The following is a 55,769-nucleotide window of genomic DNA, read 5'->3' as shown; positions in this document are numbered from 1 at the left end:
GTTGTCTGCGACTGGCGATATAGAGAAGAAGCTCTGTTTTAGGATCCATCTGCGTATGACTTGGATCCAAAATCACTTCCCGAATCTTCTCCCCAATCAAGACTCCACCTGGCTCACGGGTCGTCAGCACCTCTACTCCTTTTTCCTCTAAAATGGGGAGCAGAGCCTCTAAAACACTGGTCTTCCCTGCTCCCTCCGGTCCCTCAAGAGAGACTAAAAATCCTTTTGACATGTCTAACTCATTTCTTTTTTTCTACCTTCTATTCTATCAAAAAATTAGGTTTTTGTGACAATCTTTTTGCGTCTTCTCCATTCAATCGACCATAAAAGAGGCTGGGAGTCATCCAACCTCTTATTTACCTAGTTCTTGTGTTCGTTTATAGGCTTGATGAACTGCGGCCATGACTGTACCTCTAAAGGCATGTTCTTCCAGACTTGCTACACCCGCGATAGTCGAACCTCCTGGGCTGCAAACTTGGTCTTTCAAGACTCCAGGATGTTGCTGACTTTCGAGGACCATTTGTCCAGCGCCGACTACTGTTTGGGCTGCCATTTTCAAAGCCATTTCTCGTGGCAATCCTGTCTGTACACCCGCATCTGCCAAAGCCTCGATAAAGAGATAGACAAAAGCTGGTCCACAACCTGCGAGACCTGTCGCCGCATCGATTAAGCCATCTCCCAACTCAACCAAGAGACCGGCCTTGGGCAATAATTGACAAAAGAGTTCACCGTCCTCGGCACGACAGTTTGCTGACAGGGCATAACTAATCACTCCTTGGCCGATAGCAACTGGAGTATTGGGCATGATGCGAATAATCCGGTGTTGACTTGGAAGTAGTCTAGCCAGTTTTCCCAAGGTCAATCCAGCCGCCATGGAAATCAAAAGAAGACTCTCCCGCTTTTCAAGGATGGTCTGATATTGAGCAAGGAGTTCAGAAAACTGGGCTGACTTTACTCCTAAAAAAATCACATCTGCTTCTGCGAAGATTTCGTCATTGCTGGAAGCCTGACCGCCAAAGTCGGCAATGAAAGCATCTACTTTTGCTTGACTACGATTGGCAAGGAGAAGGTCATCACCCGTCTTGGCCTGCAAGACAGCCTTAGCCAAGCTAGCTCCCATATTCCCCAAACCGATAAATCCAATCTTCATCTCTTACTCCCTTATCTGTCCGTCACCAGTAACGACATACTTATAGCTGGTCAACTCTTTCAAGCCCATTGGACCACGCGCGTGCAGTTTCTGAGTCGAAATCCCCATTTCACATCCAAGACCAAATTGCCCACCATCAGTGAAACGCGTTGAGGCATTGACATACACCGCGGCAGAGTCTACTTGATTTGTAAAGTAAGCCGCAGCTTCAGCATTTTCCGTCACAATGGCATCCGAATGATGGGTACTGTGGGTTTCAATATGCGTAACCGCTTCTTCTAAACTACTCACAACCTTAACCGCTAGGACATAGTCTAAAAACTCAGTGTCAAAGTCTTGAACCTCAGCTGCTCGACCTGAAACAAACTGACTTGCTTTTTCATCCAAGCGGAATTGAATTGGTTCCAACCCAGCTTCTTTTCTATCTGCAACCAGAACCTGCTCCAAGCGAGGAAGGAAGCTTGCTGCCTTGTCTTCATGAATCAGCAAAACCTCCATAGCATTGCAGACAGAAGGACGACTGGTTTTAGCATTGTTGATGATGGCTAGTGCCTTGTCTTCATCAGCATCCTTATCCACATAGACATGGACAATCCCAGTTCCTGTCTCAATAACAGGGACAATAGCATTTTCAACCACGGCATTAATCAAGCCAGCTCCTCCACGAGGGATGAGAAGGTCTAGATAACCCTTGGCCTTCATCATGGCATAGCTACTTTCACGGCTGATATCTTCCACCAGTTGAATCACATCTGGGTGAATAGTAGTTGTCTCCAAGCCCTTCTTCAAAGCTGTGACAATGGCATGGGCAGATTGATAGGCATCCTTGCCACTACGAAGAACAACCGCATTTCCACTCTTGAGAGCAAGGGCAGCCGCGTCAGACGTCACATTTGGACGGCTTTCATAGATAATACCAATAACACCCATAGCTACACGTTTCTTTGTGATAACCAAGCCATTTTCAAGATAATTGGTTTCTAAAACTTCACCGATAGGATCTGGTAAAGCAACCACTTCACGAATCCCTCTTGCCATGGCTTGGATTCGACCTGCATCCAAATAAAGACGATCCAGCATGACATCTGAGATTTTCCCCTTGGCCGCTGCCATATCGAGGGCATTTGCCACTAAAATCTCCTCAGCAGCCGCCAATAAATGATCAGCCATAGCTAGCAAGGCTTGGTTTTTCACTGCTTCGCTGGCAGTATTGATTGACTTTTTAACAGCCTGTACCTGTTCAAATTGTTCTTGTGTTCTTACCATTTTTCACCTCTAAAATTCTGTAAAGAGCAGCTGGATTTCAGGAGTGATGGAAATCCAGTCATCACGGTGAATCAAGACTCCCTTAGCTTTTTGAGAACGGAGCATATCTTCTAGGGCTGAGACACCAAATTGGACACGTCCCTTTCCAAGAGATTGACCTGTTTCTTTATCTGCTACTGTGACAATATCATGGTAAGAGAAATTCCCTTCCACTTCTACCACACCTGATAAAAGGAGACTTTTTCCGTTTTTTGAAAGTGCTTCTGCAGCTCCACCATCTACCCAAATCGTTCCTTGACTTTGAGCATAGAAAGCCAGCCATTGCTTCTGAGTACGAAGGCCCTTCTCTTGCGCAACAAAGTAAGAACCATCCTTGGTCTCTTCCGCTGCCTCAATCAGGGCATCTGATTTCATGGACGAGCAAATATAGACTGGTACACCCGACTCCGTCGCGATCGTAGCCGCCTTGATCTTAGTCAACATCCCACCTGTACCATTAGACGAACCTGCTCCACCAGCCATATCAATAATCTCACGATTGATAGTCTCGATTTTCTCAAGACGTTTAGCTCTTGGATCTGAGTTGGGATTTCCAGTATAGAGACCGTCTACATCCGTCAAGAGAACCAATAGGTCTGCTTGAACCATAGCTGCTACCTGGGCACTTAGAGTGTCATTATCCCCAACCTTGAGCTCATCAATAACGACGCTATCATTCTCATTGATGATAGGAATGGCACCACGATGAAGCAATACGGACAAGGCCTGATGGGCGTTCTTATAGCGACGTTTATCTACAAAATCATCCTGTGTCAGCAAGATTTGTGCAGAAACGATTTGGCGCATGAGGAGGTTGGTTGTGTATTCCTCCAACAAAAGTCCCTGACCAACTGCAGCGGAAGCTTGTTTATCTGCAATCTTGGTCGGACGTTTTTTAAAACCCAAAGCTCCAAAGCCAGCGGCAACTGCCCCAGATGAAACTAAAATCAACTCATGTCCAGCTTCATGAAGCATAGCCAATTGCTGGGTAATTGCCTTTACTTTACTTCTTGATAAACTCCCGTCTTCATTTGTCAAGGAGGAGGTCCCTACCTTAAAGACGATTCGTTTGTACTTCATATTCTCACTCCGATTCTTCATATTTATCCATTATAACATGAATGCTTTAAAATAGAAAAGACTTGAAATAAAAAAGGTTGAGACAAGGCATCTCAACTCTTTTATCTATTCTCAGTTTTACGCAATCTTTCCAGCGTTTCTTTAAAAATCTCTGGAATATCTGCTGTGAACTCCAAGGTTTCACCTGTTCTCGGATGGGTAAAGCCTAGAGTCTTAGCATGGAGGAATTGTCCATGTCCTTTCAGGGTTTTACGAGGACCATAGACCTCATCCCCAGCGACTGGATGGCCAATATAAGCCATATGAACACGGATTTGGTGGGTACGCCCTGTTTCCAGTTGCAACTCCACTAAGCTATAATCTCCAAAGCGTTCCAAGACGTGAAAGCGTGTTACGGCAGGCTTTCCTTTAGCAGTCACAGCCTGTTTCTTACGGTCTTTTTCACTACGGCCAATTGGCGCTTCAATCACACCACGATCATTGGGAAGATTGCCATGAACAATCGCCCAGTATTTGCGGAGAGACTTCTTGTCCTTGAGTTCTTGGGCAAGTGCCAAGTGGGCCTCATCATTTTTAGCAATCATGAGCAGACCAGACGTGTCCTTGTCAATGCGGTGGACGATGCCTGGGCGAAGAATCCCATTGATACCTGACAAGTCCTTGATATGATACATGAGGGCATTGACCAAGGTTCCACTGGTATGGCCAGCGCTGGGATGAACTACCATGCCCTGAGGTTTGTTAACAACGGCGACGTCCTCATCTTGGTAGATAATATCCAGAGGAAGGTCCTCAGCTACATACTCCAAAACTTCTGGCTCTGGAACATGGTAGGTGACGACATCCCCCTCTTGGACAGTGTATTTTGCTTTCTTGACTTGGCCATTAACCAAAACTTGTCCCGCTTTGATTTGTTCATTAGCGAGACTGCGTGACAATTCTGTCAAGTCTGACAGAGCCTTGTCTAAGCGGAGTCCGCCTCTTTCAATTTTAATTTCCATTTACTTCCTCTTTAAGCATTGCAATCAATAAAATAATCACACCAACTGTCAAATAGCTATCAGCCACATTGAAAATTGCAAAGTTGATAAAGTCTAGGTGGAACATATCCACCACAAAACCTTGACTCATTCTGTCAATAAAGTTTCCTAGGCCTCCCGCGATTATCAGAGTCAGTCCAAAGACCATCCAAAGCGAGTCCTCCATGTGTTTATGTAGATACCAAATGGCACCTACCATAACGACCAGTGTAATGACAGCAAATAACCACTGCTGATCTTGCAGCATAGAGAAGGCTGCCCCTCTATTTTGCAGGTAGGTCAAGCTAACGAGATTGGGGATCCACGAACGCACTTCACCCAGTGGAATCTGCTGGACAACATAATTTTTGATCAACTGATCCAACCCAATCAAAAGCAGTATAATGACTGCTACTATTCCTCTTTTTTTCATGATTTCCTCTTTTGATCAAAATATTCTTGCATGACTTCTACGAAGAGAGTCCCAGCTTGGCTAAGCTCCACTTCCTCACGTTTGACGTAGACCATGCGGTTATCTAGATTATCCTTGAGACGAATGACTGTGATTCCATTGACACTGTCACTATCTAAAAATCCTGAACCTGTCGCATAGGCATCCGTTCGCTCCAAAATACCATTCAAAGTAGCACGGTCGGTCACATTGAACATCTGTGAGCTCGCGCTGGTGTCAACAAAGTTCTCTGAATAATAAAGGTACTCGTCCTTTTCCTGAGTGAAACGAACTGTTGGTAAATCCGCTAGGTCCTCCATGACCAATTCCTCTTTCTGTGCTAAAGGATGCCCTTCACGAAGATAAATGTGAGTCTGGAAAGGAATTAGTTCAATAACTTCTAAACCAAGCTTTTCAACCCGTTGCATAATTCCTTTTTGATTTTGATTGTTGAGATAGATAATCCCAATCTCACTGTGACCCTGAGCTACTTCATCTAGGATTTGAACTGTAGTAGACTCAAAAATACGGAAGTTCTTGTAGTCAGGATAGTGCTCTGAAAAAGCCGTAATGGTTGGTGGCAAGAAGTCATAGTGCTGACTAGCAATGGAAAATTCATCTTTTTCTTCCTCAGGATTGGCATACTGATTTTGAAAAATATCAAATCCTTTAACCAATTCTTGCGCTTTTTCATAGAATTCCATGCCACGACGAGTCAAGAAAGTCCCTGAGCTGGTTCGACGGAAAATCTTAAATCCCAACTCTTTTTCCAAATCGCGTACAGAAATAGACAGACTCGGCTGACTAACATACATCTTTTCAGCAGCTTCTCGGAAAGTACCACTATTGGCAATGGCCACAACATAGCGTAATTGTTGAATGTTCATCTTTTACCCCCAACTTCTCTATCTGTTCATTATACCATATTTTAGAAATTTTCCACTTAGGAAAAATAATGTCGCTCATAAAATTCATCTACACTAGTAACAAAGAATTATGGGTATCAAAACAAAAAAATAGGCTCTCCGAAAACTCGGAAAGCCTTATTTTATGCTACTTGTAGCTTCCTCGCCTTTTCATTTCAAGGCTCGGGATAAAAAGGTTCACTGGACCTTTTTATTTTGCGATTGGGTAAACAGAAACTTGTTTTTTATCGCGACCTTTACGTTCAAAGCGTACTACGCCTTCAACTTTAGCGAACAAAGTATCGTCTCCACCACGTCCAACGTTTACACCTGGATAGATGTGTGTACCACGTTGACGGTAAAGGATTGATCCACCTGTTACAGTTTGTCCGTCAGCTGCTTTAGCTCCAAGACGTTTCGCTTGTGAATCACGTCCGTTTGATGTAGAACCTCCACCTTTTTTGTGGGCGAAAAGTTGCAAGTTGTTAAGAGTCATTTTCAACATAATGTTTTCCTCCGTGTTAGTTTTCTGTGATAACTCTGGTTTGGACGAACTCAGATGAGTTCTCCGATAAGTTTGCCATACCTAAGAAAAATGATTCGAAGAATAACTGGGTCATTTCTCTCTGGTGTGAAGGAAGATCCGCTGGTATTTCAACCTTTAGATAACCACCTTCATCTTCGTTTAATTCTAAGATTGGTTCATAGCCTGCAAATTTCTCAATGGAATTGACAAAGTTAATGGCAAGCGTAGAAACCGATGCACACACGACATCTAAGCCGTATTCGCCACTTTCGGCGTGTCCAGTAATTTCCGCACTCCTCAGCTCGCCATCTTCGGCTCTCTCAAAGACTGCTTGTATCATGTGTTCTCCTTAAAATTAAGCGTTGATCGCGTTGATGACAACTTTTGTATATGGTTGACGGTGACCTTGTTTACGGTGGCTACCTTTTTTAGGTTTGTACTTGTAAGTAACAACTTTCTTTTGTTTTCCTTGTTTTTCAACAGTTCCAACTACAGTAGCTCCAGCAACAAGTGGAGTTCCGACAACAGTGTTTTCACCACCAACAAGAACAACTTCGTTAAAAGTAACTTCTTGACCAGCTTCAACGTTCAATTTTTCAACGTAAACTGCTTGACCAACTTCAACTTTAACTTGTTTTCCGCCAGTTTTGATAATTGCGTATGTGCTCATTATGCACCTCCTATGATTTTTAGGGTTTCCCCGTATTTTTGTGAAGACTCGCCTAGCATCGTGGGACGAACCACTTTATACTCACTATGTGAGCAACGATGTTCGTGCGGTTGCACAGGACTGTGCATAGTCAACTCTTCAAGTATAGCATATCTTCTTTTTTCTTACAAGCGAAATCAATCAAATTTAAGCTTTTTCTTTCCCTTTTTTCTCCAAGAAGCAAAAAGCATACTGAAGTAAAAGATACTCATCATAAGAGGAACACCTAGAATTGTCTTCTCCTGATAGTAAATCGTCAAATAAGCTGAAAAAACAACTCCGAAGACAAAACTGCTAAGCAAGCTAACAAAAATCAAGCCCTCTCGTAGAAAAGGCGTATGCTTGGTCCGAAAATAATCTCCAAAAGCCAACATGGTTCGTTTGATATTCCCGGTCATAAAAGCATTATTATAGGCAATCCCTGACACTTCTCCAAAAGCAGTTGTCACCAGTCCCATACAGAAGGCCAAGGGCGGTACGAGATAGATATTCTCTACAGTTTGCGGCACAAAGCCAATAATTAGGGACAGGACTGCAAGTGGAATTACGGACAAAATTGGCTTTTTAACAATTCTCAATTTTTCCTTATAAATAGTTAATAAAAGGACTCCCATCATAAAAGCTAGCAAGGTCATTACTTTGGCACTGGCATCTGACACATTGTGTTGAATGAGTCCTACTGATAGAAAAACCACATTCCCAGTCTGTCCTGCCACCAGGGTATTTCCTCGCACGATAAAGGTATAGGCATCTACATATCCTGCGCAAAAAGTCAAAAAAAGCGCTAGCCTCTTAGACTGACGTGATATTTTCCTTATTGGTAATAATCTCATTTTCTCCCCCTTTTCATTTTATCTACCTATCTAAATATTGTACCACTTTCTCCAAGAAATTCGTAGTCCATTTGAAAATTTTTACCATCGGTTGGATAGTCCTTCTTTTCTGTGTTATAATGAAGGAAGGATTTAAAATCGGAAAAGGAGTATCTATGCTTAAATTAGGTGTCATCGGAACAGGCGCTATCAGCCATCATTTCATAGAAGCAGCCCATGCTAGTGGAGAATACCAACTGGTCGCAGTCTATTCTAGAAAACTAGAAACTGCCGCAACCTTTGCTTCCCGCTATCAAAATGTCCAACTCTTTGATCAATTAGAAGACTTCTTTAAGTCTTCCTTTGATGTAGTCTATATTGCTAGTCCAAACTCCTTGCATTTTGTTCAAGCCAAGGCTGCCTTGTCTACTGGTAAGCACGTCATTCTTGAAAAGCCAGCTGTCACTCAGCCACAAGAATGGCTAGATTTGAGGCAAACAGCTGAGAAAAATCACTGTTTTATCTTTGAAGCTGCTCGTAATTACCACGAGGAAGCTTTTACTACTATCAAGATTTTTTTGGCAGACAAGCAAGTATTGGGAGCTGATTTCAACTATGCCAAGTATTCTTCCAAGATGCCGGACTTGTTGGCTGGGGAGATGCCAAATGTCTTTTCAGATCGTTTTGCTGGTGGAGCCCTTATGGACTTGGGGATTTATCCTCTCTATGCTGCCGTTCGCCTCTTTGGAAAGGCTCAGGTCGCGACTTATCAAGCTCAACAGCTTGACAATAGCATTGACCTGAATGGAGACGGTATCCTCTTCTACCCTGACTTTCAAGTTCATATCAAGGCTGGGAAAAACATCACTTCCAATCTTCCTTGTGAGATATACACAGCAGATGGAACCTTGACCCTCAACACGATTGAGCATGTCCGCTCAGCTATTTTTACCAACCACCAAGGAAATCAAGTTCAGCTCCCTATCCAACAGGCTCCTCATACGATGACTGAGGAAGTCGCTGCATTTGCACACATGATCCAGCAACCAGACCAGACGCTTTACCAGAACTGGCTGGATGATGCAGGCTCTGTTCATGATTTACTCTATACCATGCGCCAGACTGCTGGCATTAGATTTGAGGCAGAAAAATGAAAACCAAACTCCCCACTGAATGGCAAAAACTGAGCGACCAACTCGGTTTCCAAGAATTTACTCCCATTCAAACTCAACTATTTGAGCCCATTCTTGCTGGAGAAAACCTTCTGGGAGTGAGCCCAACAGGAACTGGTAAGACCCTCGCTTACCTCCTACCAAGTCTTCTCAGACTACAAAAGAAAAAAGCCCAACAACTCTTGATTCTAGCACCAAATACAGAACTGGCTGGACAGATTTTTGACGTGTGTAAAACCTGGGCAGAGGCTATCGGCTTGACTGCTCAGCTCTTCCTATCAGGTTCAAGTCAGAAACGTCAGATTGAACGCCTAAAAAAAGGACCAGAAATTCTAATCGGTACTCCTGGCCGTATCTTTGAGTTGATTAAATTGAAAAAAATCAAGATGATGAATGTGGAAACCATCATCCTGGATGAATTTGACCAATTGCTAGATGATTCTCAGATTCACTTTGTCGAGAAAATCACTCACTACGCACCTCGTGACCACCAACTCATCTACATGAGTGCGACGACCAAGTTTGACCAAGAAAAGATTGCACCAAACACGCGCACCATTGATCTCTCTGGTCAAAGACTGGACAACATCCAACACTTCTACATGCAGGTAGACCAACGTCACCGAGTGGACATGCTACGAAAACTAGCACATGTAGAGGATTTCCGTGGTCTGGTCTTCTTTAATAGTTTGTCAGACCTTGGAAGTGCAGAAGAAAAACTACAGTATCGCGATATCTTGGCTGTCTCCCTCGCTAGTGATGTCAATGTGAAATTTCGAAAAGTCATCTTAGAAAAGTTTAAAGATAAGCAACTAACCCTGCTCCTTGCAACTGACCTTTTGGCACGTGGAATTGATATCGATAGCCTAGAATGTGTCGTAAACTTTGATATTCCTAGAGACATGGAAACATACACTCACCGCGCTGGTCGTACAGGTCGCATGGGCAAAGAGGGCTATGTTATCACTCTCGTAACCCATCCAGAAGACCTTAAAAAACTCAAGAAATTCGCAAGTGTGCGTGAAATTGTCCTAAAAAATCAAGAACTCTATATCAAATAAGGTTGGCATTCACCAACCTTTTTCTTATCCCCAAGTAATTTCTAATTGATAGCTGGCAAAAGGATGTCCCTCTTGGTTTTGCAGTTGATAGGCTAATTCAATCTTTTGCCCATCCAGTTTGTAGTGATTCGTTTGTATGATAAACTCCTGCATCCCCATAGGTGTAGGAATATAGGCTAAACTATCGCTATCCTTTAGAAAACGCATGATGGTTTTGGGACTCGAGAAACGGGTCATCACCAGTTCTTCTTCATGAAACTTGAGAACCACTTTCTCTTTTTCCTCATTATAAAAGAGTAAATAGCTAAAATCCCCTTTTTCATGCACTTCAACGTCATAAAGCTGGTCAATCACTTCCAACTGCTCATCAAACTGAATCCTATTTCGCATCCGAATCTTCACATCAGGTCCTCTTTCTTGTCTCTTGTCCTACTATTTTACCAAAAAGAGCAGGATTTTGCTATAATGGTCATATGAACGAAAAAGTATTCCGTGACCCAGTTCACAACTATATCCATGTAAATAATCAGGTCATCTACGACTTGATCAATACAAAAGAATTTCAACGTCTTCGCCGTATCAAGCAACTGGGGACTTCCAGCTATACCTTCCATGGTGGGGAGCACAGTCGCTTTTCCCACTGTTTGGGAGTCTATGAGATTGCTCGTCGTATCACGGAGATTTTTGAAGAAAAATATCCTGAAGAATGGGATCCTGCTGAATCTCTCTTGACCATGACCGCTGCGCTCCTTCATGACCTTGGACATGGTGCCTACTCCCATACTTTTGAAAATCTCTTCGATACAGATCATGAAGCCATTACTCAGGAAATCATCCAAAGTCCTGAGACAGAGATTCACCAAGTCCTGCTACAAGTAGCGCCAGATTTCCCCAAAAAGGTGGCTAGTGTCATCGATCATACCTATCCTAACAAGCAGGTCGTGCAGCTCATTTCTAGCCAAATTGATGCGGATCGTATGGACTATCTCTTGCGCGACTCCTATTTTACAGGAGCATCTTATGGGGAATTTGACCTGACTCGCATCCTCCGAGTCATTCGTCCTGTCGAAAATGGCATCGCCTTTCAGCGCAACGGCATGCATGCCATCGAAGACTATGTTCTCAGTCGCTACCAGATGTATATGCAGGTTTATTTCCACCCAGCAACACGGGCCATGGAAGTTCTCCTACAAAATCTCCTCAAACGCGCCAAGGAACTCTATCCTGAAGACAAGGACTTCTTTGCACGCACTTCTCCTCATTTGCTACCTTTTTTTGAAAAGAAAGTTACTCTATCTGACTATCTGGCACTTGATGACGGCGTGATGAATACCTACTTCCAACTCTGGATGACCAGTCCTGACAAGATACTAGCCGACTTGTCGCAACGTTTTGTCAACCGCAAGGTCTTTAAATCCCTTACTTTTTCAGAAAAAGACCAAGATCAACTCGCAACCATGAGACAACTGGTTGAAGAAATCGGTTTTGATCCAGACTACTATACAGCCATTCATAAGAACTTTGACCTCCCTTATGATATCTATCGTCCCGAATCTGAAAATCCACGGACACAGATTGAGATTCTACAAAAAAATGGAGAACTGGCTGAACTCTCTAGCCTGTCTCCTATCGTCCAATCCCTTGCTGGCAGCCGCCATGGGGACAATCGTTTCTATTTTCCTAAAGAAATGTTGGACCAAAACAGTATCTTCGCAAGCATTACCCAGCAATTTTTACACTTGATTGAGAACGATCATTTTACCCCAAATAAGAACGAATAGAGGAAATTTATGAGTATTAAACTAATCGCCGTCGATATCGATGGTACCCTGGTTAACAGTAAAAGGGAAATCACTCCTGAAGTCTTTTCTGCCATCCAAGATGCCAAACAAGCTGGTGTCAAAGTCGTGATTGCAACGGGTCGTCCTATCGCAGGCGTTGCCAAACTTCTGGACGACTTGCAGTTGAGAGACGAGGGTGACTATGTTGTAACCTTCAACGGTGCCCTTGTTCAAGAAACTGCTACTGGCCATGAGATTATCAGCGAATCCTTGACCTATGAGGATTATCTGGATATGGAATTTCTCAGTCGCAAGCTCGGTGTCCACATGCACGCTATTACCAAGGACGGTATCTATACTGCCAATCGCAATATCGGAAAGTACACGGTGCACGAATCAACCCTCGTCAGCATGCCTATTTTCTACCGCACTCCAGAAGAAATGGCTGACAAAGAAATCGTCAAATGTATGTTCATCGATGAACCAGAAATCCTCGATGCTGCGATTGAAAAGATACCAGTAGAATTTTACGAACGCTACTCTATTAACAAATCTGCTCCTTTCTACCTCGAACTCCTTAAAAAGAATGTAGACAAGGGTTCAGCCATCACTCACTTAGCTGAAAAACTCGGATTAACCAAAGATGAAACCATGGCGATCGGGGACGAAGAGAATGACCGTGCCATGCTCGAAGTCGTTGGCAACCCCGTTGTTATGGAAAATGGAAATCCAGAACTCAAAAAAATCGCCAAATACATCACCAAAACAAACGACGAATCCGGCGTCGCCCATGCTATCCGTACGTGGGTACTGTAAAATGCTTAAGGATAGAAAATAAACGACACCCCAAAAGTAGAGATGAGACTCTAACTTCTGGGGTGTTCTTTTTGATTTTTCGCCAAACCTTCTAATCAAATCATCTAAATAATCCCAGTCTATCTAGTTCTTTTAGGGCGGATTCTCTTGATGGGTATGGATTTCTATTGATGAAACGTTTTACAGCTTCGACGTGATGATAAAGATCCATGCTGATTTCTTTTAAATTATCAATAAATACATCAAGTAGTTCTGGTTCAATGTTCTCTAAGGGAGAAGGAAGCTCTTTCTTATTTCCAAACTCAAAAGCTTCTTTAGCAGTCTCACCTATTGCATAACTAATGTTGTCCCACAAGAGACCATTCGCTTCATTTTCATCTAATTGCATGTAGATAAATATTCCACTGAAGTCTGTCCCATCATCTAATAAACAATAAAGTTCCTCTCCCCTTTTATCTCTATTCTCCAAAAAACTCCAACATGCATCCAAGTCGCTTCGAATGTGTGAAATATATTGCGTTTCCATATGATTCGCAATTGCCTCAGCAAAAATCAACATAAAATAACTAGTCAGCATATCCTCTCCTAGTCTATACTTGAACGAAATAGCCTATCTATTCTCATCTGATAAAAATAGCGGACCAAAGTAGTTTTTAACGAGTTCGTCCTTTAAATATCCTTTTATTTCTGTTTCAGATATTTGTGAAATGAGTTCACTGTTTTCAGATAGGATTTGTTTGTAACTTAAGACAAGAGCAGCAAGTGTGTCCTCGTCGACACTTTCAATCGTTTGTGGTAGGTAGATTTCTTCCGAAGCAATATATGAATAGTGACAAACTAGGACAAAGAAATTAGCGATACAGTTCCATACTAGTGGATTGGTTTTCTTATCCAACACCTGAAATGTCAAGATATCTAGCTCGTCCATATTTTCCAGTCGAGAATATAAAAGATCTGGGCAAAAACCACTCTCTTTATCAAGTTTCTGTTTGGAAAGTTCTAAGGAATCAAGGACAAACTCCTGATATTCTTTCTCACTGATAAGATCTACAAGACCGTATATCAATTCCTGTAGGAAGCGTAATAAATTTCTATTATCATTCATCAGTTTTCCTTCTATTACTAAAAACTAACTTGGTGATCCACTGAAAAACGTGGCACTCACTCTTCCTCTTCAAACATCAGAGCATCCAGTTCTTCTCTCTCTGCCGCAATCTCTTCAAAAGTAGAAATAAGATTATTTACTATTTCTAAGGTGATAATACCAGTCGAATCCCTCATCGTAACCTTGGTCCCAATAGCACTCAACTCACGGATGAGTTCTCTAACCTTTTTCAATTCATCCAAATCTAACATGTCTACTTCTATCACCGTGTCATGATCTTTGATTCTGGATTGGATTAAAGAAAAAGGCAAGGATGAATGGTTTCTTAACAACTTATAGGTCCCTGACTTGTCACCTATAGAATCTATACAAATAGCTAGCATCGTTTCCGCTCCTTTCCTCTCTGATCGCTACTATATGACATTATACCATACTGGTGAGCTTATTCTTAAGAAGCTAAAGAGGGCGTTTCCGTTCCGATTGCTGAGTTAGATCTAATTCAGACCGTTGTACAGTTACTTAAATCTTGAGAGTACAAAAACTAATGATGCGTTGAGCAGCAGATTCGATTGGTTGTACAGTTACTTAAATCTTGAGAGTACAAAAACCAATCCAAACTCCTGCCCAGAATACCAAACGTTGTACAGTTACTTAAATCTTGAGAGTACAAAAACTACCAAGATCAACTTCCCAACGTTTGAGTGGTTGTACAGTTACTTAAATCTTGAGAGTACAAAAACCGGTTCCTGTGTCGGATTGCTAGCTTGTCCGTTGTACAGTTACTTAAATCTTGAGAGTACAAAAACTTGTGACTACACTGAAGAGCAATATAGAGCGTTGTACAGTTACTTAAATCTTGAGAGTACAAAAACCTCGTATGTATCATCATAGATAACAAAAGTGTTGTACAGTTACTTAAATCTTGAGAGTACAAAAACTCTGCTTCTGTTCTTCTTGCTCCTTTTTTTGTTGTACAGTTACTTAAATCTTGAGAGTACAAAAACTAATCAAAGAAGCTAATAAATTGATGAAAGGTTGTACAGTTACTTAAATCTTGAGAGTACAAAAACAAAACAGGCAAGGATAGGAAATGGCGAGAAGTTGTACAGTTACTTAAATCTTGAGAGTACAAAAACCGATTGATAAGTCAGCTGAGTTCATCGCTCGTTGTACAGTTACTTAAATCTTGAGAGTACAAAAACGTAGTCTTCAAATTCGCTTTCAAGTGCTACGTTGTACAGTTACTTAAATCTTGAGAGTACAAAAACCTCAAATTCGTCAATTTTGATTTTTGTTCCCTCAAAAACATTATAAAGCCTTAAATCTCACTCGTCAATACTATTCTTCCAAATATTTCAATAACATTGGATTGGCTGATTCAATACGGAATTTTGTTTTCATTTTGTACTGATACAAATTATTCAAAATTTTTAATGCTACTTGATCTTCTACAGATAAACTCATGTGGAGAATGTCCGAGCTAAATAAATAGGATCCAATTTTTCTTAAAGAGGTTAAAAATTCTTGTTCATCAGGTATTTGATTTATTGGATACTGATTGGTAAAGCGATTATACATAAATTCTAGCGAATAAAAATGATCAACATAATCGGAAACAATATTGATTTCCTCTAAAACTTCTTTCGTGACATGAAGATAACCTTCATTGGAAGGAAATAAAACAATATATAATGAATCGCTATGATTAGTCAGAAACTCCATTTTCTCACAACATTCAACAAAATCATTATAGGATAGAAAATCGTCCAAATTTCGTAAGACAAGCAAAAACTTTTCAGAACTGTTTGTCGCCATAACTTCTAACATAGAAAGAAATAATAAAAACTTTATCTTATTATCTACAAACTCAAAGGATATATTTTTATCATTTGTTCCAAAATATGGTAAAAAATTCTTTTGAATCAATTGATCCGTATTAAAATATTTTGCTTCGGTATGATAGATAATATCACCTAATTGAAGATTCAACTTCTGATTCAATAGAAGTGAAATCCTATCTAGATTGTCATTGATATTTTCAATTTGCTCCATTATCTCTATAGAATTAATCTTTTTCTTTATATAATCATAGGCTACTGTTCCTTTTTTATATTCCATTTGTTCAATTAAATCATTGATATTGGACACTTGAACAACACTGAATTCTGATCGGGAAACCATTGTATCGTCTATTAGTATTTTAGGCTCATTTTGTTCAAATAGAACTAAATCTTCCTCACTATATTTTTTTCCTCCAAAATACCATAATAGTATCTGCCAAATATAGTATTTTAATTGCTGATCTTGACCTACAATTTGAGTAAATTGACCAAAACTTAATGAAATTTTATCCTTGTATGGATGACTAATGTTCATTTTCATATAACTACCAACTTATTATCACTGACTACTTCTTCTTGCTTTGTTTTTCCACCAATGATTAAAACCATTTCAGAAAATTGTTTCTCAGTCACTGCTAGCAAACGGACATTCCCACTTGGCAGATTACTCTGACTTAATTTTTTATAGAATTTACTAGCAAAACTTCGGTTCGGACAGGTTCTATAATAAACAGAAAACTGTAACATTTCAAAACCATTTGCAATTAAATCTTTCCGAAAATTACGATAGACTCTTTTTTCTTGATTTGTTTCCATTGGTAGATCAAAAAAACACAATAATCTCAATGCTTCATACCTCATTTCTTTAGCTCCATTCTACACTCGACACCATTGGACAGTAAAATTTACTAGTATCCTTATCAGAGATACATTTTAGAAAACCCTTGACATATTTATCCATTGCTACCGTTACAGAACACGTTTCTTTCCCATAACGAATCTTCGCATTTAGTGTATCCGTCAACGCAAGACGAAATTCATATTTCAAATACTCTTCATCTCGTAAATTTTGATAGACCCAGACATCGATAATCTGCCGAAAAGGTTCCATTAGATCATCAACCAAGTTAAATTGGTTATATTCATTCTTATGAAAAATTCCTATTAAGGGATTTAACCCATACCCAGAAATAATACGTGCCATCTGTGCTCTCATGATTGCATAACCATAATTTAGGCCAGCATTGATGACATCCGTTTCCTGTTGTGTAAGACGTACGAATTTTTTTCCAAAGAGTTCGTTAAAATAGACTTTTGCAGCATGGCCTTCACGATTGGTTTTATCTCCATATTCAATATGATCTTTATAGTCTGCTAATAATTGAATGCAATCAATATTTTTCTCAAACATTGCAAGAACATCTTGCTGATTGTTTATTTTAAAATAGGTTACTATTTGCCATAATTTATCTTTTTGCTCCTGCGTCCACAATAATTGCTCCTGTAATTTTTTATAGGCTCTAAAATGGCCATTTTGAGAATGATAAATTCCAGTAGGCAAGTGCTCATTATCACAGACAATCAAGGCAATATTATACTTACTTAAAGCACTTAATAACCTTAAAGTTACAACAGTCTCCCCTCCTTCTGCTACAATTATCGAAATATCACTCAGTGGGACGACATAGTCTTGACCCATTTTCTTAATTAAAAGGTTATCCAACTTCAATTGCATTTTTTCACTCTGACAGACATGCACAATTCTCCAAGTCATCGTATTTTCCTCTTTCACAAAACGAAAACACCCCGCCATAAATGACAGGGTGTTGAATTCGGCATGAAGCCTTATCTTTGTAGCTTCTGCAAGATTTAAGTAACTGTGCAAGGCGTCCCTTGCAATTACCATTATAATACATTGTACAAGCGTTTGCAACTCTTTTTTAAAAATATTTTAAAATTTGAGTTTTGGTTCGTCACCCTCTTTTTTAATGATATGTTTTTTTCCCAAAACATCAGTTTTGACTTTAAAAATAGAAATATTTGATTTATTTAATCCCTTTACACATTGTGTTGTACTGTTTGGTACTGTGCCAAAAATATCAATCAATTTTTCACCTTTTTCAAAATCTGATTTATTCATTGGTTTTAATTGAACTTGATGTTTTCCTTTATTATTTCTAGATAAAAATCTAAACAATTGTTCTTGACCTTTTTCAACATCCTTTATTAAAATCAAATCATTTTTATATAAAGTGAACTTAAATTCAGATGTTTCAACAACACCCTCTATTTTTTTAATATTATCATATTTTTCTTTTGAAATCTTATATTTTCCAGTTCCTTTTTCAAAATATAAATCAGAGTATTTTAAGCCAAGAAACTCATATTTTCCTGTTTTATGATTATAATAAACGTCTGTACGCCATGGGGCTATTGATTGAAGCACAACTTGATTATCACTACCATCTGGTGTGATATCAATGTAATTACCTAGTTTATTATCGTAGTATTTCAGACATTTAATTTCTGGTCCATTACCTTTTTTACTGTACTTTCGAATAGGCCCATTTTCTTGTCTATATTTCTCAAAAGGATTGCAAGGGATCTCTTTATTTTTATCGTTCAATTCTTTAGAAGGATAGGTTCTTAAAATTTCTTCAATCACTTTTTCAAATGTTTGTGGATCTTTGTGATACATCAAGAATTTACTCTTATCTTTATTATAAATTTTAATGAAAGCATCATATCCTGCTTGACTATAAATATCTTTAATCTTACCTAAAACATAAGTTTCTTCAGACTTATCTTTATCCAATTTCGCTTTTCTTGTTGCGTAAATGGTTGCATCTGAAATTTTTCGATTGTATTTTGAATCTACTTGATAAGAAAACAGTATACTATCCTCAAATGTCTTGCTACGCAATGTATCGACAAAATGGTCATATGGAGCTTTAAATACTAATTCCTTGTATTCATCATCACTTAATGAAAGGATTTCTCCAGTCTCTGAATCAACGAATTGTCCTTCTTTATAAGCAATCAAAGGATTATTCTGTTTTTTCCATAATCTTAATTGACTCGAAGCAGCAATAATTAAGGCATCCACAGCATGGTGGTGATAGGTTTCACGAGATTTTTCAAGTCCCCACTTTCTTCTTAGCTGAGAGGTAAATTGTCCACGTACCACCGAAATAGTTGTATCGAATTTATGCGCTTTATAAAAATCTTGTAGAGCATTTAAAACAACTCGAGAAGAATATCGAGTGTCAACTAAATTCCGTTCGATGAATTTCTGCTTCACTTCAATCTTACTAATATCTTCTTCCGTTAAAAGGTACTCTTTCTTTTTATTACCTAATAATTTAGACTCTTTTACATAAGATTTAAACTCACGGTAGGACCAACCATCATCCATACTATCTAAAGCCTGAAACGGTGTTCGCTGTCCCTTCTCCTGGTTTGCTGTAGCTAGAACCAATACTTTATTAGATAGACTATCATCAAACGATAAAGAAAGAGGTAAAATATGGTCAATTTCGTACTTGTACTGATTGTGAATTAAATCTGAAATTGGAATGTTCTTCCCAGTATAGAGACACTTTTCTCCCTGTTGATGCCATAAACGAATCTTAGTAGCTAATTCCTTATGCCCATGAAAAATGTTATCCGGCAGCTCTTTCTTCCCATTGTATTGAAACGCCGCTTTTTCCATAGCTGCATTTTTCTCATCTTGGTTTGCCTTTTGACGTTTTATATAATCTTTCTTAGCGTCTTCTTCGTTATTTTCACGCGCCATTTCGATAACGATATTATCAAAGATACCATATTTTTTAGTTGCTTCGTTGATTATTTTTATAGCTTGTCTGACAGATTTTGCTACTACAGGGTTATAAATTTCTTCTGTTAATTCTTTTTCATCAATATATTTGGTTCTTTTTGATGTTTCTTTAGATTTTTGTTTCCCCAATCGTGTGAGAATTGTCATTTGCTCTTCTGAAGTTTCATAGAGTTCTGGTATCAATTCCATCATGAGTTTAAGGGAAAAATTATGCCATCCCCTACTAAATAGACTGCTATTATTTTTTCTAAATTGAACCAATTCAAGTACTTGGTCTTGACTAAAAGAATCCTTTAACTTTGTGTTAATCGCTTCTTCTATACCTTCTCGTTCAGTATTTAGAGTTAAAATATGGGCAAGCTCATCTAAAACATTTCTAGACAATTCCCCAACTGAAATTGTTTCTAGCGATTGCATTTTTCGATAGACTTCAAAAGTATGCATTTCAGGTTTATTGTTTACATCAACTCGATAACCACTTATCTGATCTACTGAAGCATCAATCATTTTAGCAATGTACTTCAATAAGGTTGAGGCTCCTAAGGTTTTAGCTTCCTTAGCATATTCAACAATAACTTTCTTTTGTTCCTCACTCAGTTTCTTGGTCTCTGTAGGAACTGTTAAATTATTTAAATCATTTAGTAAATTAAACTCTTGAGCAGTATGGGAAGCTTTTGAAGCTCTGTATTCATTAGGATAAAATGTACATTTTCCAATTAAAATACCAAAAATATTATCTAACGTCGTACCGTCTGTTCTGAAACGTCCATAATCCGTCCGAGATTTTTCATTACCTGGTCCATGATAATATTTTCTTTTCCCTGTAAGGATTTTTAGACAATCCTCTATAAATTCATCTGTAATTTTACTATTGAATTCCTGCTGTTTTCTAAGAATTCTTTCAGCTTCTTTTCTATAAGCAGATGTTGAAAAAACATTGATCAATCGGCGTTTCTCACCATTTTCCACAACAGTGAAATCTCCTCTTACCTGACCATATTTTTCGAAACGTTCTAGTTGGATTTGACCGGGTGTCTTTTCAGCAAGTAATTTTCTATTTTCTTCAACTGCCTTACCATAATCAGACGATACTGTACCCCCATCCTCAGAAGCATCATCCAAATAGCTAATACCACGTCTCTTAACAATGTTCTTTAAAGCTATGAACAGCTCTTCATTCGTTAGTTGCTGATCCAATCCATCTACACGAAGTCGATATGGATTAAGATTAATGGATACCTTAGAAAAATCAGTTAACAAACCATAGTCTTCAAATATATCTTGAAGTCGAACACCACGGTGTTTTTTTCTACGATGTAATCGTCGAGCCTGTCTATTTTTTCTTCTTTCAACATTATTGTCAGCAGTTGCAGCAGGAAAAATTCGTGAATTCGCATGAATAATCTTTCCAGAATTTTTTTCTAGAATTCCCACTCCTACGGATGCAATACCAATATCCAATCCTAAAACTAAACCATTCATAATTATACTCCTAACTAATCATCATATTAATTAAATTTTACTCCTTACTTCCTAAAAAATCAAATCATTATATGCAATTAACTAAAATATCCTATCTTTTTATAATTATATGCAAATTCTCACGTTTTGATCATTGATAAAAAACAAAAAAGCGTGATCTCACGCCTTGGAGTTGTATTTAACTTGAGTGATTTCTACATAAAAATCAATAGTTTCTATGCCCCCTGCAGGAATCGAACCTGCAACTACTCCTTAGGAGGGAGTTGTTATATCCATTGAACTAAGGGAGCTAGAGAAAAACTCTGCTGAATGAGCAGAGTTTTTTAGTCGAATTAACGACGGATTTCTTTGATACGAGCTGCTTTACCTTGAAGAGCACGCAAGTAGTACAATTTCGCACGACGTACTTTACCGTAACGAACAACTTCGATCTTTTCAACACGTGGAGTGTGGATTGGGAAGATACGCTCAACACCTACACCGTTAGAGATTTTACGAACTGTGTAGTTTTCTGAGATGCCAGCACCTTTACGTGCGATAACAACACCTTCAAAAATCTGGATACGTTCACGGTTTCCTTCGACAACTTTCGCGTGTACACGAACAGTGTCACCAGGACGGAATGATGGGATATCTGTACGAAGTTGACCTTCAGTCAAGCTTTGGATTAATGGATTCATTTTATTCTCCTATCTTTGTCAATCTTGAGGAACCTTCCTCAGCGGATAAACTGTATTTTTGTGCGTCCATTACACACAGGATATAGTTTACCAAATTTCTACCTAAAAGTAAAGAAATTTATAGCAGAATTCCTAAAAAAATCGCCACTAAGCCGCCTATGTAAGTTATGACTAAATAGCTATAAAATACCTTCTTGTCATTTAATAGTCTTTGCAGCTCGTCATTCAAGGTTGAAAAGGTCGTCAACCCTCCACAAAAACCTGTCGCTAGGATGGCATAGACTTCCTTGGACTCCACATGATTGTTGAGTAGACCGATCAAAAAACATCCTAGAAGATTAGCTATGAGAGTTCCTAGGGGCAATTTCAAGGATTGATTATATCGGGAAAAGAAATAACGCACCAGTGCTCCGAACCCGCAGGCGATTGTAAGATAAACGATTACCATTTCTTCCTCCCTAGAACATCAGCCAAGAGCAGACCTCCACCAATGCTCAAAAATAAGTAGATGCCTAAACTAAGATAACGCCCGGTATCAAGCAATTTCACAGCATCCAAGAGTAGACTAGAAAAGGTTGTTAAACCTCCGCAAAAACCCGTCCCCAGCGCCAAAATTAAGCCTTTACTAGTTCCCTTATGGGCCAGATAGCCTTTTACCAGATAGACCAGGCAGAATATTCCCAGGTAATTGACGAGAAGGGTTCCCCAAGGAAATTCAGGACTGGCTGGCAACTGACTAGATACAAAGTAGCGGACAAGGCCACCCAACATAGCAGCTAGAAAAATCCCTAGCGGATAGAATTGTTCTTTTTTCATTTGATATTTTGATCCTGATAATCACGCGAACGTTTGAGAATGTCTGAAAAAGTCGCAACAATGGTCTCCTGATAGCGCTTATCTTCTACTCGATTTTTGACTTTCTCAAAAATAACTTCTTCTCTCTTAGTATCTAAAATAGGTTTTCCTGAAGCTTTCTTATAAGCGACAACCCCTTCAACTAGGTGCATCCGTTCTTCTAGGAGCTTGACGATTTGGTCGTCAAGCTGATCAATTTCTTGCCGAATAATATCTAAGTTCATACAGTCTCCTCCTTTATTTGAATTATTGTATCAAAAAGCCACCAAATAGGCTAGTAAAATCCCAAAATAACTAATAAAAAAACGCACTAACTTCTTCCAGTCAGTGCAGTTTGATTCTTATCCTACTTTTGCAGCCAATTCTTCTGCGAATTGTTCCAAACGTTCGATGTCTTCTTCTTCGGCAGAAAGGTCTACTTTAACACACTCTGAACCTTTTTCTGCTCCTGTCGCTACAAAAACGCGATCAAAGTCATCAACAGCTTTACAGAATTCGTCGTAGAAGGTATCTCCTGAACCGACCACTCCGTAGATTTTGCCATTCAAGTTGAGATCTGCTAGGTCTTCGTAGAAGTCCATCATCTCATCTGGCAATTCCCCATCACTGTAAGTATAAGTCGCAACGATTGCGATATCCGCTTCCAAGAAGTCTGAAGCGTCAACAGTCGTACATTCATCCACATCGACATCCAAGCCCAAGTCACGCAATTTATCTGCTACAATATCTGCAATTTCTTCGGTATTACCGGTCATACTGGCAAATACAATTTTTGCTAATGCCATAACGTCCTCCTCAATTTATCTTTCTCCATTATATCATATCTTTTTCATTTTAAAAATAAAAATTCTTGTGCTACAATGAAATGAGAAAGAATTGAGGTTATTTATGGAAATTTGCCAGCAAATATTAGAGAAAATCAAAGAATACGATACCATTATCATTCACCGTCATATGAAACCAGATCCTGATGCCTTAGGGAGTCAGGTAGGTTTGAAAGCTCTTCTCACACACCATTTTCCAGAAAAGACTATCAAAGCGGTCGGTTATAACGAACCAACTCTAACCTGGATGGCGGAAATGGATACTGTTCAAGATAGTGACTACCAAGGAGCTCTTGTCATTGTCTGCGATACAGCCAATACTGCTCGTATCGATGATAAGCGTTATCATCAAGGTGACTTCCTGATTAAGATTGACCACCATCCTAACGATGACGTTTACGGAGACTTGTCTTGGGTCGATACTGGCTCAAGCAGTGCTAGTGAGATGATTGCCCTATTTGCAGAAAATACTCAACTAACCTTGTCAGTTCAAGCTGCTGAACTCCTTTTTGCTGGGATCATTGGGGATACAGGGCGTTTTCTCTACCCGTCAACTAGTGCCCGTACCTTTAGAATAGCTAGCCAGCTCCGAGAAATTGATTTTGACTTTGCTGGATTGTCTCGTCAAATGGATACCATGAGCTTTAAGATTGCAAAACTTCAAGGCTACATCTATGACCATCTAGAAGTTGATGAAAACGGAGCTGCTCGCGTTCTTCTCAGTCAAGAAATCTTGAAAGAGTATAATGTTACTGACGCTGAAACCGCAGCGATTGTCGGTGCACCAGGAAGAATTGACAGTGTCAGCCTCTGGGGGATTTTTGTCGAGCAAGCTGATGGTCACTTCCGTGTGCGAATGCGTAGTAAAATCACCCCTATCAATGAAATTGCCAAAGAACACGACGGAGGAGGACACCCATTAGCTAGTGGCGCCAATTCCTATAGCTTAGAGGAAAACGAAATCATCTATCAAAAGTTAAAAAACTTGCTTAAAAACTAATAAAATACTTGCCAAACTTTTCAGAATCTGATAGACTAGTATGGTAACAATCTATGGCTCGCAAAGAGACCATGGCAGAAAGGAAATATTGCAAAATGAAAAAAGATATCCATCCAGAATATCGCCCAGTTGTCTTCATGGACACAACTACTGGTTACAAATTCCTTAGCGGTTCAACTAAACGCTCTAACGAAACTGTTGAGTTCGAAGGCGAAACTTACCCATTGATCCGTGTGGAAATTTCATCAGACTCACACCCATTCTACACTGGACGTCAAAAGTTCACTCAAGCAGATGGACGCGTGGATCGTTTCAACAAAAAATACGGTCTCAAATAAGAATAAAAAGAACAGCTTCGACTGTTCTTTTTTCTTTCTTCAAATCAGGACTCAAGAACCACTGCTGTTCCACTACAGGTAACCATCAGCATACCATTCTCAGCACCTAAGGTTTCATAGTCCATCTTAACCCCAATGATAGCATTTGCGCCACGTTCACTCGCACGCGCCATCATTTCTGCTAGAGCTTCTTCTCTCGCTTGGGTTAATTCGCCTTCATAACTACTAGCACGACCGCCAAGAATATTACGGAAACCAGCCGCCATATCTTTGAACATATTAACCCCAGCAACCACTTCGCCAAAGACAATTCCTTTGTATTCTAGGATTTTCTTTCCTTCAATCCCCGTAGTTGAAATAATCATCTTTAGGCCCTCCTTGCTTCTTTTAGAACATTGTAAACCCTTTCATTATCTTTGTCAAGAAATTCCCTATTGCTTTTATACTCCCCATCAAAAAAGAGAAGACTTGGAGTCTTCTCTTTTTCTTAGTTAAATCGCTTCTGTGACAAAGCTACGGCTTTCTAGCACCTTAAGCATGGCATTTGCTGTGTCTAGCGCTGTAAAGAGTGGCACACCGTGTTCAATGGCTGAACGGCGAATTTGCTCACCATCTTCATCAGCAGTTCGTTTGGTTCCGACAGTATTGATGATTGCTTGAATTTTTCCTTTGCGGACAAAGCTTGGGATATCCTTCTCATCATCACCAATCTTACCAACAGGCTGAGCATGCAGTCCATGGCTAGCAAAGAATGCTGCAGTTCCTTCTGTCGCGAGGATACCGTAACCGATATTTTGGAAACGGCGAGCCAAGTCCAAGGCTTCTTCTTTGGCATCATCTGCAATGGTGAAGACTACATTTCCGAAAGTTGGCAAATGGAGGTAAGAAGCTTCAAAGGCTTTATAGAGAGCTTTTTCTAGAGTAGCATCAGAGCCCATGACTTCCCCTGTTGACTTCATTTCAGGACCGAGCAAGCTATCTACCTTAGCTAACTTGGTGAAGGAGAAGACTGGGGCCTTGATATGAACGCGAGTACTTTCAGGGTAAAGTCCATCTTGGTAGCCAAGTTCTCCAAGGTTTTGACCAAGAATGAGCTTGGTCGCTACTTGAGCCATAGGGATATTGGTTACTTTTGAAAGGAATGGAACCGTACGGCTGGCACGTGGATTAACCTCAATAACGTAGACTTTTTCATCCTTGATAACAAACTGGATGTTCATCATACCAAGACAGTTGAGCCCAATCGCTAAACGTTTGGTATAGTCTGCAATGGTTTCTTGAACCTTTTGCGACAAGGTTTGCGGTGGGTAAACGGCCATTGAGTCACCTGAGTGGACACCAGCACGTTCGATATGCTCCATGATACCAGGGATAAGGACATTTTCTCCGTCTGAGATGGCATCCACTTCACACTCTTGCCCAACGATGTAAGAGTCAACAAGAACAGGGTGATCTGGACTAGCCTTAACAGCGGTACGCATGTAAGAACGGAGGTCTTCTTCGTTTTCAACGATTTCCATAGCACGTCCACCCAAAACATATGAAGGGCGAACGAGAACTGGGAAACCAATTTTACGTGCAGCAAGTACTGCTTCTTCTTCATTGGTTGCTGTTTGTCCAGGAGGTTGTGGAATATCCAAGTCTTTGAGGGCTTGTTCGAAGAGGTCACGGTCTTCTGCACGGTCCAAGTCAGCAACTTGAGTACCAAGGATAGTCACACCAGCTTTTGCTAATGGCTCAGCTAGGTTGATAGCTGTTTGACCACCGAACTGAACAATAACGCCTTTTGGTTGCTCCAAATCGATGACATTCATCACATCTTCAAAAGTCAATGGTTCAAAGTAGAGTTTATCTGATACAGAGAAGTCTGTTGAAACTGTCTCTGGGTTTGAGTTCATAATGATGGCTTCGTAACCAGCTGCTTGGATGGCCTTAACAGAGTGAACGGTTGCGTAGTCAAACTCAACCCCTTGACCGATACGGATTGGACCTGAACCTAGGACTAGTACAGATTCCTTATCAGACTTGATAGACTCATTTTCCCATCCATAGGTTGAATAAAAATATGGGGTTTCAGAGTCGAACTCTGCCGCACAAGTATCGACCATCTTGTAGACTGGGACAATCTTGTTTTCCAAGCGAAGTTGACGAACTTGATCAGCTGTTGTTTTCCAGAGTTCAGCAATCTTACGGTCTGAGAATCCATTTAGCTTAGCTGTTTTCAAAACTTCTAGCTCTTGTGGATGAGCACCCAATTCCTGCTCTATTTCAAAGATGTGCAAGAGTTTATCAAGGTAGAAAATATCAATCTTGGTCAATTCAGCAATTTCTTCTGGTGTGTAGCCACGGCGAATAGCTTCTGATACGTAGAAGAGACGGTCATCTTGAGCCTTGACAACCTTTTCAATCAAGGCATCATCTGAAACATCTGCAAGCTCAGGCATTTCATTGTGATGGACACCAATTTCTAGAGAGCGACAAGCTTTAAGGAGAGATTCCTCGATGTTTCGACCGATGGCCATAACTTCTCCAGTTGCCTTCATCTGGGTACCAAGACGACGTTCCCCTTTTTCAAACTTGTCAAATGGGAAACGAGGAATCTTAGCAACCACATAGTCGAGGGCTGGCTCAAACATGGCATAGGTTGAACCTGTAACTGGGTTGATGACCTCATCCAAGGTCAAACCGACGGCAATCTTAGCTGCCAATTTAGCAATCGGATAACCTGTCGCCTTAGATGCAAGAGCAGAAGAACGTGATACACGAGGATTTACTTCGATAACATAGTACTTAAAGCTATGGGGATCAAGTGCTAGCTGAACATTACATCCACCTTCAATCTTGAGTGCACGAATGATGCTCAAGCTCGCGTCACGTAGCATTTGGTTTTCATAGTCTGACATGGTTTGCGCAGGAGCAAATACGATGGAATCCCCTGTGTGGATTCCCACTGGGTCAAAGTTTTCCATGTTACAAACAACCAAAGCATTATCAGCCGAGTCACGCATGACTTCGTACTCGATTTCCTTGAAACCTGCAATGGAACGCTCAATCAAACATTGGGTAACAGGTGACAGTTTCAAACCATTTTCAGCGATTTCACGCAATTCTTCCTCGTTGGCACACATACCACCACCTGTACCACCTAGGGTAAAGGCTGGACGAACGATAACAGGGTAGCCGATTGATGTCGCAAAGGAAACAGCTTCTTCCACTGTGTTGACAATTTCAGATTCAGGAATCGGCTGCTCAAGCTCTTCCATCAATTGTTTAAAGAGGTCACGGTCCTCCGCTTGGTCGATGGCAGACAATTTAGTCCCCAGAAGTTCGACACCAAGCTCATCAAGAATACCGTTTTTAGACAATTCCATCGCCATATTGAGCCCTGTCTGACCTCCAAGAGTTGGGAGCAAGGCATCTGGACGTTCCTTACGGAGAATACGTGTCACAAACTCGAGTGTAATCGGTTCGATGTAGACCTTGTCAGCGATCTCCTTATCCGTCATGATGGTTGCAGGGTTTGAGTTCACCAAAACAACCTCATAGCCTTCCTCTTTCAAAGACAAGCAGGCCTGGGTCCCAGCGTAGTCAAACTCAGCAGCCTGACCAATAATAATCGGACCAGAACCAATCACCATAATTTTTTGAATATCAGTACGTTTAGGCATAGTTTATGATACAAAGCCCGTAAAGAACACAGTGAAAATAGGAAACTCGGTGCAGACGCCTTTAGCGTCAAGACGATGTTTATCTTTTTCACACAGTTCTTAGGGCGTGTTCACTTCCGCGAACAATGTATCTTCTCCTTTCTATTCGTCGCCTCACAGAGCGACATTAAATAAATTCTCCGACGATTTTTTAGAGAAACGATACTTTTCGGTAAAAAATCTAGTGCAGGGAGTTTTTAGTTCGCCTTATAGCGACTAAAAGAAACGACCTGCCTTTCTATTCGGCAACTCTCTGGTTGCCATTAAATAAATTCTCCGTCGATTTTTTAGAGAAACGATTATTTTCGATAAAAAATCTAGTACAGGGAGTTTTTAGTTCGCCCAATAGCGACTAAAAGAAACGACCTGCCTTTCTATTCGTCGCCTCACAGAGCGACATTAAATAAGATACAAAGGACGATAAGAAAGCGACTGAATTTTGGAAACCAAGGATAGAAATTCTTCCTTGGTTTCTCTAAATTCCGAGCTTTCCGTCCGTGTTCAATTCCATGAATTCTCCGACGAGTCTTACTCGTTCTTAGTTGGCTTGTTTAAAAGCTTCCATCATCTCGATAAACTCGTCAAAGAGGTAGCTAGCGTCGTGTGGCCCAGGAGCTGCGTCTGGGTGGAATTGTACAGAGAAACCTGGTTGGTATCTGTGACGCACACCTTCAACTGACTTGTCATTGATTTCTTCATGGGTAATGATCAAGTGCTCTGGCAATTCTTCACGACTGACCGCATAACCATGGTTCTGGCTAGTAAAGTCTACTCGTCCTGTTGCAATTTCACGGACCGCGTGGTTAAATCCACGGTGACCAAACTTCATCTTATAGGTCTTAGCGCCATTTGCCATGGCAAAGAGTTGATGCCCCATACAGATACCAAAGATTGGAATCTTCCCTTGCACACCACGAATCATATCGAGGGCCTGGGGAACATCTTCTGGGTTTCCTGGACCGTTTGACAACATGACGCCGTCAGGGTTGAGATGGAGAATTTCTTCTGCTGTAGTTGTGTATGGAACCACAGTCACGTTACAGTTCCGTTTCGAAAGTTCGCGTAAAATGGAATGTTTGAGACCAAAGTCTACCAGAACGACACTCAATCCAACTCCAGGAGCAGGATAAGCTGTCTTAGTAGAGACTTGCTTGATATTATCTGTCGGCAAGACTGTTGCTTGGAGCTGGTCTGCGATATGGTCCATGGTATCACCAACATGCGTAAGGGTTGCCCTCATAGTACCATGCTTACGGATAATCTTTGTAAGCGCACGAGTATCAATTCCTGAGATACCAGGGATTTTCTTGGCTTTCAAGAATTCGTCCAAGGTCATTTGATTGCGCCAGTTGCTGGCTCTACGCGCTTCTTCAAAAACTACTACTCCCTTACAGGTAGGACTGATGGATTCGTAGTCATCACGGTTAATCCCATAGTTTCCCACCAACGGGTATGTGAAAGTCAAGATTTGTCCATTATAAGACTGGTCTGTAATGGATTCTTGATAGCCGGTCATCCCTGTATTAAAGACGATTTCACCTGTTACATCAATATCTGCTCCGAAGGCCTTGCCTTCAAAAACTGTGCCATCTTCTAATACTAGAAGTCGTTTTGTCATATAGTCACCTCTCGTGGACGCTCTCAGGCGTCTTTTAACGTCTTGTGTTTATTTTGCTTTTCTGTATGCCAGAACAGATTCTAAGATTGCCATTCTGACAAATACACCATTGGTCATTTGTTGGACAATGCGTGATTTTGGCGCTTCAACTAAATGGTCTGCGATTTCGACATCACGGTTGACTGGGGCAGGGTGCATGAGAATTGCTTTTTCTTTCAAGCGATCATAACGCTCTTGCGTCAAACCATGTTGCGCATGGTAGCCTTCTTTTGAAAAGACCACTCCACTTTCATGACGTTCATGCTGGACGCGAAGGAACATCATGACATCCACCTGATCGATGATCTCGTCAATACTTACAAACTGGCCATAGTCTGCGAATTCCTGACTTCTCCATTCCTCAGGACCTGCAAAGTAAAGCTCTGCGCCTAAACGTTTCAAAATTTGCATATTTGATTTGGCTACACGTGAGTGGTCCAGATCCCCAGCGATAGCGACCTTAAGTCCCTCAAAATGGCCAAATTCTTCATATATTGTCATCAAATCAAGCAAGCTCTGACTTGGATGTTGTCCTGAACCATCTCCACCATTGATAATGGAAGTCGTAATGGTTGGACTGGCAATCAACTCTCTGTAGTAGTCGACTTCTGGATGACGGATAACACAGGCATCCACTCCAAGTGCAGACAGTGTCAAGATCGTATCATAGAGTGTTTCACCCTTGTTAACTGAACTCGTCTTCACATCGAAATCCAGTAGATTCAGTCCCAGCTTAATCTCTGCTACTTCAAAGGACTTGTGCGTACGAGTCGAACTTTCAAAGAAAAGGTTGGAAACGATATGCTGGTCCTCATAGGAAGCCTGCGCTCCATTCTTAAATTCGATTCCTCGTTTGATCAATTTCATGACCTGATCTACAGTAAGGTCTTCCATAGAGACCACATGTTGCAAAGCTTGTTGATTTTCTGACATGGTTAACTCCTTTTTGCTATCTATGCTTCTTCGGTAATAAGAACTCTATCTTGTCCATCTAGTTCTGCCATCTCTACGATGATCTCTTCAGAGCGACTAGTTGGAATATTTTTCCCAACATAGTCTGGACGGATTGGAAGCTCTCTATGTCCGCGATCCACTAGAACTGCTAAACTCACACGAGCAGGGCGACCATGGCTGACGACGTTGTCAATAGCTGCACGAATGGTACGACCTGTATAGAGTACATCATCCACCAAGATAACTTCACGGTCTGTCACATCAACAGAAATTAAAGAAGTATCTTCTCCGCTTTTAACATCATCACGGAAAGGCTTGGTGTCCAATTCCACAACAGGAACAGTGATATTTTCCAACTGCTCCAAGCGTTCTTTGATACGATGAGCGATGAAAACACCACGCGTTTTTATCCCAGCTAAGATAATTTTATTCAAATCTTTGTTGCGCTCGATAATCTCATAAGTAATTCGCGTAATCGCTCGTTTGACAGTCAATTCGTCTACAACTTCTTTTGTCTTCATGACAAACCTCCAAAAAGAAAAGTCTCCTTCTACAAGGAGACTTGAAATGTATAGCCAAGCGAGCCCTACTGTAAACAGTATAGACTTCACCCTTCTACTTAATCCAGCTCCTTGTCTGCCTCACGGGACAGGTTTAAAGGAATATTTTATTGTCATTACTATATCACAAAGACCCGTTCAAATCAAGTAAAAACATTCATTATTTTCACTTATAACGAACTAAAATCATATAATTGAGGATAGTGATCGCATTCTGGATTTTTTGGATGACAGATAGCCCGTCCAAAGTATATCATGGCTTGGTGGGCTGCCAACCATTTCTCTGGTGGCAGAATGTCCATGACACGTTTTTCTACTTCGAGGGGTGTAGCCGATTTCTTGACAATATCATGATGCTTGCAGATACGCTCAACATGAGTGTCCACTGCAAAGGCTGGAATCCCAAAGCCAACACTCATGACGACATTTGCTGTTTTGCGACCAACACCTGCTAGGCTTTCTAATTCCTCGCGAGTCTGAGGTACTTGGCCGTCAAAATCGTCTAATAGTTGTTGGGCACATTTTTTAAGGAATTTAGCCTTATTTCGATACAGTCCCAGACGAGAAATGTGTGAAGCAATTTCACTTTCAGTTGCGACAGACATGGCTTGAGGCGTTGGAAAAGCAGCAAAGAGACCTGGTGTAGCCTTGTTGACTGCAGCATCTGTCGTCTGGGCTGACAGCATCACTGCAACCAATAGTTCAAAGTGATTGGTAAAATCAAGACTAGGCTTAGCATCTGGAAAGAGGGCAATAATTTCCTCTATGACATGACGGGCACGTTTCTTGGATAAAACCATCTACTCGTCTCCGTCAAACAGTCCTTGCAAGCCAGCAAATGGACTGTTTTCTTCTTTCTTGACTGCTTGTTGAGCTTGGTACTCCTCCTCTGTCATGATTTGCCAGTCATTACCTGAAACAAAACCTTGGCCCGCCTCTTCTTCTGCTGTCAAGACTTTGATAGGGATATTGAGCAGAATATTATCTGCTACGCTCTCAGCAAGGTCGATTTCCCCATTTTCGATAGGCAAGACCAAGTCATCATCTAAAACTTCCTGATCTAGTTGGTTGGTTGCGCCTTCCATGAAAACCTCTGTCACTGGATAAGACTCTGCCAACTCAACTGGCTCCATACTGCGACTGGAAGCAAGAACAATGGTATATGACAACTGATAATCTAAGAAATACAGACGGTCTTCATACTGTACCTTCCCCACTGCAAGAATATCTTTGACATCTAAAATTTCTTGATTCCGTTTACGCAAATCTGCGACAAGGTCTATAGTTTGTTCAAAGTGTAGGCCTTCAGGTTGCTTACGAATTTCTTGAATGTTTAACTTCATATTTCCTCCATAAAGATGTACTCACTTGATTATACCATGAAAAGGCTATAAGTCAGCCTCCCAAACTTTGATATTAAAATCTCATTTTTCAACATATTTACTATGACAAACTTTCCTATTAGTGCTATACTATAGGCAAGAATACATCAGAGCAAGGAGGATGCTCATATGGAAGACAAAGCACTCATCACTGAAGCTTACCAACTCCTTTCCGAGTTAAATAAAAGCTACCAAAGCTGCAAACAAGGAACAGCCGATGATCTTCGACTGCAAGAGTTGCTGAACACCACTCTTAAGGAACTAAAAAAAGCAGAAAAGCTGGACAACACTATCTTAATCGACCTTGAGAAATTTTACCAATGTACCAGTCTTCTGATTGGACTAGGGAGCCTAAAACTAAATGATCAAGCTCGTGTTGCTTGGCGCAACTATGACAAGTTCCACTACGAACATGTCAAACACGTGCTAACTCTCTATGGGCCTGTTTTCGGATTTTAGAGTTTATAATTTTAGGTTTACTATTGACAAAATTTCCTGAAAGGTATAGGATAGAGGTACTAATACTCGGAGGTATGGGAGACATGAACAACTAATCTATCAAATAAAGAACTTTATTTAGTAGATCTTGTTTTTGTCTCTTTTTGTGTGCTCTTTTTATACTAGATTTTCTAGTATCTTGTCCTCATTGAAAATCAAAAAACTAGAAAGCTATGCTCCTCTTGGGTTGGGGTAGGCAGCTCCAAGCTAGTTTGACGAGCTTTTTAACGAGGATAATAGAGTTTTGACAGTGACTTTGGGCTCTACTAGATAAAGTAGAGCTTTTTGTTATGCACTATGGACTTTCTAGAAAGGGCGACAATATGATAAAAATCAATCATCTGACCATCACACAAAACAAAGATCTACGAAATCTTGTATCTGACCTAACCATGACTATCCAAGACGGAGAAAAGGTTGCTATTATTGGTGAAGAAGGAAATGGCAAATCAACTTTACTGCGAGCTTTAATGGGGGAATCATTGCCTGATTTCACTATCAAGGGCGACATTCAGTCTGACCTTCAATCACTGGCCTACATTCCTCAAAAACTCCCCGAGATTCTGAAAAATAGGACTCTACACGACTACTTCTTTTTAGATTCTACTGAATTAGACTACAGCATTCTTTATCGTTTGGCAGAGGAGTTGCACTTTGATAGCGACCGTTTTGCTAGCGACCAAGAAATTGGCAGTCTATCAGGTGGCGAAGCTTTGAAAATTCAGTTCATACATGAGTTAGCAAAACCCTTTGAGATTCTATTTTTAGATGAACCTTCAAATGACCTAGACCTTGAGACGGTTGATTGGCTAAAAAGGCAGATACAGAAGATTGGGCAAACTGTTATTTTCATTTCCCATGATGAAGACTTTCTTTCTCGTACGGCTGATACTATTGTCCACCTGCGACTAGTCAAGCATCGGAAAGAAGCGGAAACGCTAGTCGAGCATTTAGACTATGATCGCTATAGTGACCAGAGAAAGGCTAATTTTGCCAAACAAAGTCAGCAAGCTGCTAACGACCAGAGAGCTTATGACAAAACCATGGAAAAGCATCGCCAAGTTAAGCAAAATGTAGAAACTGCACTTCGAGCTACCCGGAACAGTACTGTTGGGCGCCTATTGGCTAAAAAGATGAAAACTGTTCTCTCTCAAGAAAAACGCTTTGAAAAGGAAGCTCAGTCCATGACCCAAAAGCCACTTGAAGAGGAACAAATCCAACTCTTCTTTTCAGACATCCAGCCATTAGCGGCTTCTAAAGTCTTAGTCCAACTGGAAAAAGAAAATTTGTCTATTGGCGAGCGTATTTTAGCTCAGGAGTTACGACTAACGGTCCGTGGCCAAGATAAAATCGGTATCATCGGGCCAAATGGTGTTGGAAAATCAACTCTGTTAGCCAAGTTTCAACAACTGCTCAGCGCCAAAAGAGAAATATCGCTTGGTTTTATGCCACAAGATTACCATAAAAAACTACAATTGGATCTATCTCCAGTAGCCTATCTCAGCCACACTGGACAAAAAGAGGAACAACAAAAAATCCAATCTCACCTAGCCAGTCTCAATTTTAGCTATCCAGAGATGCACCACCAAATCCGCTCCCTATCTGGCGGGCAACAAGGTAAACTCCTACTTTTGGATTTAGTGTTGCGCAAACCAAACTTTCTCCTTCTGGATGAGCCCACACGAAACTTTTCACCCACTTCTCAACCTGAAATCAGAAAACTCTTTGCCTCATATCCCGGCGGTCTAATCACTGTTTCGCATGACAGACGCTTCTTAAAAGAGGTCTGTACGAGTATCTATCATTTGACAGAAAATGGTTTGGAAGTCGTTGATTTACAAGATTTATAAATGTTGAACATAGCAAAAATCCAGAGACGATCTCTGGATTTTTTTACATTTGTTTCAACCGTTCGATTCGTTCTGAGATAGGTGGGTGGGTATAAAAGAGTTTTTGAAGTCCGCCACCTTTCTTAGGATCATTGATGTACAGAGCGCTGCTGGCATCATCGACATGGTGATGCATCGGCTCGCTATTGTCTAACTTGCGCAAGGCATTGATCATCCCTTGAGGATTGCGAGTCAGCTCCACACTGGATGCATCCGCTAGAAATTCCCTCTGACGGGAAATGGCAAGTTGCACCAAGGTTGCTGCGAGAGGTGCTAGAACAATGGCTAAGAGAGAGATAATAAGCATGATAATCTCCAAACCATTTCCATCGCGATCATTATCACTCCGTCTACGACCTGCGCCTCCCCACCACATCATCCGTCCTGCCATACTAGACAGAAGGGTAATGGCACTGGCAAGGGCGACAGCAATGGTCGAAATGCGGATATCGTAGTTTCGGATATGACTGACTTCATGACCCATAACAGCTTCTAGCTCCTCACGATTCATGATAGCCAGAAGACCCGAAGTGGCTGCGACTGCTGCATTCTGCGGATTCGAACCTGTTGCAAAGGCATTTAAAGATGAATCCTCAATGATGAAAACACGCGGCATAGGAATCTGAGCGACCATAGCCATATCTTCTACTACATGGTAGAGGTCTGGAGCTGTTTGCTCATCAACCTCACGCGCCTCATTCATAGACATGACAATCTCTGTCGATTGAAAGATCATGGTCAGAGCGTAGATAAGACCAATAATCAAGGCAATAATCATGCCACCAAGACCTGAGCGCATGAAGAGATAGCCAACCGCATAACCAATCAAAGTCAAGAGTAGGAAGAAAACCAGCAATAAAATCCAAGTTTTTCGTTTATTGCTCGCAATTTGATCAAACAACATCTTAGTCACCTAATCCGCTAAAGTCAACTTTAGGAACTGCCTTTTCCTCTTCAGGTGTTTGAAGGAAGTCTGCAGCTTTAAAGCCAAATAGTCCTGCGATGATGTTGCTTGGGAAGCTTTCAAGTTTTACATTGTAGTTGCTGACAACACTGTTGTAGAGTTGGCGTGAGTAAGAAATTTTATTTTCTGTATTGGTCAACTCTTCTTGCAATTTGATAAAGTTAGCACTAGCTTTCAAGTCTGGGTAATTCTCTGCTACTGCAAAGATACCAGAAATCTGGCGGGTAAGGGCATCACTGGCCTTCATAGCTTCTGCTGGTGAAGTTGCTGCGGCTACTTGTCTACGAAGTTCTGTTACTTTTTCCAAGGTAGAACCTTCATATTTCGCATAGCCTTTGACTGTTTCAATCAAGTTTGGGAGGAGATCATTACGACGCTTCAACTGAACATCGATCTGGCTCCAAGCCTCCTTGGTCTGCATACGATTTTTAACCAAACCGTTATAGCTAACAATCACAAAAATAACAATCAGAGCCAAAACTCCAAGAATAATCCAAGTCATAATCTTATTCCTTTCTGCTTTTAGATTACTACCAGTATATCAAAATTTTAACGATTATGGTAAAATAAGATGATACTAGAGAAGGAAACTATTATGAAACCAGAAACATTTTACAGCCTACTAGCTGAGCAAAATCTTCCACTTTCGGACCAGCAAAAGAACCAATTTGAACGGTATTTTGAACTCTTGGTCGAGTGGAATGAAAAGATTAACCTGACCGCCATTACAGATAAAGAGGAAGTTTATCTCAAACATTTTTATGATTCGATTGCACCTATTCTGCAAGGCTTGATTTCAAATGAAACTATCAAACTTCTTGATATCGGAGCGGGGGCAGGATTTCCTAGTCTGCCCATGAAAATTATCTATCCTCAGTTGGAGGTGACCATCATTGATTCACTCAATAAGCGCATTAACTTCCTTCAGCTTTTAGCTCAGGAGTTGGATTTGGATGGTGTTCACTTCTACCATGGACGGGCAGAAGACTTTGCTCAAGACAAGAACTTCCGTGCCCAGTTTGATGTGGTGACGGCTCGTGCGGTTGCCCGTATGCAGGTTTTGTCTGAGCTGACCATTCCCTATCTTAAAGTCGGTGGCAAACTATTGGCACTCAAGGCCAGCAATGCTCCTGAGGAATTGCTAGAAGCCAAGAACGCTCTCAACCTCCTCTTTAGCAAGGTAGAGGACAACCTCAGCTACGCCCTACCAAATGGAGATCCGCGCTACATCACTGTCGTCGAAAAGAAAAAGGAAACACCTAACAAGTACCCAAGAAAGGCTGGCATGCCCAACAAACGCCCACTTTAAACAATAGTGCACCCTTGTTTAAAGTTCAGAAAACAATTTACAAAATCTGCCTCGCTTTATTATTTCTAGGCTCGGGAAAAATTCGTTTACAAAACGAACCTCGCTCTCGCATTTCCGGGCTCGGGAAAAAATGATTTACAAAATCATTTTTTTCTGCTATACTATCACAAGCAAAGGTTTTTAATGTCATCCTGTGAGGTGACGAAGGCGCAGATTTATATAAATTTTTAAAAGATAGCTATTTTTTAAAAAGTCTTACTCTGAGGGCCTATTGCTGCAAAATAATGGGCTCTTTTTTGGTGCCCAAAAGTGAGGTTTTTATGAAACAGGAATCAACTGTTGACTTGTTACTAGACGTTGATCAACGTCCTTCTGCTGGTAAAGGTATTCTTCTAAGCTTCCAGCACGTATTTGCCATGTTTGGCGCAACCATTCTCGTTCCCTTAATTTTGGGAATGCCCGTATCGGTTGCTCTCTTTGCATCCGGTATTGGAACACTTATCTACATGATTTCTACTGGCTTTAAGGTTCCAGTTTACCTAGGTTCTTCATTCGCCTTTATCACGGCTATGTCTTTAGCCATGAAAGAAATGGGGGGCGATGTATCTGCTGCTCAAACGGGGGTAATCTTGACTGGTTTGGTCTATGTTCTTGTAGCAGCAAGTGTTCGTTTTGCAGGTACGAAATGGATTGATAAACTCTTGCCACCAATCATTATCGGACCTATGATTATCGTTATCGGTCTTGGTCTTGCTGGTTCTGCTGTAACGAATGCTGGACTCGTAGCAGACGGAAACTGGAAAAACGCCCTTGTAGCCGTTGTTACATTCTTGATTGCCGCCTTTATCAATACAAAAGGAAAAGGTTTCCTTCGTATCATTCCTTTCCTCTTTGCCATCATCGGTGGGTACATCTTCGCTATGATGCTTGGTTTGGTTGACTTTACCCCAGTCCTTCAAGCCAATTGGTTTGAAATTCCTGGTTTCTACTTGCCATTTAGTACAGGTGGAGCCTTTAAAGAGTACAACTTGTACTTCGGTCCTGAAACAATCGCCATCTTGCCAATCGCTATTGTAACCATTTCAGAACACATCGGAGACCACACAGTTTTAAGCCAAATCTGTGGCCGTCAATTCCTGAAAGAACCAGGACTTCACCGTACGCTTCTTGGTGATGGTATCGCGACATCTGTATCAGCCTTCCTCGGTGGACCAGCTAATACGACTTACGGCGAAAATACAGGGGTTATTGGGATGACTCGTATCGCTTCTGTCTCTGTTATCCGTAACGCGGCCTTCATCGCCATTGCTCTTAGCTTCCTAGGGAAATTCACTGCCTTGATTTCAACCATTCCAAATGCTGTGCTTGGTGGCATGTCCATCCTTCTCTACGGAGTTATCGCCAGCAATGGTTTGAAAGTTTTGATTAAGGAACGCGTTGACTTCAGCCAAATGCGTAACCTTATCATTGCAAGTGCTATGCTGGTACTTGGACTTGGTGGAGCAATCCTTAAACTCGGTCCAGTAACCCTTTCAGGTACTGCTCTATCAGCCATGACAGGAATCATCTTGAACTTGATTTTGCCACACGAAAATAAAGACTAATCATCTATACACAAAAAATCCACTCGATTGAGTGGATTTTTTAATTACTTACTCTTTATTTCCAACAGTAAATCTTTCAATGAAATAATGGTCACGGCTAGTAAAATCATAGCCATACCTTTAAAATCAATCGCATAAAACTGTTCCTTCATAATCAGAAAGGCAAAGAAAACGGCAGAAATTGGCTCTATGGAAGCCAATAAACTAGACTTAACAGGGCCTATCAGACTAGCTCCCTTTAGGAAAGCTGTATATGCAAAGACCGTTCCGATGATGATAATCCCAGCAAATGCAAAGAGAAAATCTAAGCTGGTTGGTATGCTGGCCTGTAAGACTCCTGTGAAGGGAATAGCCACTACACCAGAAATAACCATCCCGACACCAATCACCAAAATACTGCCCCACTTCTTAATCAAAACGATGGGAAGAATAATATAGAGGGCATAGGTCAAGGCTGAAAAGAGGCCCCAGAACAGACCTAGGGGTGTGACAGACAACTGGTCGACTTTCCCATGCGTCGCGATCAGAAAAGTTCCTCCTATAGCCAATCCAATCGAAATAATCTCAGCCAGTGTCGGAGCTACCTTATCCTTGATACAAGTATAAACCAAGATCCCAACGGGGCATACATACTGGAGAACTGTCGCCGTTCCAGCATTGGTTTCCTGAATGGCAGAAAGATAGGCAAACTGGTTTAAGAAAAGTCCAAAAACTGCAAATAGCAACAGAGATAGCAGACTTTTTTTGTCTTTTAAAAAAGAAAGGAATTTATCCTTTGAAGTCGTATAGGATAAGAACACCAGTGCCAAGCCTGCAATGATAAGTCGCAAATTGGTCAAGACTAAAGCAGAAATCCCGTGTGCCATCAGGTATTGGCCACTGGTTCCAGACAAGCCCCAAGCAATCCCTGCCACTACTGTATACAGAGTTCCTTTTACGGTTTTCGACATGCTTCCCCCTACTCCTCTTGACGAATCATTTCCATGACTTGGTTTCGGTCAACTATCCACTGGGTACGCTCATCCTTTTCATACGTTCTATTGGACAGAAAGATGGCCGCTTCCTGCTTCTCCCGATTCCACATAATAAAGGTACCTGTATAACCCGTATGATCGAGCCAGGCGCCCTCCAGGTTCCAAGCTAGCGAACGCTCCTTATCATCTAAGGGAGAAAAATTTCGGCTCAATTCTGCAGCAAAATCATCTTTCAAGTAATGTTCCAGAAAGATCTGCAAATCCTTAACAGTCGAAAATAAACCAGCACTTCCTGCGTGTTTCCCTAATAGACGGGCTTTGGGATCGTGAATGATTCCGGCCTCCACTCCTCTCACTGTTGGTACAGCTTGCTCAACTGGGCCGAACTTGGTCTCTTTCATTCCCCATGGTTCCAAAACTTGTTCTTCTATAATATGATCCAAGTCTTGGTTAAAGATTTTTTCCAAAAGAAAGCCCAAGAGTAAAAAGTGAACGTCCGAGTATAGGAAGGCTGGCTGATTTCGTCTGTTGAGGTGAAACATGGCTTCTCTTAATTCCTCTGCACTTAACTTGTCTCGATTGGGAATAAAGGGGTCCAAGTCTGTGGCATGGGTCAGAAGCTGCCGTATAGTGATATCAGGATAATCACACTCCGGTAAAAAATCCGTTACCGGTCGATCAATATCGAATGTGCCCTGCTGCCACAAGAAGGTAAAAACCGTCCCCACTCCCACGACCTTACTCACACTGGCTAGATCATAAACCAAACCACTTTCTGTCTTCAAGTCTCGTTCTGGATCACTCAATCCTAGATAAGACTCTTTCCATTCACCATCCTTATAATATGCAAAAGAGGCCCCGGGATAAATCCCTGCCTCAATTTGATTTTCTATTTTTCTTAGAATTTTTTCCCACTTCATGCTTCTTCAAACCACAATTCAATGTTATTGGTATCTTTACCAAGGAAGAATTTTTCAGACTTAGGGACAAAGTAGCCTGTCTTTTCAAATTTCTGACGAAGACTGGTTAGATCAAAATTCTTGACTAAAAATTTTAACATCGTCAGGTCCCAAGTGACATTGTTTTCAACAGCCAAATCTGGTCCTTGTCCTTTAGTAAAGGTAATTACTGGCGCTACTCCTTCGGGATCAAGTAAACTCTCTGTCCCTTCAGGCAAACGCAACTCCATAGAAACCTCAAATTGGCTCACGTATTTTATACTTGTATTTGAATAAAATTCAGGAACAGTTTCCAGTGGAACCAAATCTCTTATATCATCTTCTGCATGAACAAGGATCACATCCTCTTCAGGAGAAACAATCTCAAAAGCATACCCACGGTTTCCTTTAAATAGACGAGGAAGAGACTTCATCTGAGAAAGAAGAGCTTCAATTTCAGAAGGATTCTCAACCTTTATCAAGAGTCTAGCTAGCTTCTTAAGTCCTTCAACTTTGCGTGTTCGCATGCTTGGAGACTCTTCTAAAATCAATCTCTCCGTAGCTGTCTGATCACCTAGAGAAATAAAGGCAGACTCTTCCAGCAAAGGTTTCATCCCCAGGGTTTCAATGTAAAATTTTTCATTTAATTTTCGATTATTAACTTTCAAAGTCGGAACGATCCGAACAATCTCATTCACCTTCATATATTCCTCCAACTCTTTTATTTTAAAGGATTTTCGAATATTTTACAAGCCATATCTATTTTATTTAGAAATTTTACAAGAAAAAAACTGGGATTCCCCAGTTTCATTTCTTATAGGTAAAGTAGTTTAAATAGTGCTACTGCCGCAATACCCGCTGCAATTGGAGCTACAACTGGAACCCATGCATACCACCATTTTGAATCACCCTTGTGTTGACCAAGAACTGATTTTGGAAGGAGTTCGTGAAGAAGACGTGGTCCGAAGTCACGAGCTGGGTTCAAACCAGGACCAGTAGGTCCACCGAGTGAAGTTACCAAGGCCATTACTAGGAAACCAAGTGCCAAGTGCGCAACTGAGATCCCAGCAGCTGTATGTGGAGCTACTTGAGCTTTCACTGCCAATTCACTTAAATCAACAGTTTGTCCAGCTTGAGTAGCCATTTGTTTCATGTATTGAAGAACCTCAGCACCAAAGAAGTTTTTAGTCAAACCAAGTGCTGCAAAGAAAAGAACAAATGAACCTACAAACTCATTGAGGAAGCCGTTAACAGTAGCTGCAAAACGTGATTCTTTTGTACCGTGGTCGATGCTTGAAATCGTTGAGAAGGTACCTAAGATATTGTTTGGATTTTCTGTCTTCAAGTAGTAAGGACGGTGAGTCGCTACAACCAAAGCTTGACCGAAGATTGCTCCCAAAACTTGTGCTAGGATGTAATATGGTACTTGCTCCCAAGAGAAAAGTCCACTAACAGCAAGTCCAAGAGTGAAAGCTGGGTTGATGTGGTTACCAGATACATTACCAAACATCAAGGCTGGGATCATAACCCCCATACCATAACCAACCGCGATAACGAGCCAGCCACTTTGGTGACCTTTCGTACCTTTAAGTTCAACGTTAGCAACTGCACCATTACCAAGAATGATCAAAATAGCAGTTCCCAAGAATTCTGTGGCATATTTAATAGCCCATGTAAAATCCATTTGATAGATTCTCCTTAAATTTTTTTAGACAATCCTTATTCTATCAATTTTTAGGCCTTTTAGCAATATCTTTTCTAAAAGAATCTATGGAAAACGCTTTATTTAACTTATCTTTAAGAAAAGGACAAAAGGAGTCAAACTCCTTTTGTCCTAATCGTTATTCTTGACGCTTACCAAAGTCTACAATCATCTGCTCCATCTCTTGGCAACTCGGAGTTGTCAGCATATAAAGGTAGTCCCCTTGTAGCTCTGCAAAGGCTGCTGGCATGATTTTTTTGACCTTGAATTGCTGGCTGTACTTAGCAAGCAAGTCTTCTTCTGAATAAACATAGTTTGCATTGGCACGACGTGAAGTTGCCAAGCAATACTGGGGCTCAAACTCTGAACTTGGAAACTCTTCTCCTGCGACAATAGCTGCGTAGCCTCTATAAAGGTCCAAGGAATGAGCAAAGTTATAAACATCAATGGTAAAACCACCTGCGGGACGGTTATTGTACTCAATGGCAATGTAGTCGTCCCCGTCACGGAAAAACTCGATATGGAAAAAGCGTTCTCTCATTCCAAATTTTTTGACGATGGCCTCGCCATACTTGCGCAGTTTGGGATCCATATCCTTAAGCACATAGTAGGAATTGTCCATCTTATAAATCATGAGATCAAGTGGTGTATGGGCGTAGTCAAAAGTCGTTGAAAAGACGATATTACCATCCTTGTCCACAAGTCCGTCAAAGGTACAGATTTCGCTAGAAGTGACAAATTTTTCAAAGAAATAAACGGTTGAATGGTCCCATTCTTGCTTGAAGTGATTTACATCGTCTTCTGTCTCAAGCTTAAAGGTTGCTGCCGCTCCCACTCCGTTATCAGGTTTGGCAATCATTGGTAGACCAATCATCTCAACTGCTCTATCCACATCTGCTTCCGTATGGATAACAGCACCAGGTACCACAGGGACGCCTGCTTTTTTGAAAAGTTTCTTCATCTCAGACTTAAACTTGGTCTTTTTGAGATCCTCTGGTTTGGCACCAAAAATATTGAATTGCTCTCTGAGTGCTGCATCCAGCTCAAGCCAGTATTCATTGTGAGATTCGATGCGGTCGATTGGGCCATGCTTGTAGAACAGAAAGGCAACAGCACGTTTGACTTCGTCTATGTTTTCAAGATTGTCCACACGGAAATACTCGGTTAGGCTATTGCGCAAAGGTTCATCTAGTTGTTCGTAAGGTTCTTGACCAATTCCCAAAACGGTGATGCCTTTATTGGCTAACTCGATGGTAAACTGTTGGAAGTTTTGCGGATAGTAGGGAGAAATAACAAGGTAATTCATAGGCAACTCCTTTTATAGATACAGGTGTCCAAGAAAATAGGGCATTTGTTTACGCCACCATTCCCAGTCATGGGCGACATCGTGTCCCCATTCAGCAAACCAGGCTGGAATTTGTTTCTGGTCAAAGGCTTCTTTGAGCTTGTAGAAGGATGGCAGACCATCTTGTTCCCAAGCACCGAGACCCGTACAGACGACAATCTCCGCCTGACGGTAACGATCGATAAACCAGCCGTCATTCTGATTCCAAATATAATCGACTGGCGAGTTTTGGTAAATGGCATCGTCATTGTAGTAATCTCCAACAAAGAAACGTGCGTCGTAAACACCGCTGAGGGCAATCACCTTGGTAAAGACATCTGGATGCTGGAGAAAGAAATTGAGTGCATGGTAAGCCCCCATCGAGCAACCTGTCGTCATCATTCCGTCAAACCAACCTGTCTTGTGCTTGATAAAAGGAATCGCCTCCTCAATCACATAGCGTTCGTAAGCTCGATGCATCTCCGCTTGATCATGACTATTTTTCCAAGTAGCCAACCAGCTCTCAATATCAACACTGGAGAGAGTAAAGAATTGGACACGACCTTCTTCGATAAAGGAAGCACAGGCATCAATCATGCCAAAATCATAGTATTCGTTGTGACTACCACCAGATGAAGCAAAAACAACAACTGGAATCCCAGCATGTCCATAACGGTTGAGATACATTTCACGGTTGAGGTGGCCACTCCAGTGGCTAAGGTTTTCAATATGCATTGGCTTTCTCCTTTCTTAACTTACCATTTCTCTGCAAAAAATCGGAGACAGTCTGGTAAATTTTCCGACCAAGGTATTTCACTATGGATAGCACCAGACTGAACTTTCAAGACCAGATTATCCAAGCCTACTCCACCTGCAATCAAATCACGGTAATAACGAAGCGATGAGTCGATATAGGCTTGCTTGATATTGCCAGCCATTAGGGTCTTGTCCGTATCATCTGCTTCTTCCGTTCCAACATAGATAAAAATGCGCTGTTCAGGCGACAATTTCTTGCGCTCGATATAGCGGTTAAAGGCTTCTTGGTGAAGCCAGTTAGCAGATGAGAAGACACCTAGACAACCAATTCGGTCTTGGTACTCTAGTCCGATAAACTGGGTAATATTGCCTCCTAGTGACGAACCAATCATAGCCGTGTGCTGGCGATCAGCTTTGGTTCGGTAGGTTTCATCGATAAAAGGCTTGACCACCTCCATGACAAACTCGGCATACTCCACACCCTTACCACCAAACTGCTGGCCTGGGATAGGAGATTCTTGAAATTTCCAAGCCGCATACTCATTCATCCGTCCCATGCCATCATTGTCAATAGCAACAACAATCATGCGACTGATGTCTGGATTTCGCTTAATGGCTGGAATAATCTTCCAAGAGTGTCCGATATAAGACTCCTTGCTGTAAAAGACATTTTGCCCATCATGAAAGTAAACAACTGGGTAAAAACGGTCGGTGTCTTTCTCGTAGTCCTTAGGTAGAAGCACACGCACACGACGCTCTTTTCCAGTATAAGGAACCTTGAGTTTGTGTTCTTTCATTTTTAAATAAAAGTAGGAATGATTCATTGTCAGAAAACTCTCTATATTCAAAATTTTATCTTATTATACCATAAAAATAGAAAAAAAGTCAGTAAATGTCCATTTTAAGGATAAATAACTAACTTTTTTCATTTATTTTTCTGAATTCTTCTGGATTTTCTGATTAGAGGAGATTGTCAATTAACTCATCGACAGCATCTTTTTCAACCTGGGGAGTGATTTCAGTAATCATAATCCCAGCCACTGCTCGCTCAACCAAGCCTTCAACATCCATGCGTTTTTCATACTGCTCTGCATTCTCTATCTTAGGATTGGTCTTAGGACGGTCAGGTGCAAAAATAGTACAGCAGTCTTCAAAAGGCTGGATTGAAATTTCAAAGGTATCGATTTCCTGCGCGATGTCAATGATTTCCAACTTGTCCATCGTAACCACAGGGCGGATGATGGGAGTGTTGGTCACAGCGTTGATAGTCTGCATGCTTTCCAAGGTCTGGCTGGCTACTTGACCAAGACTTTCCCCATTGATGATAATTAAACCATTTCGTATCTCCCGAATACGGTCGGTAATCCGCATCATAAAACGACGCGTCAAGGTCATGAGGTAGGCTTCTGGCGCTTTATCCTTGATTTCCTCTTGAATCTCAGTGAAAGGCACCTCGATAAACTGGATATTGCCCCCAAACTTGGTCAATTTCCGAGTCAAATCGTGGGCTTTCTTGAGGGCACCTGGACTGGTGTAAGGTGGGCTAGCAAAGTGAACCGCCTCAATATCTACACCACGTTTAAGAGCTAGATAACCTGCCACGGGTGAGTCAATCCCTCCTGACAACATGAGCATACCTTTACCAGAACTTCCCACAGGTAATCCTCCTGCTCCACGAAAAGTTTCATAGGAAAGATAGGCAGCCTCTTCACGAATCTCAACCTGAAGATTAATATCTGGATTCTTCATCTGAGCTTGCACGTTTGGAATAGCCTCGAAAACAGCACCACCAAGAGTTTGATTCAGTTCACGACTGTCGAGTTCAAAGTTGTGGTCGCTACGCTTACTAGTGATTTTAAAGGTCATGCCTTCCTTGTAGATTTCCTTCATAATCTCTTGGACAGCAGACTTCAGAACGTCCACTGACTTTTCAACCTTATACACAGGAGAAAAGTTTTGGATCCCAAAAACTTGTTTGAGCGATTCTGCAACTGCTGTGCAATCTGCTCCATTCAGGTAAGCGTGGGCACGGTCGCGATCTGCGGTTACCTTAACTTGAGGATAGATAGACAAAACGTCTGAAATATTATTACGAAGTTTATTGATGAAACGCATACGATTTTTGTGCTTGGTTGACAATTCTCCGTAACGAATCATAATTTCTGAATACTGCATAAATGCTCCTATCTTACTTTTCTAGTTTGATTGTAAATTAATTTTAGATTGGTCAAGAACTGCTCGACTTGACTCATATCATTTTCCAGGTCTAGGCTTAGACGCACAGCTGACTGGGCCTTATCCTTTTCCACTCCCATTGCAATCAAGGTCCCCGCAGGTTTTCCTGCCTTGGACGAACAAGCAGAGGTTGTGGAAATGAAAATGTCATAGTCTTCAAAAGCGTGAACAATGACTTCACCACGAACACCTTTAATCCCAAAAGTCAGGATATGAGGGGCAAAGTCTTCCTCATCTGAAAAGACAAAAATATCTGGATAATCCAGAAGGGCTTGGCAAATGACTGCCTTCATCTGCCCTGTCTTGCTAGCAAAGGTAGCTAATTTTTCCATAGACAAACGGAGAGCTTTGGCTGTCGCTGCAATCCCTGCCACATTCTCAGTTGTCGAACGATAGTCTCGCTCCTGACCACCACCTGTTAAAAGAGGCATGATCCTTTTGCCAGACTTGATATAGACAAATCCGACACCTCTGACACCATGAAACTTATGACTCGAAAAGGTTGCGAAATCCACTCGATCCGTCAAGTATTTTTCAGTCGGAATCTTAGCGAGTGCCTGAACCGCATCAACATGGAAGGAAATGGTTGGCTTATCTGCTAACAGTTTTGAAATAGCTTCAATAGGCTGGATAGAGCCAATTTCGTTGTTAACTGCCATGATGGAGACGAGAGTCGTATCAGGACGTATCAAATCTGCTAATGCTTCAACATCCACAAATCCTTTCTCATCAACTGGAGCAAAATCTATCTCAAAGCCTTGACTTTTCAGCCAAAGGGCTGATTCCTTGACTGCTGGATGTTCAATAGCTGACACAATAATGTGCTTGCCAAACTGGGCTTTTTCAAAGGCCACACCCTTGATGACCCAGTTATCTCCTTCTGTTCCACCAGAGGTAAAGAAGATTTCATCACTCTTCTTCCCAATCAAATCTGCAATTTGCTGCCGGGAAGCATCTAAAATTCGTGTTGCCTGGTCGCCCAAACGATGGAGGCTAGAAGGATTTCCTACAATTTTCGAAGCGACCTGAGTATAGGTCTCTAGTGCTTCGGGATAAGGCTTAGTTGTTGCCGAATTATCAAAGTAGATCATGTTTTCTCACGCTTTCTAAAATCACTCCTTCTATTGTATCACGAAAAGAGACCTGCGACAAGAAAGGGAGGTTTCTCTTTTTTTAAGATTTTTTTAAAGAAATGAGGTATAATAAATCATAATCAAAGGAGAGTATCATGTCTAACTATCGTAGAACTTCTAATAAATCAAAAACAGAACACATCAAAAAGGGATTTACTGTCTTTCAAAAAACGATTGCTACCATCGGTAGTATCCTTGGTCTCATCACTGCTACTATCACCATCATGAACGCCATGGACAATAACAAAAACAACAAAAAAGAACCGACGACAACCCAAACAACTGTTGTCAAGGAAATTCAAAAGGAATCCCCTCAGGAAAATACTACACCTAACAAGGACAACACTCCTACTAAAGAAAATACTCCGCAAGAAGAAACTTCTCAATCCAATAAAAAAGAGGAGAAAAAAGAAGAGCAGAAAACAACAACTCAGGACTCTTCTACACCTGCTACAAATAAAGAAACAAGCGATAATGGAACACAGTCAAATACGACGAGTTCTGAAACTAAAACGAACCAGTAATCACCAAAATAGCTTCTTTCCAAATTTGGAAAGAAGCTATTTTTTTATTGTTGTAATACTTTTCGTGGTTTGGTTCCTTCAGCTGGACCGATAACACCTGCTATTTCGAGTTCTTCCATCAGGCGAGTCGCACGGTTGAATCCAACCGACAAACGACGCTGAATCATAGAAGCACTAGCTTTCTGCGTCTCGATAACCAAAGCCTTGGCTTCTTCAAAAAGCGGATCGCAACCAGCTTCACCATCAGAAAAATCTCCTTCATTTTCAGGGACATCTCCTGGGTCAAAGCTGTCATCGTAGTCCGCATCCGCCTGATCCTTGATAAAGTTTACGATGCGTTCAACATCATCATCCGAGATAAAGGAACCTTGCAGACGGACTGGATGATTTTCATCAATTGGTTTAAAGAGCATATCTCCTCGACCAAGCAGTTTTTCTGCTCCATTCTCATCCAAGATGGTTCGTGAATCTGTACCTGATGAAACTGCAAAAGCCACACGAGATGGGACATTGGCTTTGATAAGACCAGAGATAACATCAACCGATGGACGTTGCGTTGCGAGAATCATGTGAATCCCTGCAGCACGTGCTTTCTGTCCGAGACGAATAATGGCATCTTCCACTTCCTTGCTAGCCACCATCATGAGGTCTGCCAACTCATCCACAATGACAACAATCAAAGGCAGCGGTACTTGTTTGTACTCAGATTGGCTATTAAATTCCTCAACCTTGGCATTGTAACCAGCGATATTTCGCACACCAACCTTGGCAAAGAGTTCGTAACGGTTTTCCATCTCATCCACAACCTTTTGCAGGGCCTTGCTGGCCTTGCGTGGATTGGTCACAACTGGGATCAAGAGATGAGGAATGTCGTTGTAAACTGATAGCTCAACCATCTTTGGATCCACCATCATAAACTTGACTTGGTCTGGTCTTGCTTTCATCAGAATGCTAGCAATAATACCGTTAACTGCGACTGATTTCCCTGATCCCGTCGAACCTGCAACGAGTAGGTGGGGCATCTTGGAAAGGTCAAAGGTGCGGGCAGTTCCATTGACAGCCTTACCCAGAGGAATTTCGAGGAGATTTTCTGGTTTAGTCTGAGACTGTTCCCAGAGTTCTCGGAAGGAAACAGTCGCGATTTCTGAGTTAGGAACCTCAATTCCGACTAAGGATTTACCAGGTATTGGTGCCTCAATCCGGACGTCCTTGGCCGCCAGAGCTAGCGCTAAGTCATCTGCCAGATTGGAAATGCGGTTAACCCGTACACCAACTGCTGGCTTGACTTCATACTTGGTAACTGATGGTCCTATTTCAGCCCGTTCCACCGTCACCTTGATACCAAAGCTAGCAAAGGTTTCTTCTAAAATTTTGATATTTTCTCGAACAATCTTCTTTTCCTTGGACTGATCTTTGGGTTTATCTGGCGCAAAGAGTTGCAAGCTTGGCAGTTTGTATTCGAGAGCTTCTTTGGCAGAAAAATCAACCTGCACCTCTTCATCCTCAAAGTCTTCTTCCACATCTGGAACGTCAAAATCAGTTTGAGGGAGGATAATCTCCGGTTCGATCCACTCTTCCTCAGGAATTTGGGGGAAATCGTAGTCTGGTACCTCTGATAAGATTTCTCCCGTTTCAGGATCTACAGGAGGAAGCGGTAATGCATCCTGTTCTTCTTGTTCTCTCTGAATTCTGGCGGCTTCTTCAGCTTCTTGACGAGCCTTCTCTTCTTCTCTCTTGATGAAGCGTTCCTGTTTTCTCTGTTCCTGTTTTTCTATGAAGGATCTGAACTGAGCTCCAATAAAGGCTGCAACATCATAAATAGACCAAGGACTGATCAAGAGTGCCCCAACTAGAATCAAAAGAACTCCAATAAAGTACGACCCGATATTTGAGAAAAGAAAGGCTATGGGAATATAAAGTCCGACACCAAGCAGGCCTCCACCAGCAAAGCTAGTCACCCGCATACCAGTCAGGTCCGTCATAACTTGAGACAAGGTCCCTTTTAGAACTGCCTGCTCCAAGCCAAATTTCCAGACAAGATAGGCCTCAAAAATCAAGAGCAAACCAGCGAAGATACAGAGAAATCCTGACAGAAGTCCCTCTTGCTTGCGGATCCATTTAAAAAGAAAAAGATAGATGAGGAGGCCACCAATGGCCACATAGGCCAAACTTCCGACAACCAGTCGAATGAGATTGTAAAGAGTGACACCTGCTGCACCGAGTTTGAGGGCTGCAATAATCAATAACAAGGCGATTCCTAAGGAAATCAACATCCTCTGGATAGCCTGTTTTCTTTCGAGCTCTGCTTTAGACGGTCTCCGTCTTGTTTTTGTAGTATTCTTGTTTGCCATTCTTTTATTATACCATATTTCACAGCCATTTCGAATAGAGAAAAAGATTGCACCAAATGGTAACAATCTTTCTATTCTAATCCATTTTATGTCTAATCCATTTTATGTCTAATCCATTTTATGTCTAATCCATTTTATGCTTGTGGCTTGCGTAGGTAACCATAAACCACACCACTTACGATTGCACCAACCAAAACAAAGGCAAGGTAGAGAAGGGCATTTGAAGTTAGAGCGATAACGAAGATTCCTCCGTGTGGCGCCATAAGTTTGATTCCTGCAAGACCAACGAGTCCCCCTGCTACTGCAGAACCAAGGATGAAGCTTGGAATCGCACGAGCTGGGTCAGCGGCACCAAATGGAATCGCTCCCTCAGTGATAAATGACAAGCCCATGATGATGTTTGTCAAACCAGAGTTGCGTTCTTCTTTGGTAAATTTATCTTTAAAGAGAAGAGTTGCGACAAAGATGGCAAGTGGTGGAACCATTCCTCCAGCCATAACTGCTGCCATGGCTACAGAACCACCTGAAGAAACAGTCGCTGCAAGCGTACCTGTACCAAAGACATAAGCCGCTTTATTGACTGGTCCACCCATATCGACAGCCATCATTCCTCCAAGAACGATACCAAGAAGGACAGCTGAACCTCCTCCAAGACCGCCTAGGAAGTCATTCATAGCAGTGTTGATTGCCGCCATTGGGATATTCACAGCTAGCATGACAAATCCAGTCAAGATTGTTCCAAGAAGTGGCAAGAGAAGGATTGATTTTGCACCTTCAAGTGAACGAGGAACTTTAACGTATTTCTTGATAGCAAGAACTAAAGCACCTGCGATAAATCCACCAACAAGGGCACCTAGGAAACCAGATGAGACACCTGCAAGAGTTGAAGTTGCTTCACCACCTGCGGCATAAGGAATTTTACCAAAGGCAAAACCTTCTTTAGCAATAGCACCAGCCACGAAACCTGCTACCAAACCTGGTTTTTCAGCGATAGAGTAGGCAACATAACCTGCAAAGACTGGGAGCATCAATCCAAAGGCTGCACCACCAATTTTCATGAACATAGAAGCTAACTCATGGTAAGAACCAAGATTGCCAAGTTTTTCATTTGGAACACCCAAAGCGCCGTCAATCAAGAAGGCAAGGGCAATCATGATACCACCGCCAATAACAAATGGCAACATTTGAGATACACCACTCATCAAGTGTTTGTAGAAGGCACCACCAAGGCTTTGTTTTTCGTTAGAGGCTGTTGCAGCTTTTGCACCATTAGCGGCACGGTAGACTTCCGCTTCTCCTGAAAGAGCCAAGTTAATCAATTCTTCTGTTTTACGGATCCCGTCAGCCACTGGACGATTGATCAATGGTTTGCCATCGAAACGATCCATCTCAACCGCCTTGTCTGCAGCTATGATAACAGCTTTAGCCTTGCGGATGTCCTCAGCAGTTAGTTGGTTTCCAACACCGCTAGCACCGTTGGTTTCAACCTTGATTCCAACACCCATTTCAGCAGCCACTTTTTGAAGGGCTTCTTGAGCCATGTAAGTGTGGGCAATACCTGTTGTACAAGCTGTAACAGCAACGATAAAGTCACCAGAGTCATTGGTAGGTGCTTGAACTGGCTCCTCAGCTTTTTCTGAAGCTTGGTTAAAAAGTTCGATAACTTGGTCAGCTGATGTTGCTTGACGAAGTTTATCAGCAAAGCCATCTTTCATCAAGTATTGAGATAATTCTGCCAAGGCTGCCAAGTGAGTATCATTGGCGCCTTCTGGAGCAGCAATCATGAAGAAGAGGTCAGTTGGTTGTCCATCTAAACTTTCATAGTCAACACCCTTGTTTGATTTAGCAAAGAGAACAGTCGCTTCTTTTACAGCAGCATTTTTGCTGTGAGGCATAGCGATTCCGTCACCCAAGCCTGTAGAAGTCAAAGCTTCACGCGCCAAGATTCCTTCTTTAAAGGTTTCAAAATCTGTCACATAACCGTGGTCTGTCAAACTTTTAATCATCTCGTCGATGACAGCTGTTTTTTCAGTCTCCTGCAAATCCAGCAACATAACATCTTTTCTCAATAGGTCTTGAATTTTCATCTTTTTTCTACCTCAACTTTTTCATATGTTTCTTTAATAAATTCTGCCGTTGCCAAATCATCTGAGAAGGTAGTTGCTGTTCCACAAGCAACTCCCCATTTGAAGGCTTCTACTGCGTCTTTTGATTTGACAAATTCACCTGTGAATCCGGCAACCATAGAATCACCAGCACCAACTGAATTTTTGACTGTCCCTTTGATTGGTTGAGCAAAGTATGCTCCCTCAGATGTGACAAGAAGGGCACCATCACCAGCCATAGAGATAATGACGTTTTGAGCACCTTTAGCCAATAACTCACGAGCGTATTTCTCGATTTGATCCAAACTTTCGAGTTTCACTCCAAAGATAGCTCCAAGCTCGTGATTATTTGGTTTGACCAAAAGTGGTTGATAGTCCAAACTATCAATCAAGGTCTGTCCTTCAAAGTCACAAACGACTTGCGCACCAGTCTGGCGTGTCAAGGCAATTAGATCCTTGTAGATGGCATTGCCTAGATTTTTAGTACTTGAACCTGCAAAGACAACTATATCTTCTGCTGTCAGACTAAATAAAATAGCTTTCAATTCTTCTAGCTGATCCGGCTCAACAGTTGGACCAGTCCCATTGATTTCTGTCTCTTGGTCTGCTTTGATTTTAACATTGATACGAGTATCTTCTGATACTTGGACAAAACGTGTCTCGATTTCTTCCTCTGCTAAAGTATCTGTGATAAATTTACCAGTAAAGCCTCCGATAAATCCCGTCGCAGTATTGGGTATATCCAAACGTTTCAAAACACGACTGACATTGATTCCTTTCCCTCCAGCAAACTTATCATCACTGTCCATACGATTGACACTACCGACTTGGACTTGGTCCAAACGAACGATATAATCAATAGATGGATTGAGTGTGACTGTATAAATCATACTTCTATTACCTCCGTTTTCTCCTTAATAGCCTGCAAGAGCTCATGCCCTTGACTTGTGATAACAATAGCTCGTTTGAGTGGTGCTACTTTGGCAAAGCAAGTTTGTCCAATTTTTGACGAATCCACCAAGACATAGGTCTGTTTGGCATTCTCTAAAATAGCACGCTTAACAGCTCCCTCCTCCATATCAGGAGTCGTATAATAGCCATCGTCCACACCATTCATTCCGATAAAGGCACGGTCAAAGTGCAATTGGTTAATCTGGTTAAGAGCAACGCCCCCTATGCTAGCATCTGTCGCCATCTTGACACTTCCTCCAACCATGACAGTTGGAATCTGCTTTTCAACCAACTGTGCGGCATGGTGAATGGAGTTGGTCACGACTGTAACATTCTTATTGCCCAATTCATGAATCAAAAAGGCAGTTGTTGTTCCAGCATCGATAAAGATGACATCTTGTTCCTTGATGAGAGAGGCCGCCTTCTGAGCTAACAACTTCTTCTCTTGAAGGTTTTTGACAGATTTTTCTTGAAGGGTTTCTTCTTCTTGCAAGGAATGGGGCAATTCTGCTCCACCATGTACGCGACGAAGCTTGTTTTCCGCTTCCAACTCATCCAAATCTCTTCGAACCGTTGATTCTGACGTTTCTAACAAACTAACTAATTTTTCTAGAGAAACTACATGATGTTGATTTAACTCCTCTAAAATCAGTTGCTTCCGCTCTGTTTTTAACACTGAATCACCTCCTGTTATCGTTTACACTATTCATTCTATCACACTTTCTTTCAAAGTCAAGCGCTTTTTGTCATTTTCTTTCAAAATCTATCATTTTTCTTATTTCCAAAATTTTTATTGCAAGATAAGAGCCTTTATGGTAGACTATTTGAGTAAGTATTGGAAGATTACTCAAGAGGCTTAAGAGGCCGTGTTGGAAACGCGGTAGGCGTGTTAAAGCGTGCGTGGGTTCGAATCCCATGTCTTCCGTTTATTTTAAAAAAGATACCCAAGAAATCTGTACTGACCCCAAAAAGTTAGACAATTAATTTAAGCAAAGGATTTAGTTCTGTATTGTACAGGGCTAAGTCCTTTTAGTTTTACCTTAATTCGTTTGTTGTTGTAGTAATCAATATAGTCTACAATAGCTTGTTCCAAGTGTTCAAGTGACTGAAACGTATTCTCATAACCATAAAACATTTCAGACTTAAGAATGCCAAAGAAAGATTCCATCATACCGTTATCTGGACTATTTCCCTTACGTGACATAGATGGTTGGATTCCCTTATTCTTTAAAAAATGATGATAGAAATCGTGTTGGTATTGCCATCCTTGGTCACTATGGAGAATTGTATTTTCGTAATGGTTCTCTGTAAAGGCTTGTTCTAGCATAGCTTTCATTTGTACTAAGTTCGGCGAAGTAGAAAGATTGTAGGAGATAATTTCTCTGTTAAAGCCATCTAAAACTGGTGATAAATAAAGCTTTTGGCTGCTTGCTGGAATGGCAAATTCTGTCACATCTGTGTAGCACTTTTGCATTGGTTTGGTTGCTTCAAATTGACGTTGA

59 protein-coding genes, 2 tRNA genes, 1 pseudogene, 1 CRISPR repeat array and 1 other annotated feature (1 of these 64 running past the window's edge) are annotated in these 55,769 nt (G+C 41.2%); of the genes and pseudogenes, 14 read left to right on the top strand and 48 right to left on the bottom strand.

What is annotated here, in order from left to right:
* The 7 genes from tmk to ACIY19_RS01615 all read right to left on the bottom strand — a co-directional run.
* Positions 1 to 232: the 5' end (the start) of a dTMP kinase gene (tmk, locus tag ACIY19_RS01645; protein ID WP_409002528.1), read on the bottom strand. 407 nt of this gene lie to the left of the window's left edge; the window shows 232 of its 639 coding nt (coding positions 1–232); the start codon lies at positions 230 to 232; the stop codon falls past the left edge of the window.
* Between the two features lie 120 nt (positions 233 to 352).
* Complete coding sequence (gene proC / locus ACIY19_RS01640; RefSeq protein ID WP_409002527.1) at positions 353 to 1,150, bottom strand: pyrroline-5-carboxylate reductase; 798 nt, start codon at positions 1,148 to 1,150, stop codon at positions 353 to 355.
* Between the two features lie 3 nt (positions 1,151 to 1,153).
* Positions 1,154 to 2,416 carry a glutamate-5-semialdehyde dehydrogenase gene (locus tag ACIY19_RS01635; RefSeq protein ID WP_409002526.1) on the bottom strand — a complete coding sequence of 421 codons (1,263 nt, stop codon included), beginning with the start codon at positions 2,414 to 2,416 and terminating at the stop codon, positions 1,154 to 1,156.
* A 9-nt stretch (positions 2,417 to 2,425) separates the two neighbouring features.
* Positions 2,426 to 3,535, bottom strand: coding sequence for a glutamate 5-kinase (proB, locus tag ACIY19_RS01630; protein WP_409002525.1), 1,110 nt, complete (start codon positions 3,533 to 3,535; stop codon positions 2,426 to 2,428).
* Between the two features lie 101 nt (positions 3,536 to 3,636).
* Positions 3,637 to 4,536, bottom strand: a complete 900-nt coding sequence (locus tag ACIY19_RS01625; RefSeq protein ID WP_409002524.1) for an RluA family pseudouridine synthase — start codon at positions 4,534 to 4,536, stop codon at positions 3,637 to 3,639.
* On the bottom strand, positions 4,526 to 4,987 hold the full coding sequence (gene lspA / locus ACIY19_RS01620) for a signal peptidase II (protein WP_409002523.1): 462 nt from the start codon (positions 4,985 to 4,987) through the stop codon (positions 4,526 to 4,528). The genes ACIY19_RS01625 and lspA overlap by 11 nt, the downstream gene beginning before the upstream one ends.
* Entirely contained in the window at positions 4,984 to 5,892 is a 909-nt protein-coding gene (locus ACIY19_RS01615; RefSeq protein WP_295588923.1) for a LysR family transcriptional regulator, read from the bottom strand. The genes lspA and ACIY19_RS01615 overlap by 4 nt, the downstream gene beginning before the upstream one ends.
* Between ACIY19_RS01615 and ACIY19_RS01610 the strand changes: the two are divergent.
* A pseudogene (locus ACIY19_RS01610) lies at positions 5,885 to 5,956 on the top strand (AraC family transcriptional regulator); the annotation flags it as partial. The gene ACIY19_RS01615 and the pseudogene ACIY19_RS01610 sit on opposite strands and share 8 nt — an antisense overlap.
* Positions 5,957 to 6,121: 165 nt before the next feature.
* Here the strand turns inward: ACIY19_RS01610 and rpmA are convergent.
* From rpmA to ACIY19_RS01590, 4 genes are all read right to left on the bottom strand, one after another.
* Complete coding sequence (gene rpmA / locus ACIY19_RS01605; protein ID WP_000916509.1) at positions 6,122 to 6,415, bottom strand: 50S ribosomal protein L27; 294 nt, start codon at positions 6,413 to 6,415, stop codon at positions 6,122 to 6,124.
* 16 nt (positions 6,416 to 6,431) lie between these two features.
* Positions 6,432 to 6,776 carry a ribosomal-processing cysteine protease Prp gene (locus ACIY19_RS01600; protein WP_000613705.1) on the bottom strand — a complete coding sequence of 115 codons (345 nt, stop codon included), beginning with the start codon at positions 6,774 to 6,776 and terminating at the stop codon, positions 6,432 to 6,434.
* Positions 6,777 to 6,791: 15 nt separating this feature from the next.
* A complete protein-coding gene (rplU, locus tag ACIY19_RS01595) occupies positions 6,792 to 7,106 on the bottom strand; it encodes a 50S ribosomal protein L21 (RefSeq protein WP_000109141.1) in 315 nt (104 codons plus the stop codon).
* 34 nt (positions 7,107 to 7,140) lie between these two features.
* Positions 7,141 to 7,228 (bottom strand) — a sequence feature (ribosomal protein L21 leader region).
* A 54-nt stretch (positions 7,229 to 7,282) separates the two neighbouring features.
* A complete protein-coding gene (locus tag ACIY19_RS01590) occupies positions 7,283 to 7,978 on the bottom strand; it encodes a YoaK family protein (protein ID WP_409002522.1) in 696 nt (231 codons plus the stop codon).
* A 155-nt stretch (positions 7,979 to 8,133) separates the two neighbouring features.
* Here ACIY19_RS01590 and ACIY19_RS01585 point away from each other — a divergent pair, with 155 nt between their 5' ends.
* A complete protein-coding gene (locus tag ACIY19_RS01585) occupies positions 8,134 to 9,111 on the top strand; it encodes a Gfo/Idh/MocA family protein (RefSeq protein ID WP_409002521.1) in 978 nt (325 codons plus the stop codon).
* Positions 9,108 to 10,190 (top strand): DEAD/DEAH box helicase, encoded by a 1,083-nt coding sequence (locus tag ACIY19_RS01580; protein ID WP_409002520.1) that lies wholly within the window; start codon positions 9,108 to 9,110, stop codon positions 10,188 to 10,190. The genes ACIY19_RS01585 and ACIY19_RS01580 overlap by 4 nt, the downstream gene beginning before the upstream one ends.
* Before the next feature lie 24 nt (positions 10,191 to 10,214).
* Here the strand turns inward: ACIY19_RS01580 and ACIY19_RS01575 are convergent, their stop codons facing one another.
* On the bottom strand, positions 10,215 to 10,592 hold the full coding sequence (locus ACIY19_RS01575) for a DUF1934 domain-containing protein (protein ID WP_247931206.1): 378 nt from the start codon (positions 10,590 to 10,592) through the stop codon (positions 10,215 to 10,217).
* Positions 10,593 to 10,663: 71 nt separating this feature from the next.
* Here ACIY19_RS01575 and ACIY19_RS01570 point away from each other — a divergent pair, with 71 nt between their 5' ends.
* On the top strand, positions 10,664 to 11,971 hold the full coding sequence (locus ACIY19_RS01570; RefSeq protein WP_409002519.1) for an HD domain-containing protein: 1,308 nt from the start codon (positions 10,664 to 10,666) through the stop codon (positions 11,969 to 11,971).
* Positions 11,972 to 11,980: 9 nt separating this feature from the next.
* Positions 11,981 to 12,787: a sugar-phosphatase gene (yidA, locus tag ACIY19_RS01565; RefSeq protein ID WP_049478041.1), complete on the top strand. Its 807-nt coding sequence runs from the start codon at positions 11,981 to 11,983 to the stop codon at positions 12,785 to 12,787.
* A 100-nt stretch (positions 12,788 to 12,887) separates the two neighbouring features.
* Here the strand turns inward: yidA and ACIY19_RS01560 are convergent, their stop codons facing one another.
* The 13 genes from ACIY19_RS01560 to ACIY19_RS01500 form a co-directional block, all read right to left on the bottom strand.
* Positions 12,888 to 13,364 carry an Imm6 family immunity protein gene (locus ACIY19_RS01560; protein WP_409002518.1) on the bottom strand — a complete coding sequence of 159 codons (477 nt, stop codon included), beginning with the start codon at positions 13,362 to 13,364 and terminating at the stop codon, positions 12,888 to 12,890.
* A gap of 33 nt (positions 13,365 to 13,397) precedes the next feature.
* A complete protein-coding gene (locus ACIY19_RS01555; RefSeq protein WP_409002517.1) occupies positions 13,398 to 13,892 on the bottom strand; it encodes an Imm6 family immunity protein in 495 nt (164 codons plus the stop codon).
* Between the two features lie 56 nt (positions 13,893 to 13,948).
* Complete coding sequence (locus tag ACIY19_RS01550; RefSeq protein WP_002879942.1) at positions 13,949 to 14,143, bottom strand: hypothetical protein; 195 nt, start codon at positions 14,141 to 14,143, stop codon at positions 13,949 to 13,951.
* A 255-nt stretch (positions 14,144 to 14,398) separates the two neighbouring features.
* Positions 14,399 to 15,160: direct repeats of the CRISPR family, unit length 36 nt; unit sequence GTTGTACAGTTACTTAAATCTTGAGAGTACAAAAAC.
* 70 nt (positions 15,161 to 15,230) lie between these two features.
* Entirely contained in the window at positions 15,231 to 16,274 is a 1,044-nt protein-coding gene (csn2-St, locus tag ACIY19_RS01545) for a CRISPR-associated protein Csn2-St (protein ID WP_049478038.1), read from the bottom strand.
* Positions 16,271 to 16,594 carry a CRISPR-associated endonuclease Cas2 gene (gene cas2, locus ACIY19_RS01540; protein WP_001268300.1) on the bottom strand — a complete coding sequence of 108 codons (324 nt, stop codon included), beginning with the start codon at positions 16,592 to 16,594 and terminating at the stop codon, positions 16,271 to 16,273. Before cas2 ends, csn2-St begins: the two co-directional genes overlap by 4 nt.
* Before the next feature lie 4 nt (positions 16,595 to 16,598).
* Positions 16,599 to 17,507, bottom strand: coding sequence for a type II CRISPR-associated endonuclease Cas1 (gene cas1 / locus ACIY19_RS01535; RefSeq protein ID WP_049478050.1), 909 nt, complete (start codon positions 17,505 to 17,507; stop codon positions 16,599 to 16,601).
* 177 nt (positions 17,508 to 17,684) lie between these two features.
* A complete protein-coding gene (cas9, locus tag ACIY19_RS01530; RefSeq protein WP_049478037.1) occupies positions 17,685 to 21,053 on the bottom strand; it encodes a type II CRISPR RNA-guided endonuclease Cas9 in 3,369 nt (1,122 codons plus the stop codon).
* 218 nt (positions 21,054 to 21,271) lie between these two features.
* Positions 21,272 to 21,343 (bottom strand) — tRNA-Arg (locus tag ACIY19_RS01525).
* Between the two features lie 42 nt (positions 21,344 to 21,385).
* Positions 21,386 to 21,733: a 50S ribosomal protein L19 gene (gene rplS / locus ACIY19_RS01520; protein ID WP_001068669.1), complete on the bottom strand. Its 348-nt coding sequence runs from the start codon at positions 21,731 to 21,733 to the stop codon at positions 21,386 to 21,388.
* Positions 21,734 to 21,851: 118 nt separating this feature from the next.
* Positions 21,852 to 22,181 carry a fluoride efflux transporter CrcB gene (gene crcB, locus ACIY19_RS01515; RefSeq protein ID WP_409002516.1) on the bottom strand — a complete coding sequence of 110 codons (330 nt, stop codon included), beginning with the start codon at positions 22,179 to 22,181 and terminating at the stop codon, positions 21,852 to 21,854.
* On the bottom strand, positions 22,175 to 22,549 hold the full coding sequence (gene crcB, locus ACIY19_RS01510) for a fluoride efflux transporter CrcB (protein WP_409002515.1): 375 nt from the start codon (positions 22,547 to 22,549) through the stop codon (positions 22,175 to 22,177). Before crcB (ACIY19_RS01510) ends, crcB (ACIY19_RS01515) begins: the two co-directional genes overlap by 7 nt.
* On the bottom strand, positions 22,546 to 22,812 hold the full coding sequence (locus tag ACIY19_RS01505; protein ID WP_409002514.1) for a chorismate mutase: 267 nt from the start codon (positions 22,810 to 22,812) through the stop codon (positions 22,546 to 22,548). Before ACIY19_RS01505 ends, crcB (ACIY19_RS01510) begins: the two co-directional genes overlap by 4 nt.
* 117 nt (positions 22,813 to 22,929) lie before the next feature.
* A complete protein-coding gene (locus ACIY19_RS01500; RefSeq protein WP_409002513.1) occupies positions 22,930 to 23,373 on the bottom strand; it encodes a flavodoxin in 444 nt (147 codons plus the stop codon).
* A gap of 103 nt (positions 23,374 to 23,476) precedes the next feature.
* Between ACIY19_RS01500 and ACIY19_RS01495 the strand changes: the two genes are divergently transcribed.
* Positions 23,477 to 24,412, top strand: coding sequence for a DHH family phosphoesterase (locus tag ACIY19_RS01495; RefSeq protein WP_409002512.1), 936 nt, complete (start codon positions 23,477 to 23,479; stop codon positions 24,410 to 24,412).
* Positions 24,413 to 24,507: 95 nt separating this feature from the next.
* On the top strand, positions 24,508 to 24,750 hold the full coding sequence (locus ACIY19_RS01490; RefSeq protein ID WP_000710762.1) for a type B 50S ribosomal protein L31: 243 nt from the start codon (positions 24,508 to 24,510) through the stop codon (positions 24,748 to 24,750).
* Between the two features lie 44 nt (positions 24,751 to 24,794).
* Here ACIY19_RS01490 and ACIY19_RS01485 read toward each other — a convergent pair whose 3' ends face one another.
* From ACIY19_RS01485 to pyrR, 5 genes are all read right to left on the bottom strand, one after another.
* Positions 24,795 to 25,115 carry a heavy metal-binding domain-containing protein gene (locus ACIY19_RS01485; protein ID WP_409002511.1) on the bottom strand — a complete coding sequence of 107 codons (321 nt, stop codon included), beginning with the start codon at positions 25,113 to 25,115 and terminating at the stop codon, positions 24,795 to 24,797.
* A gap of 126 nt (positions 25,116 to 25,241) precedes the next feature.
* Positions 25,242 to 28,418, bottom strand: a complete 3,177-nt coding sequence (gene carB, locus ACIY19_RS01480; protein WP_409002510.1) for a carbamoyl-phosphate synthase large subunit — start codon at positions 28,416 to 28,418, stop codon at positions 25,242 to 25,244.
* Between the two features lie 577 nt (positions 28,419 to 28,995).
* Complete coding sequence (locus ACIY19_RS01475; protein ID WP_409002509.1) at positions 28,996 to 30,075, bottom strand: carbamoyl phosphate synthase small subunit; 1,080 nt, start codon at positions 30,073 to 30,075, stop codon at positions 28,996 to 28,998.
* 48 nt (positions 30,076 to 30,123) lie between these two features.
* On the bottom strand, positions 30,124 to 31,047 hold the full coding sequence (locus ACIY19_RS01470) for an aspartate carbamoyltransferase catalytic subunit (protein ID WP_096407681.1): 924 nt from the start codon (positions 31,045 to 31,047) through the stop codon (positions 30,124 to 30,126).
* 20 nt (positions 31,048 to 31,067) lie between these two features.
* The gene (pyrR, locus tag ACIY19_RS01465) at positions 31,068 to 31,589 is read right to left on the bottom strand and encodes a bifunctional pyr operon transcriptional regulator/uracil phosphoribosyltransferase PyrR (protein ID WP_409002508.1); all 522 of its coding nucleotides are present in this window, start codon (positions 31,587 to 31,589) and stop codon (positions 31,068 to 31,070) included.
* Positions 31,590 to 31,635: 46 nt separating this feature from the next.
* Between pyrR and ACIY19_RS01460 the strand changes: the two genes are divergently transcribed.
* On the top strand, positions 31,636 to 31,779 hold the full coding sequence (locus ACIY19_RS01460) for a hypothetical protein (protein WP_409002507.1): 144 nt from the start codon (positions 31,636 to 31,638) through the stop codon (positions 31,777 to 31,779).
* A 19-nt stretch (positions 31,780 to 31,798) separates the two neighbouring features.
* On the opposite strand, the gene nth is transcribed toward ACIY19_RS01460, so the two are convergent.
* Both nth and ACIY19_RS01450 read right to left on the bottom strand, forming a co-directional pair.
* On the bottom strand, positions 31,799 to 32,428 hold the full coding sequence (nth, locus tag ACIY19_RS01455; RefSeq protein WP_268708597.1) for an endonuclease III: 630 nt from the start codon (positions 32,426 to 32,428) through the stop codon (positions 31,799 to 31,801).
* On the bottom strand, positions 32,429 to 32,971 hold the full coding sequence (locus ACIY19_RS01450; RefSeq protein ID WP_409002506.1) for a YceD family protein: 543 nt from the start codon (positions 32,969 to 32,971) through the stop codon (positions 32,429 to 32,431).
* Between the two features lie 168 nt (positions 32,972 to 33,139).
* Between ACIY19_RS01450 and ACIY19_RS01445 the strand changes: the two genes are divergently transcribed.
* Both ACIY19_RS01445 and ACIY19_RS01440 read left to right on the top strand, forming a co-directional pair.
* Positions 33,140 to 33,469, top strand: a complete 330-nt coding sequence (locus tag ACIY19_RS01445) for a helicase BlpT (RefSeq protein WP_409002505.1) — start codon at positions 33,140 to 33,142, stop codon at positions 33,467 to 33,469.
* A gap of 329 nt (positions 33,470 to 33,798) precedes the next feature.
* Positions 33,799 to 35,358: an ATP-binding cassette domain-containing protein gene (locus ACIY19_RS01440; RefSeq protein ID WP_409002504.1), complete on the top strand. Its 1,560-nt coding sequence runs from the start codon at positions 33,799 to 33,801 to the stop codon at positions 35,356 to 35,358.
* A gap of 43 nt (positions 35,359 to 35,401) precedes the next feature.
* On the opposite strand, the gene htpX is transcribed toward ACIY19_RS01440, so the two are convergent.
* A complete protein-coding gene (gene htpX / locus ACIY19_RS01435; protein ID WP_409002503.1) occupies positions 35,402 to 36,301 on the bottom strand; it encodes a zinc metalloprotease HtpX in 900 nt (299 codons plus the stop codon).
* Between the two features lies 1 nt (position 36,302).
* The gene (locus tag ACIY19_RS01430; RefSeq protein WP_000219838.1) at positions 36,303 to 36,863 is read right to left on the bottom strand and encodes a LemA family protein; all 561 of its coding nucleotides are present in this window, start codon (positions 36,861 to 36,863) and stop codon (positions 36,303 to 36,305) included.
* Between the two features lie 93 nt (positions 36,864 to 36,956).
* Here ACIY19_RS01430 and rsmG point away from each other — a divergent pair, with 93 nt between their 5' ends.
* Entirely contained in the window at positions 36,957 to 37,670 is a 714-nt protein-coding gene (gene rsmG, locus ACIY19_RS01425) for a 16S rRNA (guanine(527)-N(7))-methyltransferase RsmG (protein ID WP_409002502.1), read from the top strand.
* A 320-nt stretch (positions 37,671 to 37,990) separates the two neighbouring features.
* Entirely contained in the window at positions 37,991 to 39,274 is a 1,284-nt protein-coding gene (locus ACIY19_RS01420) for a uracil-xanthine permease family protein (RefSeq protein WP_000808282.1), read from the top strand.
* Positions 39,275 to 39,318: 44 nt separating this feature from the next.
* Here the strand turns inward: ACIY19_RS01420 and ACIY19_RS01415 are convergent, their stop codons facing one another.
* From ACIY19_RS01415 to ACIY19_RS01375, 9 genes are all read right to left on the bottom strand, one after another.
* A complete protein-coding gene (locus ACIY19_RS01415; protein ID WP_409002501.1) occupies positions 39,319 to 40,224 on the bottom strand; it encodes a DMT family transporter in 906 nt (301 codons plus the stop codon).
* A gap of 8 nt (positions 40,225 to 40,232) precedes the next feature.
* On the bottom strand, positions 40,233 to 41,168 hold the full coding sequence (locus tag ACIY19_RS01410; protein WP_409002500.1) for a serine hydrolase domain-containing protein: 936 nt from the start codon (positions 41,166 to 41,168) through the stop codon (positions 40,233 to 40,235).
* Positions 41,165 to 41,890 carry a CppA N-terminal domain-containing protein gene (locus tag ACIY19_RS01405; RefSeq protein ID WP_409002499.1) on the bottom strand — a complete coding sequence of 242 codons (726 nt, stop codon included), beginning with the start codon at positions 41,888 to 41,890 and terminating at the stop codon, positions 41,165 to 41,167. The genes ACIY19_RS01410 and ACIY19_RS01405 overlap by 4 nt, the downstream gene beginning before the upstream one ends.
* 110 nt (positions 41,891 to 42,000) lie before the next feature.
* Positions 42,001 to 42,870, bottom strand: coding sequence for an aquaglyceroporin Gla (gla, locus tag ACIY19_RS01400; protein WP_000348117.1), 870 nt, complete (start codon positions 42,868 to 42,870; stop codon positions 42,001 to 42,003).
* A gap of 157 nt (positions 42,871 to 43,027) precedes the next feature.
* Positions 43,028 to 44,194, bottom strand: coding sequence for an acetyl-CoA carboxylase biotin carboxylase subunit family protein (locus ACIY19_RS01395; protein WP_409002498.1), 1,167 nt, complete (start codon positions 44,192 to 44,194; stop codon positions 43,028 to 43,030).
* A gap of 12 nt (positions 44,195 to 44,206) precedes the next feature.
* Positions 44,207 to 44,947, bottom strand: a complete 741-nt coding sequence (locus tag ACIY19_RS01390; protein WP_049506049.1) for an esterase family protein — start codon at positions 44,945 to 44,947, stop codon at positions 44,207 to 44,209.
* Positions 44,948 to 44,967: 20 nt separating this feature from the next.
* The gene (locus tag ACIY19_RS01385; protein WP_001016816.1) at positions 44,968 to 45,792 is read right to left on the bottom strand and encodes an alpha/beta hydrolase; all 825 of its coding nucleotides are present in this window, start codon (positions 45,790 to 45,792) and stop codon (positions 44,968 to 44,970) included.
* Positions 45,793 to 45,928: 136 nt separating this feature from the next.
* Entirely contained in the window at positions 45,929 to 47,143 is a 1,215-nt protein-coding gene (gene thiI / locus ACIY19_RS01380) for a tRNA uracil 4-sulfurtransferase ThiI (protein ID WP_409002497.1), read from the bottom strand.
* Between the two features lie 8 nt (positions 47,144 to 47,151).
* Positions 47,152 to 48,294 carry a cysteine desulfurase family protein gene (locus tag ACIY19_RS01375; RefSeq protein ID WP_049506055.1) on the bottom strand — a complete coding sequence of 381 codons (1,143 nt, stop codon included), beginning with the start codon at positions 48,292 to 48,294 and terminating at the stop codon, positions 47,152 to 47,154.
* Positions 48,295 to 48,431: 137 nt separating this feature from the next.
* Between ACIY19_RS01375 and ACIY19_RS01370 the strand changes: the two genes are divergently transcribed.
* Positions 48,432 to 48,860, top strand: coding sequence for a DUF6556 family protein (locus ACIY19_RS01370; protein ID WP_049506057.1), 429 nt, complete (start codon positions 48,432 to 48,434; stop codon positions 48,858 to 48,860).
* A 44-nt stretch (positions 48,861 to 48,904) separates the two neighbouring features.
* On the opposite strand, the gene ACIY19_RS01365 is transcribed toward ACIY19_RS01370, so the two are convergent.
* The 4 genes from ACIY19_RS01365 to ACIY19_RS01350 all read right to left on the bottom strand — a co-directional run bounded on the left by ACIY19_RS01365 (position 48,905) and on the right by ACIY19_RS01350 (position 54,943).
* Positions 48,905 to 51,211, bottom strand: a complete 2,307-nt coding sequence (locus tag ACIY19_RS01365) for a DNA translocase FtsK (RefSeq protein ID WP_409002496.1) — start codon at positions 51,209 to 51,211, stop codon at positions 48,905 to 48,907.
* 134 nt (positions 51,212 to 51,345) lie between these two features.
* The gene (locus tag ACIY19_RS01360; RefSeq protein ID WP_409002495.1) at positions 51,346 to 53,298 is read right to left on the bottom strand and encodes a fructose-specific PTS transporter subunit EIIC; all 1,953 of its coding nucleotides are present in this window, start codon (positions 53,296 to 53,298) and stop codon (positions 51,346 to 51,348) included.
* Positions 53,295 to 54,206, bottom strand: a complete 912-nt coding sequence (pfkB, locus tag ACIY19_RS01355) for a 1-phosphofructokinase (protein ID WP_120718851.1) — start codon at positions 54,204 to 54,206, stop codon at positions 53,295 to 53,297. The genes ACIY19_RS01360 and pfkB overlap by 4 nt, the downstream gene beginning before the upstream one ends.
* Positions 54,203 to 54,943, bottom strand: a complete 741-nt coding sequence (locus tag ACIY19_RS01350) for a DeoR/GlpR family DNA-binding transcription regulator (protein ID WP_237446774.1) — start codon at positions 54,941 to 54,943, stop codon at positions 54,203 to 54,205. The genes pfkB and ACIY19_RS01350 overlap by 4 nt, the downstream gene beginning before the upstream one ends.
* A gap of 161 nt (positions 54,944 to 55,104) precedes the next feature.
* On the opposite strand from ACIY19_RS01350, the gene ACIY19_RS01345 reads away from it, so the two are divergent.
* Positions 55,105 to 55,192: transfer RNA gene (locus ACIY19_RS01345), tRNA-Ser, on the top strand.
* A 60-nt stretch (positions 55,193 to 55,252) separates the two neighbouring features.
* On the opposite strand, the gene ACIY19_RS01340 is transcribed toward ACIY19_RS01345, so the two are convergent.
* The coding region (locus ACIY19_RS01340; protein ID WP_247947712.1) for an IS3 family transposase at positions 55,253 to 55,769 on the bottom strand (517 nt) is incomplete at its 5' end.

The organism is Streptococcus sp. ST14, assembly GCF_046098195.1.
In the GTDB taxonomy this organism is placed as follows: Bacteria; Bacillota; Bacilli; order Lactobacillales; family Streptococcaceae; genus Streptococcus.
The sequence above is the reverse complement of the archived record's forward strand: the minus strand, read 5'-3'. Positions and strand labels throughout refer to the sequence as shown.

What these genes read in the sequence shown, in the direction of transcription:
- ACIY19_RS01375 (WP_049506055.1), bottom strand. Translation starts at nt 48,294, where the DNA reads ATGATCTACTTTGATAATTCGGCAACAACTAAGCCTTATCCCGAAGCA.
- proB (WP_409002525.1), bottom strand. Translation starts at nt 3,535, where the DNA reads ATGAAGTACAAACGAATCGTCTTTAAGGTAGGGACCTCCTCCTTGACA.
- cas2 (WP_001268300.1), bottom strand. Translation starts at nt 16,594, where the DNA reads ATGAGGTATGAAGCATTGAGATTATTGTGTTTTTTTGATCTACCAATG.
- ACIY19_RS01470 (WP_096407681.1), bottom strand. Translation starts at nt 31,047, where the DNA reads ATGTCAGAAAATCAACAAGCTTTGCAACATGTGGTCTCTATGGAAGAC.
- ACIY19_RS01585 (WP_409002521.1), top strand. Translation starts at nt 8,134, where the DNA reads ATGCTTAAATTAGGTGTCATCGGAACAGGCGCTATCAGCCATCATTTC.
- pfkB (WP_120718851.1), bottom strand. Translation starts at nt 54,206, where the DNA reads ATGATTTATACAGTCACACTCAATCCATCTATTGATTATATCGTTCGT.
- ACIY19_RS01405 (WP_409002499.1), bottom strand. Translation starts at nt 41,890, where the DNA reads ATGAAGGTGAATGAGATTGTTCGGATCGTTCCGACTTTGAAAGTTAAT.
- csn2-St (WP_049478038.1), bottom strand. Translation starts at nt 16,274, where the DNA reads ATGAAAATGAACATTAGTCATCCATACAAGGATAAAATTTCATTAAGT.
- crcB (WP_409002516.1), bottom strand. Translation starts at nt 22,181, where the DNA reads ATGGTAATCGTTTATCTTACAATCGCCTGCGGGTTCGGAGCACTGGTG.
- cas9 (WP_049478037.1), bottom strand. Translation starts at nt 21,053, where the DNA reads ATGAATGGTTTAGTTTTAGGATTGGATATTGGTATTGCATCCGTAGGA.
- ACIY19_RS01430 (WP_000219838.1), bottom strand. Translation starts at nt 36,863, where the DNA reads ATGACTTGGATTATTCTTGGAGTTTTGGCTCTGATTGTTATTTTTGTG.
- ACIY19_RS01560 (WP_409002518.1), bottom strand. Translation starts at nt 13,364, where the DNA reads ATGCTGACTAGTTATTTTATGTTGATTTTTGCTGAGGCAATTGCGAAT.
- ACIY19_RS01440 (WP_409002504.1), top strand. Translation starts at nt 33,799, where the DNA reads ATGCACTATGGACTTTCTAGAAAGGGCGACAATATGATAAAAATCAAT.
- ACIY19_RS01495 (WP_409002512.1), top strand. Translation starts at nt 23,477, where the DNA reads ATGGAAATTTGCCAGCAAATATTAGAGAAAATCAAAGAATACGATACC.
- ACIY19_RS01550 (WP_002879942.1), bottom strand. Translation starts at nt 14,143, where the DNA reads ATGTTAGATTTGGATGAATTGAAAAAGGTTAGAGAACTCATCCGTGAG.
- rpmA (WP_000916509.1), bottom strand. Translation starts at nt 6,415, where the DNA reads ATGTTGAAAATGACTCTTAACAACTTGCAACTTTTCGCCCACAAAAAA.
- lspA (WP_409002523.1), bottom strand. Translation starts at nt 4,987, where the DNA reads ATGAAAAAAAGAGGAATAGTAGCAGTCATTATACTGCTTTTGATTGGG.
- ACIY19_RS01460 (WP_409002507.1), top strand. Translation starts at nt 31,636, where the DNA reads ATGTATAGCCAAGCGAGCCCTACTGTAAACAGTATAGACTTCACCCTT.
- ACIY19_RS01410 (WP_409002500.1), bottom strand. Translation starts at nt 41,168, where the DNA reads ATGAAGTGGGAAAAAATTCTAAGAAAAATAGAAAATCAAATTGAGGCA.
- ACIY19_RS01635 (WP_409002526.1), bottom strand. Translation starts at nt 2,416, where the DNA reads ATGGTAAGAACACAAGAACAATTTGAACAGGTACAGGCTGTTAAAAAG.
- crcB (WP_409002515.1), bottom strand. Translation starts at nt 22,549, where the DNA reads ATGAAAAAAGAACAATTCTATCCGCTAGGGATTTTTCTAGCTGCTATG.
- ACIY19_RS01505 (WP_409002514.1), bottom strand. Translation starts at nt 22,812, where the DNA reads ATGAACTTAGATATTATTCGGCAAGAAATTGATCAGCTTGACGACCAA.
- thiI (WP_409002497.1), bottom strand. Translation starts at nt 47,143, where the DNA reads ATGCAGTATTCAGAAATTATGATTCGTTACGGAGAATTGTCAACCAAG.
- ACIY19_RS01485 (WP_409002511.1), bottom strand. Translation starts at nt 25,115, where the DNA reads ATGATTATTTCAACTACGGGGATTGAAGGAAAGAAAATCCTAGAATAC.
- pyrR (WP_409002508.1), bottom strand. Translation starts at nt 31,589, where the DNA reads ATGAAGACAAAAGAAGTTGTAGACGAATTGACTGTCAAACGAGCGATT.
- ACIY19_RS01555 (WP_409002517.1), bottom strand. Translation starts at nt 13,892, where the DNA reads ATGAATGATAATAGAAATTTATTACGCTTCCTACAGGAATTGATATAC.
- ACIY19_RS01615 (WP_295588923.1), bottom strand. Translation starts at nt 5,892, where the DNA reads ATGAACATTCAACAATTACGCTATGTTGTGGCCATTGCCAATAGTGGT.
- nth (WP_268708597.1), bottom strand. Translation starts at nt 32,428, where the DNA reads ATGGTTTTATCCAAGAAACGTGCCCGTCATGTCATAGAGGAAATTATT.
- ACIY19_RS01580 (WP_409002520.1), top strand. Translation starts at nt 9,108, where the DNA reads ATGAAAACCAAACTCCCCACTGAATGGCAAAAACTGAGCGACCAACTC.
- rplU (WP_000109141.1), bottom strand. Translation starts at nt 7,106, where the DNA reads ATGAGCACATACGCAATTATCAAAACTGGCGGAAAACAAGTTAAAGTT.
- ACIY19_RS01385 (WP_001016816.1), bottom strand. Translation starts at nt 45,792, where the DNA reads ATGAATCATTCCTACTTTTATTTAAAAATGAAAGAACACAAACTCAAG.
- ACIY19_RS01570 (WP_409002519.1), top strand. Translation starts at nt 10,664, where the DNA reads ATGAACGAAAAAGTATTCCGTGACCCAGTTCACAACTATATCCATGTA.
- ACIY19_RS01365 (WP_409002496.1), bottom strand. Translation starts at nt 51,211, where the DNA reads ATGGCAAACAAGAATACTACAAAAACAAGACGGAGACCGTCTAAAGCA.
- ACIY19_RS01420 (WP_000808282.1), top strand. Translation starts at nt 37,991, where the DNA reads ATGAAACAGGAATCAACTGTTGACTTGTTACTAGACGTTGATCAACGT.
- gla (WP_000348117.1), bottom strand. Translation starts at nt 42,870, where the DNA reads ATGGATTTTACATGGGCTATTAAATATGCCACAGAATTCTTGGGAACT.
- ACIY19_RS01450 (WP_409002506.1), bottom strand. Translation starts at nt 32,971, where the DNA reads ATGAAGTTAAACATTCAAGAAATTCGTAAGCAACCTGAAGGCCTACAC.
- ACIY19_RS01625 (WP_409002524.1), bottom strand. Translation starts at nt 4,536, where the DNA reads ATGGAAATTAAAATTGAAAGAGGCGGACTCCGCTTAGACAAGGCTCTG.
- rsmG (WP_409002502.1), top strand. Translation starts at nt 36,957, where the DNA reads ATGAAACCAGAAACATTTTACAGCCTACTAGCTGAGCAAAATCTTCCA.
- ACIY19_RS01445 (WP_409002505.1), top strand. Translation starts at nt 33,140, where the DNA reads ATGGAAGACAAAGCACTCATCACTGAAGCTTACCAACTCCTTTCCGAG.
- ACIY19_RS01490 (WP_000710762.1), top strand. Translation starts at nt 24,508, where the DNA reads ATGAAAAAAGATATCCATCCAGAATATCGCCCAGTTGTCTTCATGGAC.
- ACIY19_RS01600 (WP_000613705.1), bottom strand. Translation starts at nt 6,776, where the DNA reads ATGATACAAGCAGTCTTTGAGAGAGCCGAAGATGGCGAGCTGAGGAGT.
- proC (WP_409002527.1), bottom strand. Translation starts at nt 1,150, where the DNA reads ATGAAGATTGGATTTATCGGTTTGGGGAATATGGGAGCTAGCTTGGCT.
- ACIY19_RS01500 (WP_409002513.1), bottom strand. Translation starts at nt 23,373, where the DNA reads ATGGCATTAGCAAAAATTGTATTTGCCAGTATGACCGGTAATACCGAA.
- ACIY19_RS01370 (WP_049506057.1), top strand. Translation starts at nt 48,432, where the DNA reads ATGTCTAACTATCGTAGAACTTCTAATAAATCAAAAACAGAACACATC.
- ACIY19_RS01590 (WP_409002522.1), bottom strand. Translation starts at nt 7,978, where the DNA reads ATGAGATTATTACCAATAAGGAAAATATCACGTCAGTCTAAGAGGCTA.
- ACIY19_RS01360 (WP_409002495.1), bottom strand. Translation starts at nt 53,298, where the DNA reads ATGAAAATTCAAGACCTATTGAGAAAAGATGTTATGTTGCTGGATTTG.
- ACIY19_RS01390 (WP_049506049.1), bottom strand. Translation starts at nt 44,947, where the DNA reads ATGCATATTGAAAACCTTAGCCACTGGAGTGGCCACCTCAACCGTGAA.
- htpX (WP_409002503.1), bottom strand. Translation starts at nt 36,301, where the DNA reads ATGTTGTTTGATCAAATTGCGAGCAATAAACGAAAAACTTGGATTTTA.
- ACIY19_RS01395 (WP_409002498.1), bottom strand. Translation starts at nt 44,194, where the DNA reads ATGAATTACCTTGTTATTTCTCCCTACTATCCGCAAAACTTCCAACAG.
- ACIY19_RS01415 (WP_409002501.1), bottom strand. Translation starts at nt 40,224, where the DNA reads ATGTCGAAAACCGTAAAAGGAACTCTGTATACAGTAGTGGCAGGGATT.
- rplS (WP_001068669.1), bottom strand. Translation starts at nt 21,733, where the DNA reads ATGAATCCATTAATCCAAAGCTTGACTGAAGGTCAACTTCGTACAGAT.
- ACIY19_RS01475 (WP_409002509.1), bottom strand. Translation starts at nt 30,075, where the DNA reads ATGACAAAACGACTTCTAGTATTAGAAGATGGCACAGTTTTTGAAGGC.
- yidA (WP_049478041.1), top strand. Translation starts at nt 11,981, where the DNA reads ATGAGTATTAAACTAATCGCCGTCGATATCGATGGTACCCTGGTTAAC.
- carB (WP_409002510.1), bottom strand. Translation starts at nt 28,418, where the DNA reads ATGCCTAAACGTACTGATATTCAAAAAATTATGGTGATTGGTTCTGGT.
- cas1 (WP_049478050.1), bottom strand. Translation starts at nt 17,507, where the DNA reads ATGACTTGGAGAATTGTGCATGTCTGTCAGAGTGAAAAAATGCAATTG.